Source organism: Tessaracoccus pujii (genome assembly GCF_055326215.1).
The window spans coordinates 56,173-112,269 of the sequence record NZ_JBUZNP010000002.1 but is presented as its reverse complement, the minus strand read 5'-3'; the positions used below and the strand labels follow the sequence as shown (position 1 = coordinate 112,269).

The following is a 56,097-nucleotide window of genomic DNA, read 5'->3' as shown; positions in this document are numbered from 1 at the left end:
CGCCAGCACCGGCGTCGTGGGCATGGACCCGGTCACCGCCGAGGCGCTGGGCGAGCTCCGCCGGTTCAACTACGAGCGGATCTACACCCGCCCAGAATCGGTGGCCCAGTCCGTCACCGTGGTCCGTGTGCTGACGGACCTGGTGGAGTTCTACCTCGCCACTCCGGATGCCCTTCCAGAGGAATACCGTGCTCAGGATCTCATCCGCGGGGCCGTGACCTACGTGGGCGGGATGACGGACCGGTTCGCCTTCGAGCAGGCGCGCATGCGCCTCGGCTGGGATCCCCGGAAGCTGCCCCGGGGTATCGGCAGGGGCGCGTAAGGGCTGCTAGTACAGTGGCCCCGTGGCGGGCCGGATCAACGATGAGGACATTGCCTCCGTTCGCGAGCGCTGCCGCATCGACGACGTCGTGGGCGGCTACGTGGCCCTGCGCAACGCGGGCGGTGGGTCGATGAAGGGTCTGTGTCCCTTCCATGACGAAAAGACTCCATCGTTCACCGTCACCCCGTCGCGCGGATTCTTCTACTGTTTCGGCTGCGGCGAGGGCGGGGACGTGATCACCTTCCTGCAGAAGCAGCAGAACCTGTCGTTCACCGAGGCCGTTCAGGTGCTCGCGGACCGCGCCGGCATTGTGCTGCGGGTCGAGGACGACGGTGCTCCCGGGCAGGTCCCCGGGCTACGGAAGCGGATCCTCGAGGCCAACGAGGCCGCGCAGCAGTTCTTCGCGGCCCAGCTGGAATCGGCCGAGGCTATCGAGGCGCGTCAGTTCCTGCACAGTCGCGGCTTCGACCGCGAGGTGGCCGCCACATTCCGCGTCGGATACGCGCCGCGGCACGGAGGCGCGCTCCGGCAGACCCTCCGGGCGCAGGGATTCACCGACGAGGTGCTCCAGGCCGCAGGGCTGACGCGCCACGGAGGCCGTGACTTCTTCGTGGGGCGCGTGCTGTGGCCGATCCGCGACTCCGCCCAGGCGGTGCTGGGGTTCGGTGCGCGTCGCATCTACGACGACGACAGGCTTCCGGCCAAGTACATCAACACGCCGGAGTCGCCGGTGTACAAGAAATCCCACGTGCTGTACGGCCTCGACCTGGCCCGTCGCGAGATCGGCAGACGGGCGCAGGCGGTGATCGTCGAGGGCTACACCGACGTCATGGCGGCGCACATGTCGGGCGTCGAAACGGCGGTGGCCTCCTGCGGCACCGCGTTCGGGGACGATCACGCGCGCCTGCTGCAGCGGCTCATGGGTACCCAGGACGGGTTGCACGGTGAGGTCATCTTCACCTTCGACGGCGACAAGGCGGGTCAGGCCGCGGCGTTGAAGGTCTTCAAGGGGGATCAGAACTTCATCACCCAGACCTACGTGGCCGTCGAGCCCACCGGTCTGGACCCTTGTGATCTCCGGCTCCAGCAGGGGGAGGCCGCAGTGCGCGAACTGGTGGCCCGGCGCATCCCGCTGTACCGGTTCGTGATGTCCAACATCGCCAAGAGTCACGACCTGGACCGCGCGGACGGGAGGCTGGCGGCCGCTCGGGAGGGGGCGGAGCTGGTCGGCTCGATCCGGGACCAGTCCCTGGTGAGCCAGTACCTGCGCGAGCTGGCGGGGGTGCTCGGCATGGACCTCGACGAGGTGCGCAGCGAGGCGGCGCGGTCGCGGCATCGGGGCGCTCCGGTCGAGGTCCCGGAGGGCGACGGGAGACCGGCGGCCGATCCGGCGTGGCCCAACCCGAGCGATCCGTCGTTGCGTCTGGAGCGTGACACCCTCAAACTCATGGTGCAGTACCCCACCACGTTCGACGCGGGCTGGAATTCGGTGGAGCCCGAGGACTTCACCCACCCCGGCTACGCCGCGGTGTTCCGCCTGCTGGCGTCGGTGGAGTTCGGGGACGGATGGACAGACAGGCTGCGCTCTGAGGCGCCCACAGACCTGGTGCGGCAGCTGTTGGTCGCGCTCATCGTCGAGCCGCTGCTCCGGGAGGCGGACGAGTCGTATTCCCTGGTCCACACGGCGCGGCTGCGTCTGGCGAGGGTCACGCGGCAGATCGCCGACCTGAAGTCGCGGCTGCAGCGCACCGACCCGGTCAAGGATCCCTCCGGTCACCGGACCCAGTTCGCGAAGCTGACCGAGCTGGAGATGCGCCGCAAGCAACTGCAGGCCGTCGGCCTGGGCTGAGCCGGCGTCGGTGGCCCTGCGGGTGGTGACAAACTCCGGGATTGCATTGTCATGTCCCGTGAGCCTAAAGTTTCTTCATGTCGAGACACTGTGGTCTCGCCGACCTTCAGGAGAAGCATGTCCCAAGGCCGTACCGTCGATCCGTTGAATCCAGTCGATTCCAGAGCTGTGTTCGTCGAGGTCTCCCAGACCGCCGATTACCGTGAGCTGCGTTCCAGCTTTCGCCGTTTCGCTTTTCCGATGACGATCGCCGGAGTCCTCTCATACTTCGTCTACGTCGTGCTGTCCATCTACGCGGTGAACTTCATGGCCTCCCCGTTCCTCGGGATGAGCGGCCTCAACACCGGGATCATGCTGGGGCTGTTCCAGTTCGCGGTGGTGTGGATCTGGACGGCTGTCTACGTCAACTACGCCAATCGGCGCCTCGACCCGCTGTCCGCCCGCATCAAGGAGCGCATCGTGAACGAGGGTGCGGCATGATCTCGCTGCTCGACACCTCCCAGTACGGCAACCCGCTCATCAACATCGCCGTGTTCGCCGTCTTCGTCGCGGCAACCCTGGCGGTGGTCATCACCGTGAGCCGGCAGAAGACCAAGGCCTCGGACTTCTACACCGGGGGTGCCAAGTTCTCCGGCAGGCAGAACGGCTTGGCGATCACCGGCGACTACCTCTCCGCAGCGGCGTTCCTCGGGGTCACCGGTGCCATCGCCCTGTACGGCTACGACGGCCTGCTGTACTCCGTCGGCTTCTTCGTGGCCCTGCTCATTGCGCTCTACCTCGTCGCCGAGCCCATGCGCAACACCGGCAAGTACACGATGGCCGACGTGCTCAGCTTCAGGATGAACCAGAAGCCGGTCCGGACGGCCGCGGCCACGTCGACGCTGGTGATCTCGTTGGTCTACCTGCTCGCTCAGATGGCAGGCGCAGGCGGCCTCGTGGCGCTCCTGCTCGGCGTGTCGGACCGCAACATGCAGAGCCTCGTCATCGCCCTGGTGGGCGTGCTCATGATCGTCTACGTGCTCATCGGTGGCATGAAGGGCACCACCTGGGTGCAGATGATCAAGGCGGTGCTGCTGGTCAGCGGCGCGGCGGTCATGACGTTCCTGGTGCTGATGGGTGACGGATTCAACCTCGACACGCTGGCCCTCGCAGCTCAGCAGGCCGCCCTCGATCCCGCGACAGGCACCGGCAAGGACCTGCTCGAGCCGATGGGGCGATACGGAGCCACGGACTGGACGAAACTGTCGTTCCTGTCGCTGTCACTGGCGCTCATCGCAGGACCCTCCGGTCTGCCGCACGTGCTCATGCGCTTCTACACCGTCCCGACGGCCAAGGAGGCACGTAAGTCCGCAGTGTGGGCGATCATCCTGGTGGGGGTGTTCTTCCTCTTCACCCTGGTGCTCGGCCTGGGTGCGGCCAAGCTCGTGGGTCAGCAGGAGATCCTGGCGGCTCCTGGTGGAGCCAACTCGGCGGCGCCGCTGCTGGCCCTCAACCTGGGTGGCGAGATCTTCATGGGCGTGATCTCGGGGGTGGCGTTCGCCACGATCCTGGCGGTCGTGGCGGGGCTCACCATCACCGCCTCCGCATCGTTTGCGCACGACGTGTACAACTCCATCCTCAAGGACGGGAAGGCCGATCCCGCGCAGGAGGTGCGCGTGGCACGCTACACGTCCGTGGTGGTCGGGGTGCTCGCCATCCTCGGCGGGATCGCGGCGAACGGGCAGAACATCGCGTTCCTGATTTCGCTGGCGTTCGCGGTCGCGGCCTCGGCCAACCTGCCGTCGATCCTCTACACGCTGTACTGGAAGAGGTTCAACACCCGCGGGTCTGTGTGGTCCATCTACACCGGCCTCATCTCCGCCACGCTGCTCATCATCTTCTCTCCGGCCATCTCCGGTTCGCCGTCGTCGATGTTCGGTGAGTCGGTGAACTTTGCGTGGTTCCCGCTGGACAACCCGGCCCTCGTGAGCGTGCCGCTGGCGTTCTTCGCGGGGTGGCTGGGGACGGTCACCTCGCCGCAGCGCGGGGACGAGGAGTTCGCGATCGAGATGGAGGTGCGGTCCATGACGGGGGCAGGGGCTGGCGAGGCGATCTCGCACTGATTCCCGCGGTCCGCTCGCTGTCCAACAGCGAGCGGGCCCGGGCCACCGCCTCACGCTCCCAACGGTGAACAGTGGAGGCCGAGGCGTTCATGGCCCGCGCCGTCTCGGCCAGTGTGAGCGCCTCTCCGTTGAGACCGAATCGATGCTCGAGGACACGACGGTGCCGCGGGGACAGCAGTTCGAGGAAGGCGAGCCCGGGGGAGTCCACCCGGGCGAAGCCGGCCTCGGCCGCCGGGTCCGCGCTGAGCACATCGTCGAGGCTGACAGTCCTGACCATCGCCCTGCTCACCGCCTGGGCGGAGACTCCGGCGGCTGCCGCGGCCTCGGCGATGCCGATGGTCTTGCCGGCGGCGCCCTGCCTGTCGCGTTCCTCCCCGGCGAGACGTGCGGCCCGGCGGTCCGCCCGCGTCGACGTGGGGCGACCCACCCGGTGGCGGGCGCCCTCGGTCAGTGCCCTGAAGACGAACTCGAAGACGAACGTGCTGAACCGTACCGCCCTGGTGTGGTCGTATCGTCGAATCGCCTCGGCCACGGCCACGCAGCCGTCCTGGAACAGGTCCTCGGGCGGGAGCCCGTGGGCGGCGGCGACGCGTCTGGCCTGCTGCATCGCGACCTTCAAACCCAAGGCCCAGAGCCGGTCCCGTGCGTCCATGCCTAAGGCCACCAATGATTCGAGCTCGGGATCCGGGCCGTTGCGCTGAACGAGAAATGAGGCGTACATCCCTGCCTCGACAGCTTTGGCGCACTCGAAGTCATCGCCGGGCTCGAACCAGACGTCGGGCAGTTGCAGAGCGTTGAAGTCCATGGCCTCAGCCTTACGTCCTGAGGGCTCGCGGTCGCGGTCTCTGAGGGCTGCTGTGGACAACTTCGAACGGACAACACTTCTTATCCACACGGAGCACAATGGAGCCATGGAACTGTTCAATCGGCTCGACCCTGCCATCCTTGAGGGGCTCGATGAGGCACTCGGCCACCGCGCTGACGTGCTGGCGCACGGCGTCGGCGAGGGGGTGGTGCTGGTCGGCACACGATCCGCCCTGGCGCGCCGCATCGGCGACACGTGGCGGATCTGGGGCTGGGAAGAGGTCGGCAGTGGGTCATGGCTGGGGGAATCCGGCACATTCCGTTGGCGGACCGTCGAGGGGGAGAGGTTCGAGGCGCAACTCACGGAGCCAGGCCGACTTCCGGAACTGTTCCAGGAACGGGTGCAGGCGTCCACCGTCGTGCAGAGCGTCGTGGACGGTAGCAGAGGCCAGGTGCAGATCGTCGGCCGAAGGAGCCTAGGGCACGATCCCAAGCTCCATTGGTATGCGGTTCCATCCGGAGGAGCGGACCTGGATGACCCCGCCACCCGCGCCGCGGTGGTCGCGGAGACGGACCGATTGGCGGCTGAGTACTTCTGACGGGAGCCCCTGGGCTGTGGGACGCTCGGATTCGCACGGCCCGGATTGATCTGCTAACGTTCTTTTTCGCGTGGATAGTCCACCAATCCCTGGTAGCTCAATTGGCAGAGCATTCGACTGTTAATCGAAGGGTTACTGGTTCGAGTCCAGTCCGGGGAGCCAATTCGAAGGCCGCTTTGACTAAGCGAAACACTGGTCGAGGCGGCTTTCTTCGTTGCGAGCTGGCAACTTCGGGAACCTAGATCACTCTCCGTCGAAGGCGGACAGAGCGAGCGCCTCCGCGTCGACGAGTGCGCGCTGAGCGGCTTCCTCCTGGTGGTGCTCAGGCAGGCTCGACGGCGCGGCGCATAACCGTGTTCTTCAGCCCTTTGGGCCGGACGAAGGCGAACCCCGCGCGCTCGTAGACCGCCCGGGTGCCGTTGTAGAGGAACGAGGACGACGTCTTCCTTTCTCCGGGCATGTGAGGGTAACCCTCGACCACACCGCCGCCTGCCTGCGCGATCAGGTCGAGTGCACCTTGGAGCGCGACGGTCACCAACCCGTGACGGCGGAAGCGCTTGTCGACGAAGATGCAGGTGATCCGGTAGTCCGGTTCGTCCTCGGCCTCGGCTCTCAGATCAGCCAGGTACTGCTTGCGGTGGTGGATGTTCGGGAGTTCCACGGGTGTGCCGTACTCGGCCCAGGCGATTGCCTCCTGGCCGTCGTCCCCGTCGCGGACGACGAGCGCGGCGTGCGCAACGCCCTTCGCGACCAGTTGCTGCTTCAGTGCGCGGTTGCGGTCGTAACTCTTGTTGCGTTCCTCGCAGTCGGGGTGGAACCAGACGCACCAGCATCCACTGAAGATGCCGTTGTGCCTCTCGACAAGGGCCGCGAACAGGTCCCAAGTCTCCACGGTAAGGGGCGCGATCGTCGTTGGCCCCGGATCCATCGTCGCCATGCAGGCGACGCTAGCCCACAACGAGCGGCACCGGTACCCATGCAGCGACGAGGCCGGCCTTCACAGGCAAGGACTTCTCGGCGATCACACTCTCCGCCGCACCCGTCGTCCGGAAGGTGCTGACCTTGCGCTGCGTGGGGCGCTGTCAGCTCGCATTGCCGAAGGCCTCGACCAGCCAGCCGCGGAGCTCATCGTCGATCTCATTGATGTCGTGGAGCTCCATGTGGTGGACCCACACATTTCTGGAGGGGTGGGCGACCTGCTTGATCCGGGGGGAGGTCACCTCATAGGGCAGGACCACGACAGCACTGCGGGCACGTCGCTCTTGACGTACTGTCCCGGACGCCAGAGGTAGACGAAGCCCTTGCGGCGCCAGAAGGCGATCTGGCTCTTAGTCACCCTGATGGACGCCTCACCGATGTCACGAACGGCCTCCTCCACGGCTGCGTACAGTTTGAGCCCATCGGGAAAGCCATGGAAGAACTCCTCGGGGGTGCGCTCGGCCTCGCCCGTTCCCATGGACCCCAACGTAGCGAACCCCACGCACGCAGGTGCCGCGCAGGCAGGAGTTGCGGACGCGACGAGGCGGGGAGACGCGAAGAGGGTCCATCTCCTAGGCTGTGGCCATGACCATCACCCGGGACGAGCTCATCAAGATCCTGGCTGAGGCGGACCCGGTAGGGCTCATCGCCGGCGGCGCTCCACAGGGTGAGTACGCGGCGGAGGCCGATGCGATCCTCGCGCTGCACGGCGTCCCGAAAGTGACTGAGATCACAGGCGTCTTTGCCGTGAGCTTCAGCGAGCCTGGAGCGTGCACCCGGGACACCGCGCGCTGGATTGCCGAAGAGATGACGCGCCGGGCAGGCGCCTGAAATGTCGCCACTCAGTGGTAGGCATGTGGCCATGAATTTCCTTGAGTCCACGACTCTCACCGGCCGCCTGATCACCTTGGAGCCGCTCACGGATGAGCACGTCGGAGGACTCCGTCAGGCGGTGGAGGACGGCCGCATCCACGACCTCTGGTACACCTCCGCCCCCGCACCCGACGCAGTGGCTGCAGACGTCGCAGCCAAGCGGCGGCAGGCGGAGCGCGGAGCGATGCTGCCGTTCGCGATCCGACGACAGGCTGACGGCCAGCTGATCGGAGTGACCACATTCTGTTCTCCGCTGCCCGCGGTGCCCGCGGTGGAGATCGGCTACACGTGGCAGGCTGCGTCCGCGCAGCGCACCGGCACGAACACCGAGGCGAAGTTGCTGATGCTGGCTCAGGCCTTCGACCAGTGGGGATGCCGTCGAGTGGCCTTCCGGGCGACCTGGTTCAACCACCAGTCTCGGCGGGCCATCGAACGACTCGGGGCGGTGTACGAGGGGCGACTCCGCAACGACCGGATCCTGCGTACGGGCGAGGTGACCGATACTGCCCAGTACTCGATCACCGACGGCGACTGGCCCGCCGTCCGTCGACACCTTCGTCACCTTCTCGACAGATGACCGGGAGGGACGGGCTGTCAGCGCATCGTGCATGGGCTTCAGAAGGTGCCTACGATGCGTGAATGGGTACCACTGCGGATTCGCTAAACAGATCACCGTTCGGCCGGTGGATCAACAGCCCGGCGGGCCGGATCTTCCGCACGACGGCAGGGACCGGCTTCATGGTGGCCGGCCTCATCGCCCGTCGTCGTGCCGCCGGCAAGGCCTCCCTGGCGTGGGGGGTGTTGCCGTTGACCGCGGGCCTCTTCGACGTGTGCTACATGAGCGCGGTGCTCGGCGGCCCCCTGCGCGGCCACGACTGCCGCGCCGTCCAGCGCTGACGGACTGCACAGGTCGGCCTCTCAGCCCAGGTCCGCCAGGTCCCCGAGGAAGGCGTTGGCCCAGTCGTCGATGGTGTGGGTCTCCACCTGCTTCTTGAGCGCACGCATGCGGCGCTGCCTCGATCGCACGGGGTCCGTCGCCGCCTGCATCAGGACCGCCTTCATGCCGTTGAGGTCATAGGGGTTGACGAGGTAGGCCTGCTTGAGCTCGAGCGCCGCGCCCGCAAACTCGCTGAGGACCAGCGCTCCGCTGGTGTTGGGATGACAGGCCACGTACTCCTTCGCCACGAGGTTCATGCCGTCGCGCAGCGGAGTGACCACCATCACGTCGGCGATGCGGTACATGGCGGCCATCGTCGCCCGGGGGAACCCGGAGTGCCGGTACACGATCGCGGGGCGCCCCACCCCACCCACCTCTGAGTTGATCCGGCCAACGAGCTGATCGATGTCGTCGCGCAGACGCTTGTATTCCTCGACGCGTTCGCGTGACGGGGTGGCCACCTGGACGAACACCACGTCCGCCGGGTCGAGCTTGCCCTCCTCGAACAGCTCTCCCATGGCGCGCACCCGCTGACGCAGGCCCTTGGTGTAGTCCAGCCGGTCAACCCCGAGGAACACCAGCTTGGGGTGACCGAGTTCGTCGAGCAGAGCCTCGGCCTCGGCGACGACCTCTGGCGAGCGTGCCAGGTCGGAGAATCCCTGTGTGTCGATGGAGATGGGGTAGGCCCGTGCCACGCTGAAGTGGCCCGCGTTGACCCGGACCCGGTCACGCTCGACCTTGTGGGTGGTGAGTCGACGTACCAGCCGCAGGAAATTGGCCGCGCCGCCGGGCACCTGGAAGCCGATGAGGTCTGCGCCCAACAGGCCCTCGAGGATCTCCTTGCGCCACGGGAGCTGCGAGTAGATCTCGCCGGGTGGAAACGGGATGTGCAGGAAGAATCCGATCTTCAGGTCCGGGCGCATGGCCCGCAGCAGCTGGGGGACGAGCTGCAGTTGATAGTCCTGGACCCACACGGTGGCGCCCTGCTCCGCAACCTCCGCCGCTGCCTGAGCGAACCGCTCGTTCACCGTCACGTAGGCGTCCCACCATTCGCGATGGAACTCCGGGAAGGCGATGGTGTCGTGGAACAGCGGCCAGAGCGTGGCGTTGGAGAAGCCCTCGTAGTACTCCTCATACTCCGTCGAGCTCAGCGGAACGGGGACGACTGAGTAGCCGTCGTGGTCGAAAGGTGCCACCGTCTCGTCCGCGGCGCCGTGCCAGCCGATCCAGGCCCCGCCCTTCTGCCGCATGACCGGCTCGAGCGCCGTGACCAGCCCACCTGGCGATGTGCGCCAATCCACCGTCCCGTCGGGCGCGGTGACCCGATCAACTGGGAGCCTGTTCGCGACGACGACAAAGCTGGCAAGGTGCGGCATTGGTTCCTCCTGGTTGTCACCCCACCCTACCGACTTGTCATGGCCCCACCGCGTGGCAGAGTGGGGCCATGACCTCCTGGCACGCGAAGACACAGGCAGCCCACGATTTCCTTGAGGCCGCCGCCGCCACACCCGGCAGCGTGCTGGTGGCGATGGACTTCGACGGCACCCTCGCCTCCATCGTGGACGACCCGGGCACCTCGTCGCTGCACCCGGACGCGGCCGCGTCGCTGGCAGACCTGGGACCCAAGGTGGGCCAGGTGGCGATCATCACCGGGCGCCCGGTGGCGACGGTACGCGATCTCGGGCAGCTGCAGCGCCGGGCGGGGCTGGACACTCTGATCGTGCTGGGGCAGTACGGCACCGAACGATGGGATGCCCGCACTGGCGTCGAGACTCCTTCGGAGAACCCGCAGAGCGTCGCGGTGGCGAAAGTGCAGATCGAGCGGGCGCTGGCGGATCTGGGGCTGCCCGGCGTGCACCTGGAGGACAAGGGCCGCGCGCTGGGTGTACATGTACGGCGTTGTCCTGACCCCACGGCCGCCTATGCCGCGCTCAAACCCCTCGTCGCCGAGATCGCGGAGGCGAACGCACTGGTGCTGGAGCCAGGCAAGCTCGTGTTGGAGCTGAGGGCCTCGTCTATGTCCAAGGGTGACGCGCTGCGCTCCCTCATCGAGGAGACGGGCGCCACGGTGGTCGCGATGTGCGGTGATGATCTGGGAGATCTCCCGGCGTTCGATCTCCTGCGGGACCTGCGGGCCGACGGACTCGTCACGTGCAACGTGGTCAGCGGATCACACGAGATGCCTGCGCTGACCGACGACGCGGATGTGGTGGCAAGCGGCCCGGCGGGTGTCGCCGCGTGGTTGGCGGCCGTGGCGCGCCACATCGGTTGATCCGTTTCAGTGGGGCGAGCGGGGCTCGAACCCGCGACCCGCGGATTATGAGTCCGCTGCACTAACCGGCTGTGCTATCGCCCCTGGGTCGCCCGCCAGCATATCCCCTGGCGAGGCAGGCGTTCAGAGCCGAGGGTTGGGGGACGGATCGCCCGGCCCGGACTGGTCTCCGCTGGGTTGGTTCATCGACGGGCTCTCGGTGTAGGGGCCGGGATCGTTGCCTGGGCTCGAACTGGGGCTGCCGCTGCTCTCACCCTCCGATGGCGAGGCGGACTGCGGGCTGCCCGACCCCGAGCCGCTGCCTTCGCCCATAGACGGGATGGGCTGCGGCGCGTTCACCGGCGGCTGGTTCTGGAACAGCAGGATGGCCAGGAGTAGAGCCAGCGCGGTGAGCAGAGCCATGAGCAGAAACGACACCAGCATGGTGATCCAGCCGGCCCGGTCGGTGCGTCCCGGCCAGGCGAGGGGCCACAGGCGGGTCGGACCGTGGCCCGTCTTGTCGAGCCAGTGCAACCGGTAGTCCGGACCCGCGGGCTCGCTCAGCGGGGGCGTGCGGGAGAGGTCGATCGCACGGAGGACCCGGTCGGCCTCGACGACGGCAGCCAGGGACCCGTCGAACGCGAGGGCCGCCCACGGGGCCAGGGGTGCGTGGTGGGCGAGTTGGGGGTCGTCGTCGTGCCGGTGGCGGACCGCCATGCGGCCCTCGTCCTGGCCCTCCCCGCCACGCGCCACCACGGTGTCGATGTGCATGGCGTTGATCTCGCCCGAGAAGCGGGCCCGCGCCGCGGCGTCCGCGGAGGCGCCCTCGGACAGGAGGATCAGCATCACGGCGTCGCCTCCCTCCTCGTGGGCGGCGAAGACGGTCCCGGCCGGGGTCGCGGTGAGCCGGGAATCGAGCCAGAAATCGCCCACGCGGGCCGGATCGCCGTCCCGCAACGGGTGATGACCGGCCATCGGTGCCGGTGCTGAGGGACTGTCCTGCGTGCTCATCGGTACCATCAAACCACGCTGAACAAGTACATCCCGGCGGGTCTGAGCGGCAGAGCGTCACCTTGGGTGGCAATGGAGGGGCGCTATCGTAGAGCGCGGGTCACCCGAGCCAGAAGGAGTCACTGCGTGAGCACAACGTCAGCGGAAGAAGCGCACCTGCCCCGCGACGTCGCAGAGGCGGCGCGGCTGCTGGGTCAGGCGATCGGCCAGGTACAGCGGGTGATCGTCGGCCAGGAGCACATGGTGCAGCAGCTGATGGTTGCCCTTCTGGCCAAGGGACACTGCCTCCTCGAGGGAGTGCCCGGCGTCGCCAAGACCTTGGCGGTGCGTTCGTTCGCGACGGTGGTGGGCGGCCAGTTCGCCCGCGTCCAGTTCACACCGGACCTGGTGCCCTCGGACATCGTGGGCACACGCATCTACTCCGCCAAGTCCGAGAACTTCGAGATCGAGCTCGGCCCCGTGTTCGTCAACTTCGTACTGGCCGACGAGATCAACCGAGCGCCCGCCAAGGTGCAGTCGGCGATGTTGGAGCTCATGGCGGAGAAACAGGTCTCGATCGGCGGGATAACCTATCCTGCTCCGAAGCCCTTCATCGTGATCGCGACACAGAACCCCATCGAATCGGAGGGTGTGTACCCGCTTCCCGAAGCGCAGCGGGACCGATTCCTGCTCAAGGTCGACGTGCCCTACCCCCGCGGCAACGAGGAGCTGGAGATCCTGCGCCGGATGAGCGTGTCACCCCCAGAGGCGGATCGCGTGCTGGAACCCACCGTCGTGCGCCATCTGCAGGACATGGCCTCCAACGTGTTCGTCCACAACCTGGTGGCGGAGTACATCGTCAGGCTGGTGCTCGCCTCGCGCACGCCGGCCGAGTTCGGCATGCCGGACCTGACTGCCGTCATCCAGATCGGCTGCTCGCCTCGCGCCACGCTCGGCCTCGTCGCCGCTGCGCGCGCGCTGGCGCTGATCAACGGCCGGGACTACGTGCTCCCCACGGACGTCCAGGCGGTGGCCAGAGACGTGATGGCGCACCGCATCGTCCTCGGCTTCGACGCGGTCGCAGACAACGTCAGCACCGCGGACGTGGTGGAGCGCATCCTGGCCATGGTGCCGGCTCCAACGCCTGTGTGGAGCGAGCAGCAGCGGCAGGCGGCGCACGGGCAGCACGCCCACCAGCCCGGCCGCAGCTGAGGCGGGCCCGTGGCCCAGCCAGGATTCTCCTACCCCGGCCCCCCACAGGGTCAGCCGCTCCCGCCGGACAGGACGGGGGCGGAGTGGTCCGTGCTGCGTCCGCCCTCGGGCCCGACGATCCCGCTGAGCAAGTTGGCCCCCGAGGCGGCCCTGCGCCGCCTCGAACTCACCGTCGTGCGCCGGCTGGAGGGCTTCCTCCATGGCGACCATCTGGGTCTGCTCCCGGGAGCCGGCTCGGACACCAACGACGCCCGCGTGTACCAGCCCGGGCAGGACGACGTGCGCAAGATGGACTGGGCCGTCACCGCGCGCACCACCGTCCCCCACGTCCGCGACACCATGGCGGACCGCGAGTTGGAGGTGTGGGCGCTGCTCGACGTCACGCCGTCGATGAACTGGGGCACAGAGGGCGTCACCAAGCGTGACCTCGGGATCGCGGCGATCGCCACCATCGGGTTCCTGAGCCAGCGGATGGGGGACCGGTTCGGTGGCATGATGATGCGCCCCGATCAGGTGAAGCGGCTGCCGGCCCGCTCAGGGCGGACCGCTCTGTACGGGCTTCTGCGGAAGATGCTGACCGAGCCGATCGTCCCAGATCACGCCCCCGGAGATCTGGAACTGGCAGACGGCATCGAACACATGACCCGCTCCCAACGGCGACGGGGCATGCGCGTGATCGTCTCGGATTTCCTCACCCCGGGGGACGCCGAGCTGGACCCGGCTGTCCCGCCCGCGTGGGAGAGGGCGGTGCGCCGCCTGGCGGTGCGCAACCAGGTGCTGTGCGTGGAAGTCATCGACCGCCATGAACTGGAGTTCCCGGATGTGGGCGAGATGCTGATCCACGACCCCGAGACCTCCTTCGCCCGATATGTGAACACTTCTGACGACGCCGCCCGGCGCAGGATGGACGCGGCCACGAGGGCACAGCGTGAGCGCGTGAAGGTGGCGCTACGGCGTGCAGGCGCCGGGCACATCCAGCTGCGCACCGACCGTGACTGGGTGGCCGACATCGCGCGCTTCGTTCTCAACTACCGGCGCGTGGCCGGGATGCTCCATCAGCCGCCGCAGGGGGTGAGCAAGTAGTGATCCCCGAGTTCCAGAATCCCGAAAGGCTCTGGACCCTGGCCCTGCTGCCGGTGCTGATCATCGTCTACCTCATCCTTCTCCGGCTCAAGGGCCGCGTGGCCCTCAGGTTCACCAATACGGGCGTCCTGGCGCGCGTTGTCGGGTCTCAACGTCGCTGGACACGGCACCTCGCCGTCGCCATGTCGCTGGCGTCGCTGGTGGCGCTCGGCCTGGCCTACGCCAACCCACTGGGCACCGAGCGTCAACCCCGTGAGCGCGCCACGGTCGTGATGGTGATCGACACCTCCCTATCCATGTCGGCAGACGACGTGCCGCCGGACCGGCTCACCGCCGCCAAGGAGGTGGCCACCGGATTCATCCAGGAGCTGCCGGATTCCTACAATGTGGCGGTCGTCGCGATGGACGCCACGCCGTCCATCGTCGTACCGCCCACCACCGACCGCGGAGTGACCGAGCGGGCCATCGACGCGCTGGAACTCGCCGACGGCACCGCCATCGGGGATTCGATCAGCACCGCGCTGCGCGCCGTCGACCAGGCGCCCCCCGGCAACGACGAGGACGAGCCCGCACCGGCCATGATCATCCTGCTCTCCGACGGCACCAACACCGAGGGCCCCGCGCCCGAGAGCGCCGCGGCTGCGGCCGACGAGCGCGGCATCCCGATCTTCACCATTGCCTACGGCACGCAGAATGGTTTCGTGGACGTCGACGGACAGCGCGAGAATGTGGCCCCGGACACCGACGCGCTGGAGGGCATAGCAGAGCTGACGGACGGGCGTGCCGTGGGCGCCGACGACGCTGACTCGCTCGCCGATGCCTACCGCGAGATCGGCTCGGTCGTGGGCTTCGAGGACGTCAAGAAGCCCATCACCGCCCAGTACGCCTTCTTGGCGCTCGGGTTCGCCGTGATCGCCGCACTGGGCGCTGTCATGATGGCGGCCAGGTGGCCGCGATGATCCCCCTGGCTCTCGAATTCCTGGTTCCGCAGCGGCTGTGGGCCCTGCTCGTCATCCCGATCATCGCGCTGCTGTACGTGGTTCTGTCCGGGCGCACGACGCACCGGCCGATGAGCAGCCGCCTGCGCCTCGTGGTGCCGAAGGACGCTGCGTGGAAGCGCCACGGCGCCGTCGTGCTGGCGCTGCTCAGCCTCGGCGCACTGATCATCGCCTGGGCGGTGCCGAAGGACTACGTCGACAAACCGCGGGACAGGGCCACCGTCGTGGTGGCTCTCGACGTGTCCTGGTCCATGGAGGCCGACGACATCGACCCCAACCGGCTCGCCGCCGCACAGGCCGGGGCCAAGGAGTTCGTCGCCTCGCTCCCGGAGCGGTTCAACGTGGCCCTGGTCACCTTCGCCGCGACACCCGACGTCGCTGTGCCCCCCACGATCGACCGGGGAGTGGTGGCCCGCGCCATCGACGCGGTGCAGCTTGCGCCCTCCACCGGGGTGGGGGAGGGGATCTATGCCAGCCTCGATGCGCTCAAGCTCGTTCCGCCTGACCCGGATGATCCGGAGGCGATCGCCCCTGCCGCCGTCGTGCTGCTGTCCGACGGGGCCACCAACATCGGCCGCTCGTCAGCGGGGGCGGCCGCGGCGGCCAAGGAGGCGGGAGTACCCGTCCACACCATCGCCTACGGGACGGACAACGGTTTCGTGGAGCAGGACGGCCAGCGCCAGCGTGTGGCGGTGGATCACTACGAGCTCTCCGAGATCGCCAGGCTCTCCGGGGGGAAGAAGTACGCCGCCGAGAGCAGCGGGCAGCTCCGCGAGGTGTACGAGGCCATCCGGCAGTCGGTGGGCACGGAGAGGGTCCCGGCGGAGGTGACGGACCGCTACGCCGGCCTGGCCATCATCTTCGCGGTGCTGGCCGCCCTCGGCGTCATCTCGCTGGGGGCGCGGTGGCCGTGACCATCGCTCAGCGCCTCGCCGCGGTGCGCGCGGACATCGACGACGCGTGCCGCGCCGTTCACAGGGACCCGTCGTCGGTGAGGCTGCTGCCGGTGTCCAAGTACCACGGCCCGGAGCAGATCCGGGAGGCCCGGGCAGTGGGCTACACGCTCTTCGGGGAGAACAAGGTGGCCGAGATGGCGGCCAAACATGACCTGCTTGCAGGCGAGGGCATCAGGTTCGCGGTGATCGGGCATGTCCAGACCAACAAGGCGAGGCTCGTCGCGGAGCTGGCGGACGAGCTGCACTCCCTGGACTCCGTGCGCCTGGCCGAGACGTTGCAGCGCAGGCTCGAGGTGGCCGGTCGCCGCCTTCCGGTCCTGGTGCAGGTCAACACCTCGGGGGAGTCGAACAAATCCGGCGTCGGCCCGGACGACGCGATCGCCTTCGCCAGGGCACTGTCCTCCTACGACGCCCTCGAGCCGCTCGGTCTGATGACGATGGCCCTCAACACCCCGAACAGTGCCGCCGTCGGCGCCTGCTTCCAACAGCTGGCCGAGGTCCAGGCACGGATCCGCGACGCCGTCGGCGGGGGATGGGGCGAGCTCAGCATGGGCATGTCGGGGGACTACCGCATCGCCATCGCCCACGGCGCCACCACGGTGCGGCTAGGCACCGCCGTGTTCGGGCCGCGCGAGTACTAGCTCAGGTTCTCGATCCTGAGCCGGGGTACGTCCGGGCTCTGCGCCATGCCGAAGACCTGCTCCAGGAAGGAAACCTGTGCCTCCAGCGCCTGACGCCGGGCCGTCATGGTGCGGAAGCCGTGGCCCTCGCCCTCGAAGGTGATGAGGGCCACCGGTTGCCCGGCCGAGCGCACAGCGCCGGCCATCTTTTCGGCCTGGCTGGGCGGCACCACCTTGTCGTCGAGTCCTTGCAGGATCAGCATCGGAGTGCGCAGCTGGTCCAGATGGTTGATGGGGGAGCGCTCTTCGTAGACCGCGCGACCCTCCGGCCATGGCGCGACGAGCCCGTCGAGATAGCGCGACTCCGCCTTGTGCGTGTCGGTGGCCAGGGTGGGCAGGTATCCGATGCCGTAACGGCTGATCCCGGCTGCGTAGATGTCGGTGGACACCAGCGACTTCAGTGTGGTGAATCCCCCGGCGCTGCCTCCTGTGATGGCCACGCGTGCCGGGTCGACGATGCCCTGCGCCGCCAGGGAACCCACGACGGCGGCAGCATCGGCCACGTCGAGCTCACCCCAGCGCCCCCGGAGGCGGTCGCGGTAGGCCCGCCCGAACCCCGTCGAGCCGGAATAGTTGACGTCGACTACCGCGAACCCACGCGAGACCCAGAACTGCACGGTCGCGTCGTAGGACGCGGTCGCCATCGAGGTGGGCCCGCCGTGCGTCATGACGATCAGCGGCGGCCGGTCCGCGTCGGGGAGGTACAGCCACGAGTGGACGGGGCCGGCTGGCCCGTCGGCCCAGTGCGCGATGGGGGTCACGGCGCCCTCCTCGCCGGACTCCGGGCCCGCGACATGACGGACGGACCCATCGGGCAGGATGCTCACCAGGGTGGCGGGGCGGTCCGGCCATTCGGACACCGCATGGATGACTCCGGCGTGGGCGGCCACGGACTCGATCGACGTCGTGCCTGGGTTGGGGTGCGCCACGCCGCCGTTGTCCGAGTCCCACAGGGCCAGGGCACCCCGTCCGTCGGTGAACTCCACCGAGGCGATGAGCCGGTCGTCGACGGCGGCGGCCACGGGGGGAGTCAGCACCCAGGTGGGCATGTCGCAGTCACGGTCGGTGTGCCACGTCCTGCCCCCCTGGACGTGCCAGTTCCAGTAACCCGAGTCGTCGGCAGTGAACGCGGGGACACCGTCGGTCAACCAGAGCGGCCGCTGGGCGGACACGCCCTGCCCGGCGGCGATGGCGTGTGCGTCCGCCGGGTCGGCCAGCGGTGCCGTCCAGACCTCGGCGGTGTCCCAGCTCATGTCCGGGTGGTTCCACTGGTACCACGCCAGCAGACCGGCGCGGAGCTGCAGGCCGGCGTAGAAGTCCGCGCCGGTGACCAGCACCGTCCCCCCGTCGATGTTGTCGGAGCCCAACCGCAGTGCCACGATCTCGGTGCGAGGTTCAGGCGTGGCCGAGTGGTCCTCGCGGACGGCCAGCAGCGCACCGTCTGCGACGCTGAGCAGGAGGCCGCCGTAGACGAACGGCGATCCCTCGGGTGTCAAGCAGACTCGTCGGTCCTCGTCGAGCAGCCATACGCGTCGGGTGCGGTCGTCGCAGTAGGCCAGCGCCCCGCCGTCGACGCTGTAGGCGCCACCGCCGTACTCCATCACCCGCGAGCGCACGGAGGCGTCGGGGGTGAGGTCGGTCACCTGGCCGTCCGACGAGCGGCGCACCGTCACGCGCCCATCCTCAGCGGCAATGGTGGCGAGCCAGAACACGCCCGCTTCCGAGGCCTGTACCTGGGAGACGGCGTCGGGGTACCGGAGGACCGCGTCGAGCGGCATGGGGTCACGCATGGCGATCTGTCTACCCTCTCCCGGGCCCCGGCACAACCGGCCGTTGCGCGTCGGGCGGAAGAGTGGGCACAATGGGCACACACCTGGTCGGGCCTGATCGCAGGGGAAGGCAATCCGGCCCAACCAGGAGGTACACCGATGACTGCTCGTTTCGAGACGATCAGCCACCCAGTGGCGCGGGGAATGTTGATCATTCACTCCGCGTCAGCCGCGCTGTGCCCGCACATCGAGTGGGCCGCCGGTGCGGTGTTGGGCTCCCGCGTCGATCTGGAGTGGACGGCCCAGGCCGCGGAGCCGGGTACCCACCGCGCTGAGCTGTCGTGGACCGGCCCCCCCGGCACGGGTGCGGGCTTGGCCAGCGCCCTGGGGCGGTTGAGCAGGCTGCGTTTCGAGGTGACCGAGGAGCCGGTGCCCGGCAGCGACGGTCAGCGTTACTGCTTCACTCCGACCCTGGGCGCGCTCAGCACCATCATGGGGGTGCACGGCGACACCCTCGTCCCCGAGGACCGGCTCAGGCACGCGGTGGCCACGGACGCACTCGGCGGGGAGCCGCTTCACAAGGCGCTGGAGCGACTCCTGGGCGTGCCGTGGGACGAGGAACTCGACGTGTTCAGGCACGCCTCCGAGGACGCGCCCGTGCGCTGGCTCCACCAGGTGGTGTGAGCGGGAGCACGGACGTGGAGGTCAGTCGGTCACGTTCTCGTTGGTGACCAGCACTGCCACATTGTGGCCGCCGAAGCCGAAACTGTTGTTGATGGCCGCCAGCGGACCTGAGGGCAGGGCCCGGTTGGACGTGGCCACGTCGATGCCGAGATCTGGCTCGATCCTGTCGACGTTGATGGTGCCGGGCACCATCCGGTGCTTCAGGGCGAGCACGGAGGCGACGGTCTCGAGGGCCCCGGCCCCGCCGAGCAGGTGCCCCGTCATGGACTTGGTGGAGGTCACCACGACGTGGTCCGCCTCCGAGCCCAGAGCGGTGCGGATGGACCCGGCCTCGGTGACGTCGCCCTGCGGGGTCGAGGTGCCGTGTGCGTTGAGGTGCACGATGTCGCGTGCGGACACTCCTGACTCCCGAAGAGCCTTGAGCATGGCCTGTGACTGGCCGTAGCCTTCCGGATCCGGCTGCACGAGGTCGTGGCTGTCTGCCGTGATCCCGGCGCCGGCGAGCGTGCCGTAGATCCGGGCCCCGCGGGCCCGGGCCGATTCCAGGGTCTCGATCACCATGAGCGCCGCGCCCTCGCCGAGGACGAAGCCGTCACGGTCCACGTCCCAGGGTCGCGAGGCGCGCTCCGGCTCGTCGTTGCGCCGCGACAGCGCCTGCATCTGGCCGAAGGCGCCGATGGGAAGGGGGTGGATCACGGCCTCGCCGCCACCCACGAGCACCACATCGGCACGGCCGAGGCGGATCATGTCGAGGCCCAGCGAGATCGCCTCGTTGGAGGAGGCGCACGCCGAGACGGGGGTGTGCACGCCGGCCCGGGCGTGGATCTTGAGGCCGAGGTTGGCGGCCGGGGCGTTGGCCATGAGCATCGGGATGGTGAACGGCGAGACGCGGCGGACGCCCTTCTCCTTCATCACGTCCCAGTTGGACAGCAGGGAGTGCAGTCCGCCGATGCCGGTGGCGCACACGACACCAAGGCGGTCCGGGTCGACGTCGTTGTCCTCCCCGAGTCCGAAGCCGGCGTCAGCCCACGCTGCGAGGCCGGCGACCTGCATGAGTTGGGTGGACCGGTCGAGCTTGCGTGCTTCGACGCGGTCGACGACGACGCTCGGGTCGACCGCCGCCTTGGCGGCGATCCGGGTGGGCAGTTCCCGGGCCCAGTCCTCCGTGAGCGCGACGACGCCGGAGCGTCCGGCGAGCATGGCCTCCCAGGTGGAGTCGACGTCGCCGCCGAGGGGGGTGGTGGCACCGAGGCCGGTGATCACGACGGTCGTGGACATGCAGGGACTCCTCGTCAGAAGGGCGGGGTGAAGCGATGGGGTGGGGCGGCCGCGTTGCGACCGCCCCACGTCGGCGTCAGTTGGACGCGCGCTCGATGTAGGCGACGGCGTCGCCCACGGTCTTGAGGTTCTTGGCGTCCTCATCGGGGATGGACACGCCGAACTTGTCCTCACAGGCGTAGATGATCTCGACCATCGACAGCGAGTCGACGCCGAGGTCGTCGACGAAGGACTTGTCCAGCTGGACGTCCTCCACTGCGACGCCGGCGATGTCGTTGACGATCTCGGCGAGATCTGCGCGAATGTCCTCAGTGCTAGCCATGGGTGGCTCCTTTCTCATTTTCTTGACAGTTTGCGGTCAGGGCAGGATCACGGTCTGGCCGGCGAACACGAGGCCCGCTCCGAACCCGATGATCAATGCGCTGTCGCCGGTCTTGGCCTGCCCGGACTCGAGCAGCGCCTCCATCGCCAACGGAACCGACGCCGCGGACGAATTGCCCATCTGGATGATGTCGCGGCCTACCACGACGTCCTCAGGGAGTTTCAGGTGGCGCAACATCGAATCGGTGATCCGGTTGTTGGCCTGGTGGGGGATGAAGCAGTCCAGCTCGTCAGGGGTGAGGCCGGACACCTCCAGGGTCTCGCGGGCCTTCTCCACGATGGCGGTGGTGGCCCACTTGAACACCTCGCGGCCCTCCATGTGAATGTAGGGCCCACCGGCGCCCGGTTCGACGCCGCGCCAGTCGTCGATCTCGATGACGGCGTGCGCCTCGGGCTTGGAGCCCCAGATGGTGGGACCGATCGCGGGCACGTCGCTGGGCCCGATGACGACGGCGCCGGCACCGTCGGAGAAGAGGAACGCGGTGGAACGGTCGTTCATGTCGGTGTAGCGGGAGAGCACCTCGACGCCGACCACGAGCACGTGGGTGGCGGATCCGGCGCGGACCATGCCCTCGGCGAGGCCGACGCCGTAGCAGAAGCCGGCGCAGGCGGCCGACAGGTCGAAGGCGGCCGGAGCGGCCATGCCGAGGTCCTTGGCGAGGATGGCGGCGAGCGCCGGGGTCTGCATGAAATGAGAGATGGTCGCGACGAGAACCGCGTCGATGTCCGAAGGCTGCAGGCCGGCGCGCTCGATGGCCTTCCTGGATGCCTCCAGTGCCAGCGTCTCCGCATCCTCGCCCTCAGCCGCCCAGCGTCGCTCCTTGATGCCGGTGCGCTGGGTGATCCACTCGTCGGTGGAGTCGATCATGGTGCACATCTCGTCGTTGGTCACGACGCGGCTTCCGCGCGCGCCGCCGACGGACATGATCCGGGCGAAGTCGGCGCCGGTGGAGGACTTGAGGGGCATGGGGTGACCTACTCGGACTCGGGTGTGGACTGGCTGTGGGTACGGCAGAATTCTCGGGCCTCGTCGAGCTGCTCCGGGGTGTTGAGGCTGAACAACTCGACGCCCTTGAGGTTGCGCTTGGCGATCCCGGTGAGCGTACCCGAGGGGGGCAGCTCCAGGAGCCCCGTCACGCCGAGGCCGGCGAAAGTGTCCATGCACTTGTCCCAACGCACCGGGTTGGCCACCTGGTTGACCACTCGCTCGAGCGCTTCGGCACCGGTGGCCACCACGGCGCCGTCGGCGTTGCTCAGGAGGTTCGTGGTGGGGGGCTGGGGCGCCAGTGATGCGGCCGCGGCGCGCAGCCGGGCCACGGCCGGTGCCATATGGGCCGTGTGGAACGCCCCGGCCACGCTCAGGGGAATCACCCTGGTGCGGCGCGGGGGAGTCGCGGAGAGGATCTCCAGCTGTTCCACCGTGCCCGCTGCGACGATCTGGCCTGAGCCGTTGTTGTTGGCAGGGGTCAGCCCTGCGGCCTCGATGGCGGCGAGCACCTCGTCGCGATCGCCGCCGATGAGCGCCGCCATGGAGGTGGGCCGGATCGCTGAGGCTTCGGCCATGGCAAGCCCACGCTCGCGGACCAGGATGAGTGCCTCTGCGGCGGTGATCACGCCGGTGAGCGCCAAGGCCGCCAGCTCGCCCACCGAGTGCCCGGCGACGACGCCGACACCTGGGACGTCGGGAAGGAACTCGGCCGCCACAGCCAGCGCGGAGGCCACCAGGAGCGGCTGCGCGATGGCGGTGTCACGGATGGTCTCCGCGTCTGCCTCGGTGCCGTAGTGGGCCAGGTCCAGCCCGGTCGCGGCCGAGTACCCGGCGAGCCGTTCGGCGAACGCGGCCGACTCGAGCCAGGGGGCGAGGAAACCGGGGGTCTGGGCACCTTGGCCAGGAGCAACAATCGCGAGCACGTCATCAACTCTGCCTGTGCGACTCCTCTCGTGCGGGCACGAGATTCACGAATTTGTTCACCCGGTCGTTGTGGGAACCCCACAACGACCGGCGGTCAGGCGTTCAGACGTCCGAGGGAGATGGCCATCCTCAGGACGTAGGCCTCCCGTGCGTCAGTCGGGTTGTAGCCGGTGACCTCCTGGATCCGCTTCAGGCGGTACCGCACCGTGTTGGGATGCACGAACAGCGCTCTGGCCGTGGCTTCCATGGAAGAGCCGCAGTCCAGGAACCCCACGCATGTTTCCAACAGTTCCTTGCTCGCTGCCAGCGCCGGGTAGATCTCCGACGCCAGAGCGCGGCGCGCGTGCCCGTCGCCGGCCAGGGCGCGCTCCGGCAGGAGATCCACCGACAGCAGGGTCTGGGGGCCCTCCGGCCAGGCCTTGGCGGCCCGGTACCCCGAGGCGGCCGCGCGGGCAGACTTGGGCGCCCCGGCGAGGCCGTCGACGGTGGGGCCAACCACCACGGGTCCGTCGGCGAAGAAATCGCCCAGCTTCGAGATGCGCTCGCACGTGTCGACAGGATCCCCAACGCCGGCCCCGCCGGCGATCACCACCAGGCGGTCGCCCTGCAGGGCCGCGAGCACCTCCAGCCCGAACTTCGAGGCGGCCCGCCTCAGCCCGTCCAGCACCGACGCGTCCGCCGGAGCGCCGCCGATGGCCACAGCGACCTTCGACTCCGTGTCCCACCCCAGCGTCGAGGCTCGCGACAGCACGGACTCGTCGGTCTCGGCGCGCACCACCGCGTCGACGATCGTGGCCTCGATTCGCGAGTCCCACGCTCCGCGTGCCTCCGCCGCGCGGGCGTAGATGGCGGCGGCCGCGAAGGCGATCTCCCGGGAGTAGTGCACGATGCCCAACTGGAGAGCCTGGCGGTCCCCGCGGGGGAGCAGATGCTGGATCTGCTCCTCCACCACCTCGGTGGTGGTGCGCACCAGGTCCACGGTCTGCTGGAGGCTGATCCTCCGTGCCATGGCGCGGGGGGCGGCGTCGAAGATGGTCTCCGGCGTGAACGGCTCGCCCGCGAACCACGTGACGAAGCCGTCGATGCCCGAGCGGGCCAGGATGCCGATCCACGAGCGGGACTCCGCGTCGAGTTGGGAGAACCACTCGTGCCGCGTCACGAGGGCCGCCAGTGTCGCGGTGTTCATCTCCGACGTCGAGGCCTGGAGCCGCTTGATGATGCCGGCGCGAGCGCGAGCGGACGAGATGAGCGCCGGGGCGGTCCCTGGTCGGAAGTCCATCACGCCAGCCTAGTGCGACGCGGCCGAGCGGGCGCGGCTAGGCTCACCAGGCATGGGACGCAAGGTGTATGTGATCGGGATCGGACCGGGCGGATTCGGGCAGCTCACCCTGGATGCGGTGGAGGCCATGAACCAGGTGGACGTGTTCCTGGTGGGCGATCACAGCGAGGACCAGCCGGACCTCGTGTGGTTGCGCAGCGAATTGCTGCGCCGGCACGTGAACCGGCCGCACCGCGTCATCACGGTGCTGGACCCCGAGCGGGAGCACCCGGGCGACGTGGACGCGGGTCGGCTCGCCACCTACCGTCACATCCTCGCCGGGCTCCCGATGGACGACACGGTGGGCTTCCTGTCCTGGGGTGATCCAGGGCTCTACGACTCGATCCTGCGGGTGGTCGACGCGCTGAGGGACAAGCTCGCCCTCAGCGTCACGGTGATCCCTGGGGTCAGCGCCCTGCAGGTGCTGGCCGCCGCCCATCAGATCGCGCTCAACGCCGGTGCGTCGGTGCACATCACCACCGGCGCGCGGCTGCTGGCCGAGTACTCCCCCGATCTGGGCGACGTGGTCGTCATGAACGACCACGACCTCACCTGCAGGGGCCTGGCTGAGGAGTTCCCGGAGACGGAGGTGTACTGGGGGGCCTACCTGGGTACCCCGGACCAGGTGCTGGCCAACGGGCCTCTGCGCTCGGTTGCCGCCGAGTTGGCTGCGCTCCGGGGCCGCCTGGTGGAGCACCACGGATGGATCCACGACACGTACCTGTTGCGCCCGGTCCCCTGAGGAGTATGAACAACGTGTAACACGCGCGTGGCGCCTCCTGACCGCCGGCGCGCGTCGTTGCTAGGTTGACCCCGTTCGTAGAGAGTGAAGGGGCATCGACCATGGAAGAGCTGACCACGACGCTGGAGCAGATCGCAGGATTCGTGTGGGGTCCGTTCCTGCTGATCCCGCTGCTGCTGCTCACCGGCCTATGGCTGACAATCAAGCTGCGCGGTATCCAGTTCCGCACGTTGGGGTCCGCCCTGCGGCTCGCCCTGTGGGAGCGCAAGGACGTTGACGCCGAAGGTGGAGACATCTCGCAGTTCCAGGCCCTCACCACCGCCCTTGCAGCGACGGTGGGCGTCGGCAATATCGTGGGCGTCGCCACCGCCATCGCGGTGGGCGGCCCCGGTGCCCTGTTCTGGATGTGGGTCACGGGCCTGGTGGGTATGGCGTCGAAGTACTCGGAGGCGTTCCTCGCGGTCCGGTTCCGCACCGTCGACGCCAAGGGTGAGGCCTCGGGCGGCCCCCAGTACTACCTCAAGAAGGCCCTGCCGGGCGGCTGGGGTGTGGGCCTCAGCATCGTGTTCGCCGTCTTCGCGGTGCTGGCGAGCTTCGGTATCGGCAACATGACGCAGGGTAATGCGGTCGCGGCCAACGCCCAGGACGCGTTCGGCATCGACCCGCAGATCACCGCGATCCTCATGGCGATCTTCGTGGGCCTCGTGATCATCGGCGGCATCAAGGCCATCGGACGCGTCACCGCCGCACTGGTTCCCTTCATGATCGTGTTCTACATCCTGGGTGCGCTCTACATCCTCATCGTCAACATCGCCGACCTCCCCGGCGCTCTGGGGCTCGTCTTCGGCCAGGCGTTCACGGGGACCGGCATGGCAGGCGGCGCCCTCGGCAGCCTCATGATCACGGTGCAGATGGGTGTGGCGCGCGGCATCTTCTCCAACGAGTCCGGCATGGGCTCGGCGGCGATCGCCGCGGCCGCGGCCAAGACCACCCATCCTGTGCGCCAGGGCCTGGTGTCGATGACCCAGACCTTCATCGACACCCTCGTGGTCGTCTCGTTCACCGGCCTGGTGCTGGTCACCACGGGCGTCTGGGATGATGACGCCAGCCCGGCGGTGCTCACGTCGATGGCCTTCAGCCACGGGCTTCCGGGGCAGTGGGGCGGCTACATCGTCGCCCTCGGGGTCATTCTTTTCGCCCTGTCGACCATCATCGGCTGGTCCTACTACGGGGACCGTTGCGTCGAGCGGCTGTTCGGCGTCCGCGCCACCATGGTCTACCGGATCGCGTTCACGATCGTGGTCTACATCGGCGCCACGGTCCCGCTGGGTGTGGTCTGGGCATTCGCCGACGTCATGAACGGGCTCATGGCACTGCCCAACCTCATCGGCCTGCTGCTGCTCTCCGGCCTCATCGCCCGTGAGACCAGCCACTACCTCAAGAACGACCCGAAGCTGCGCGCGGGACGCGCGGAAGTCGACGAGTTCATGGTGGGTCAGCCGCGCTGACCCGGTGCACCTGATGGATCCGGTGGCGGCGTTGCGCGAGTGCGCGTTCTGGTTGGAGCGCGCGCTCGCCGACACCTACCGGGTCCGCGCCTACCGGGACGCCGCTGACGTCGCCGAGGGCATCCCGGCAGCGGATCGGCCCACGACGGAGGCGGGGTGGCGTGCGCTGCCGAAATTCGGGCCGAAGACGTCCGCGGTCGCTGCCGCTGCCGCCGCCGGGGCGATCCCAGAGGCGCTGGTCCGGTCCAGGGAGGCGGGCGCCGCATCCCTGGACCCGGCCGGTGAGCCGCTGCGACTCCTCCTCAAAGGCGACCTGCACACCCACACCTTGTGGTCGGACGGGGGCTCGACCACGGCGGAGATGGCGGCGGTGGCGGAATCGATGGGGCACGAGTACCTGGCGGTGACGGACCATTCACCCAGGCTGAGAGTGGCAAACGGCCTGAGCCGGGATCGGCTCGTCGCGCAGTGGAAGGACATCAGCCGGGTCCAGGAGGAACGCACGCTCCGGCTGTTGCGCGGCATCGAGGTGGACATCCTGGGCGACGGAGCACTCGATCAGGCGGACGACCTGCTGGGCCGGCTGGACATCGTGGTCGCGTCGGTCCATTCGGATCTCAAGGCGGACCAGGCGACGATGACCGCCCGGATGGTCGGCGCGGTCGCCAACCCACACACCACCGTCCTCGGGCACTGCACCGGTCGCAAGAGGCGCGCGGACGGCACCTGGCGTGAGCAATCGCGGTTCGACGCCGACGTGGTCTTCGCTGCATGCGAGATGTTCGGAGTGGCTGTGGAGATCAATTCACGGCCGGAGCGCCAGGACCCGCCCCCGGAGATCCTGGCCGTGGCGGTGGACGCAGGGTGCCTGTTCAGTATCAACACCGACGCACATGCACCGGGCCAACTCGACTTCCTGACCTACGGCGCTGCCCGGGCAAGCGAGGCGGGAATCACCGCGGACCGGATCATCACGACATGGCCGACGGACAGGCTCCTGGCTCACGCGCGGCGCCACCGGGGCTGAGGGAATGCGACACAGCTGCGGCCACGTCATGACGGGTCCCCCCAATCACCCACCACGACGCAGCCGACGCTGGTTCTATGATGACGCCCCGGCCCGACGGATGGCCCAGTGAGCAGCACTGGCATTGGCGGTCGGGCCACTGGGATCAGGACCCGGTGGTGGTGCGCAGCCTGTCCCGGAGCTCGCCGCGCGTGGTGTCGCCAGTTTTCGCCAGCGCGTTGCGGACGTGGAACTCCACCGTGCGCACGGACAGGAACAATTCCCCGGCGATGTCCCGGTTGGTCCGGCCCCTCAGGATGAGCTCGACGATCTCGCGCTCGCGCCGGGTCAGCCGCCCAAGCAGATCCCCGTGCGCCGGCAGGGCCGCGTTCGTGGCTCCGTCAACGCTCGCGGACAGGCCGGTATGCAGATGCTCCAGGCGCTCCCGCCATCGGCCGGCGCCCGCACGCAGCAGCAGCGCGATCACCCCGGACAACTCGTCGGAGCAGTCCTCGGCCCCCTGGCGCGCCCCTGTGTCGATGAGGAACCGGCCCCAGTCCTCCGCCAGGAGCGCCGTGATCATCTGGAGGCTCTGAGGGGTGTCCGTGTGCCTGCGGTGCCTCAGGGCCGCATGGGCCTCGAGGAACAGTCTGGCTGCGGTGTCGTGGTCCTTGGCCCCCACCGCCAGCAGCGCGTCGATGTGGTGGAGCAGGAAGGCCAGCGCCTCGGACGGAACGCCGATGGACAGGAGTTGGGCGCGGGCGGCCCGGGCGGCAGCGACGTCGCCGAGTGCCACGTGGGCGCGCACCCGGAGGACGGCTGATCCGGCTCCGGCGAACCCGCCGGTCAGGGGGCTCAACCACAGCGGACCGAAACTGTCGACGACCGTGCGTGGGTCACCGTCGGCCGCAGCGGCCCATCCCCGTGCCCAGAGCACCGCCCCCATGGCCGAGCTGAACCTCCGGTTAGCCGCCAGGGTGGAGACATGGGTGAGCATGCGGCTGCCCAGGTCCTCGTCCCCGCGGCACCACGGGATGAGCGCAGCGGTTGCCTGGGCCTGCAACGCGCCCACGTCACGGAGGTCATCGAGGGTGACGGCGAGGCCGCGCTCGATCGAGGCCTGGGCGTCGTCCCACTCCCCGGAATTGAACAACAGGCGGTGCTTCACCAACGCTGTCGAGAGCTCGAAGTCCGGGTGGATGGACGCGACGCGCGACAGTTGTTCGATCTGTGCATGGGCCCTGCCGTAGCGCAGCGTTGAGGTGTTGATGGAGGCCGCTATCGACAGGGTGACGGCGTGCGCGGTCGCGGCCGCGGGATGGGCAGCCAGACGCTGCGCGTGCGCCTCCATGGCGTGGAGTGTCGACTCGAGTGATATGCGAGCCTCTCCGAGCAACAACCACATGGTGAGCAGGCCGTCGAGGTTCACCAGATCGGCACTCCGGCCCGGGTCGGCCGGGGCGGCGTCGGCGCGACCGGCGCGTCGTCTGAGTTCGTCCCGCACCGCTCCCATCGACGGCGGCATGTCGAACAGCCCTTGGGAACTGCGGCTACGGCCCAGGGCGGCGAGCGAGTGGGCGAGCAACAACAGGAGCGTGTCGTCGAGGTCCGGGAGGGGAAGTGCGTCGGGAAGCCGCAGGCTCTGCACGCCGGCGCTCATCGCGTCGAGTGCGCAGTGGAGGAGGGATCTGGTGAGGCCGGGGGGAAGCGATCCCACCCGTGGCTCGAGGCTCTGGATCAGGGCTGGACGCCGGGCCCGGAGCGCGAACAGGCACGCCATAGGAAGGTGCGAGACATCCAGGTCACAGGCCCAGGCCATCAGCTGGGTGGCGAGTTCGACGTCGCCCACGCCCGCCGCCGCACGCGCTCCCGCCACGAGGTCGTCGGCCAGGTGGGAGTCCGGGCCTCCTCCCCAGGCGAGAGCACGGTGCTTCAACCCCTCCACCCCCGTCAGCACGCTGCCGAGAGCCGCGTGGACCGCGTGCACGAGAGACTGCGGGGCGGCCGCGGTCAGGGTCGACGCGAGCGCAGGATGCAGCAAGGACAACGATGGCTCGTGGACCAGTCCGGTGGCCCGCAGAGTCGGGAGGTGGACAGGCCCGCTCCCCAGTGAATCGACGGCGGCGGCGAAGTCGCGCGAGGAGAGCGGCCCCCCGAGGGCGATCGTCAGCAGCCCGGCCGCATCCGGGACGCTCAACTCGGTGAACAACCGCTGGGCCTGGGGTTCGGTCAGCGCTTCGTGTCGCCGCGACACCTGGGCCAGTGCGGCGTCCAGCGTGGTTGAGTCCGGGGACCTGAGCTTTTCGACCAGATCCACCAGCTGGCCGGGCGATCCCCCGGTGGCGCGCATGACGGCCTTCACCTGGCGCGTGTCGAGCGGTGCGAAGAGTGTGCTGCGGACAAAGGTGTGCACCTCGTCCTCGTCGAACGGCTCCAGCGCGATGTGGCGGCCCCGCCGTCCGACCGTGATGTGTTGCACCACCCGCTCGGCGAACCACCCTTGGGTCGTGGTGCTCGTCGCCACGAAGAGGGCGGGGACGTTGTCGAGGCGACGGATGACGTGCCAGAAGGCCTCCTGCGACGGCTCGTCCAGGTACTGCAGGTCGTCGACGACCACCGCGAAGGGACCCGGAAGGCGCTCGATGAGATTCACGACGCCGATGGCGAACGTGGGCACTCCCGACCGGACGCGCAGTGCGGCCAGCTCGGTCGCGGTCTCGGGAAGCTGCTCGTCGATCAGCCTGTCGATGGCCCCGAAGGCGACTCCCTGCTCAGACTCGCGCAGGAGATGTGTGTAGGTGGGCATCTGAGTGGCGATCGTGCCGGCCAACCGGGACTTGCCCACCCCCTCCGGTCCGGTGATGAGCAGCACCTGGGTGCGACCGTCGCGGACTGCCTCGACGAGCGCCGCGATCTGGCGCAACTGCGCGACGCGGCCGACCAGTGGCACCACCGCTGACCTCCTGACTAGCTGCCCTGTTCCCCACCCCCCACCTCTGATTGTGGCGCAGCCTGACGGGCGAGGGAAACAAGCGGGTGAAACGTAGCCGTGGGCCTGGGGACGGGGCGGATCGGCGATAGCCTGAGCCAGGAATCCGTCAGAGCCTCGCGCTAGGGTGGGTATCCGGCATGGGCCCCGCTGCGCGTGCCGCCGCTTTTGTTTCATCGAGAGGAACTTTCGTGAGCCAGCACGATGTCGGACCCATCCTCAACGGTCTGCCCACCAACCTGCCCGATATCGATCCGGCGGAGACCGCTGAATGGCTCGAGTCCCTCGACGGCGTGATCGACGCGGGGGGCCGGAACAGAGCCCGCTACGTCATGCTCAAGCTCCTCGAACGCGCCAGGGACCGGCAGATCGGCGTCCCGTCCCTCACCGGCACGGACTACGTCAACACCATCCCCGCCACCACCGAGCCGGCCTTCCCGGGAGACGAGACCCTGGAGCGCGGCGTACGCCGCCTGCTGCGCTGGAACGCCGCCGTGATGGTCCACCGGGCGCAGCGTCCTGGGGTGGGCGTGGGTGGGCACATCGCCTCGTACGCCTCGTCCGCCACTCTCTATGAGGTGGGCTTCAACCACTTCTTCCGTGGCAAGGACCACCCCGGCGGCGGCGATCAGATTTTCTTCCAGGGCCACGCGTCGCCCGGCATGTACGCCCGCGCATTCCTGGAGGGGCGCCTCGCCGAGGAGGACCTCGACGGCTTCCGCCAGGAGCACTCGCACTACGTCGACGGCGAGCTACGGGCGCTGCCCAGCTATCCGCACCCGCGCCAGTTCGACTCGTTCTGGGAGTTCCCGACGGTGTCGATGGGGCTGGGACCCCTCAACGCGGTATATCAGGCCCAGTTCAATCGGTACCTCCACAACCGCGGCATCAAGGACACCTCCCAACAGCGTGTCTGGGCCTTCCTCGGGGACGGGGAGATGGACGAGGTCGAGTCGCGCGGCGTCCTGCAACTGGCGGCCAACGACGAGCTGGACAACCTCACCTTCGTGGTCAACTGCAACCTGCAGCGTCTCGACGGCCCGGTGCGCGGCAACGGCAAGATCATGCAGGAGCTCGAGGCCTTCTTCCGCGGGGCCGGCTGGAACGTGATCAAGGTGGTGTGGGGCCGCGGTTGGGATCCGCTACTGGCCAACGACTCCGAGGGTGCGCTGGTCAACCTCATGAACGCCACCACCGACGGAGACTTCCAGACCTTCAAGGCCAACGACGGCGCTTACGTCCGCAAGCACTTCTTCGGCCGTGACCCGAGGACCGCGGCCATGGTCAAGGACTGGTCGGACGAGGAGATCTGGCGGCTCACCCGCGGCGGTCACGACTTCACCAAGGTGTACTCGGCCTACAAGGCGGCCACCGACTTCACCGGCGCACCCACCGTCATCCTCGCCCACACCATCAAGGGCTACTTCCTGGGCAAGCACTTCGCCGGCCGCAACGCGACCCACCAGATGAAGAAGCTGGCGCTCGACGACCTCAAGGCGTTCCGGGACAGGGTGGACGTCCCCGTCACCGACGAGCAACTCGAGGCGGATCCGTACCGCCCGCCCTACATCCATCCCGGGCAGGAGGATCCCCGGATCAGGTACCTGCAGGACCGCCGCCGCGAGCTGGGTGGGTACGTGCCGGAGCGTCGCGGGGACAAGAAGTTCATCTCGCTGCCGGCGGAGAAGGCCTACGAGTCCTCCCGCAAGGGATCCGGCAATCAGCAGGTGGCCACCACGATGGCGTTCGTGCGCCTGCTGAAGGACCTGATGCGGGACAAGGAGTTCGCGCCACGGGTGGTCCCCATCATCCCCGACGAGGCACGAACGTTCGGCATGGACGCGTTCTTCCCCACCATCAAGATCTACAACCCCCACGGCCAGAACTACACGCCGGTGGACAACGAGCTGTTCCTCAGCTACCGCGAGTCCAAGACGGGGCAGATCCTGCACACCGGCATCAACGAGGCGGGGTCGTTGGGGGCCTTCACGGCCGCCGGGTCGGCGTACTCCACGCACGGCGAGCCCATGGTCCCCATTTACGTGTTCTACTCCATGTTCGGGTTCCAGCGCACGGGTGACGCCATCTGGGCGGCGGCGGACCAGCTGTCACGGGGATTCCTCATCGGCGCCACCGCGGGCCGCACCACCCTCACGGGTGAAGGCACGCAGCACATGGATGGACACTCCCCGATCCTCGCCTCGACGAACACTGCGGTGGTGTCCTACGACCCTGCCTACGGCTACGAGATCGCGCACATCATCAAGGACGGCCTCCGCAGGATGTATGGGGAGAACCCGGAGAACATCATGTACTACCTAACCGTCTACAACGAGCCGCTGGTGCAGCCCGCGGAGCCCGAAGGCATCGAGGTGGAGGGCATCCTGCGCGGCATGTACCGGTACAAGGCAGGCAACAGCGAGGGCGTCGGGCCGGATGCGCGCAGGGCTCAGATCCTGGCCTCCGGCGTCGCCCTCCCGTGGGCGCTCGAGGCGCAGGAGATCCTCAAGGCGGACAACGGCATCGTGGCGGACGTGTGGAGCGTCACATCGTGGGGCGAGTTGAGGCGGGAGGGTCTCGACCTCGATGAGAAGAGGTTCGCCGAGCCCTTCACGGACCACGGGCGCACCTGGGTGGAGGAGAAGCTCGCCGACACAGCCGGCCCGGTCGTCGCGGTGTCGGATTACATGCGCGCCGTCCCTGATCAGATCCGGCAGTGGGTCCCGCGGGATTACATGACGCTGGGCGCGGACGGCTTCGGTTTCTCCGACACCCGCGCGGCGGCCCGTCGCTTCTACAACATCGACGGGCCGTCCATCGCGGTGGCAGTTCTGCAGCGCCTCGCCGCGGCCGGTGAGGTCCCGCAGGAGTGGGCCACCGAGGCGGCAGCCAGGTACAGGCTCGACGATGTGACAGCCGGCTCGTCCGGCAATGCAGGCGGGGACGCCTAGCTTTGTCGGGGGCGTGATGCGAGAACCTCAGCCATCTGGCAGGCTTGGGCCCGTGGACAACGCAGACGGCAAGGGCCTCGCATCGACCAATGAAGGAGTGACCGGAGCAGAGCTTCTGGGGCTTGAACCTGGCTTGGTGGTGCAAGAGCTGGGATGGGACGAGGACGTGGACGCTGATCTCCGTGACGACGTCATGGACATCATCGACGCGGAGATGATCGACGAGCCCATCGAGGCCGTCGACGTGGTCATCCTGTGGTGGCGCGACGAGGACGGCGACGTGGCCGACGGACTCGTCGACGCCCTCACGGACCTCACGGATTCCGGTTACATCTGGTTGATGACCCCGAAGGTGGGACGCCCAGGTTTCATCGGGCCGAGTTCGGTGGCCGAGGGCGTCACCATCGCGGGCCTGTCGCTCACGAGGACGGCCAACGTGGCCGCCGACTGGCAGGCCACCAAGGTCGTCCGCCCCAAGGGCTCACGCAAGTGACAAAGCGGATCGGGGTCATGACCTCGGGCGGAGACGCCCAGGGCATGAACGCCGCGGTGCGCGCCATCGTGCGCACCGGCATCCACGCGGGTGCTGAGGTCTTCGCCATCCGTGAGGGATGGCAGGGCGCCATCGCCGGTGGGGACCATATCGCGCAACTCGGCTGGAGTGACGTCTCAGGCATCCTCAACAAGGGCGGTACGGTCATCGGGACCGCCCGGTCCATGGAGTTCAGGACGCGCGAGGGGCAGATCACGGCCACGCAGAACCTCATCGAGCGCGGCATCGACAGGCTGATCGTCATCGGGGGCGACGGCTCGCTCACGGGGAGCAGACACCTGTGCCTGGGCTGGCCCGCCTACGTCGCGGAGCTGGCCGAATCGGGACGCATCACCCGGGAACAGGCGGATGCGCACCCCCGCCTGCACATCGCCGGCATGGTGGGATCCATCGACAACGACATGTCCGGGACGGACATGACGATCGGGACGGACTCGGCGCTGCACCGGATCACCGAGGCCATCGACGCGATCAGCTCGACGGCCGAATCCCACCGGCGTACGTTCATCGTCGAAGTCATGGGACGCCACTGCGGCTACCTGGCGCTGATGAGCGCGATCGCAGGCGGTGCGGACTACACCTTCCTGCCCGAGTCCCCGCCGCGGCCCGGCTGGGAGGACCGGATGGTGGAGGTGCTGGCCCGGAGTCGCGCCGCCGGCAGGCGCGATTCGATCCTCGTGGTGGCCGAGGGTGCGGCGGATCGGGACGGCACGCCCATCACGGCGGACCGGATTCGTGACGTGCTCCGGGAGAAGGCGGGCGAGGAGGCCCGCATCACCATCCTGGGGCACGTGCAGCGTGGTGGGACGCCATCGGCCTACGATCGTTGGATGGCCACCGCCTGTGGAGTGGAGGCCGTGCGGCGCGTGCTGGAGGCCGACGACGACACCGAGCCGGTCCTTGTGGGAGTCCGTCGCGACGCCGTGAGTGGAACGCCGCTCCTCGCAGCCGTGGAGGCGACCCACCGGATCAGTGACTACATCGCCCGGGGCGACTACGACGCGGCGGTGGAGGCCAGAGGTCACGGCTTCACCACCATGATCGACATCTACCGGATGCTGTCGGAGGCGACGCCCAGCGTGGCGCCGTCGGCCGACGCGAAGCGCATCGCCATCATGCACGCCGGTGCGCTCGCGCCGGGCATGAATCAGTTGGCGCGCGTCGCGGTGCGCTCAGGCCTGGACCGCGGGTACGACATGGTCGCCATCCGGGGTGGCGTGCCGGGCCTGATCAACGGGGACTTCCACGAGGTCGTCTGGTCGGACGTCGAGGGTATGGCCCACACGGGCGGTGCCTCGTTCGGCACGCGCCGCTACGTCCCGAAGGAGAGCGAGCTGTACCAGATGGCGCGCTCCCTCGAGGACAACCGCATCGACGCGCTGCTGGTGATGGGTGGCTTCCACGCGTACGCGACGGTGGACATGATGGAGCGGGAGCGGGGGCGCTACCCGGCGTTCAACATCCCGATCGCGCTGCTGCCGGCGAGCATCGACAACAACCTTCCGGGGTGGCCGATGGCGGTCGGAGCGGACACCGCCCTCAATACGGTCGTACAGTCCATCGACATGGTGCGGATGTCCGCGTCGGCGAGCAAGCGCGCCTTCGTCGTCGAGACCATGGGCCGCACCTGCGGATTCCTTCCGCTGCTCGGGGGCATCGCAGGGGGTGCGGAAAAGGCGTACCTGCCCGAGACCGGGATCTCGCTGGAGGAGCTGTCCACCGACGTGGAGGCGCTCGTCGACGCCTTCGAGACCGGTCGGAGCTTCTACCTGGCGGTCATGGGGGAGGAGACCAGCGAGCATTACACCTCCGATGTCCTGGCCAAGATGTTCGAGGCGGAGGGTCACGGGCTCTATTCCGTGCGTCAGGCGGTGATCGGGCACATCCAGCAGGGTGGCACCCCTTCGCCTTTCGACCGGATCAACGCCACGCGCCTTGCCTACCAGGCCATCATCAACCTGGATCAGCAACTCGGCGAGGGCACCACCACCTACGTCGCCGCCCACAGCGCCGCACCCGGACTGATGGCGCCCCTGCGGCAGGTCACCGATGCGATGGACTGGGAGTTGCAGCGCCCCAAGGATCAGTGGTGGATGACACTACGTTCGGTGTTCGACCAGTTGAGCCGCCGTCCCGGTCAGGAGTGAGAGGCCGGTAGTCGGCTAACACGAGCCGATCAGTACACCGAAGCTCCGGGCCGCCGCGCACTCCATGGCCGTGAGCTGGGCGAGTGCGGGAGAGTCGGGAGCCAGGCTGGTGGCGACGGTGTCGCGGAACAGCAGCGACTGGCTGTCGGAGTCCCGCCGGATGAGGGTGAACTCCACCTTGGCGGCCACGCCGTCTGCCGTCCGGGTTCCGGTGAAGGCGCAGGAGACCGCGGCCGCGGCGCCGGTGAGGGGCACGTCGATGACGACGGACTCGGCGACACCGCCGAATCCCTCCTGCTGATCCGTGACGAGGTCCCTGCACGCCTGGTCCAGCTCCCCCTCGACGCTGGTCAGGGTGACCGCCTGAACCCGCGTGTCCGTGGCGGGATCGCGGAGGCGCACGAGCCGGCGTGAATCCTGGACCAGTTCGTCGGCGTAGATCTCCCAACCCGCGGGAACGGTCACGGTGGCATCGCCGAGATCGATCACCTCCGGCGAGGGCGTCGGTGCGGACGTGGGCCGCGGCGACGTCGAGCCGGCGTCCGACGCCGTGGGGGAGGGCGCCGCAGAACTCGCCGACGGTGCGGGGCTGGTTGACCCTGATGCGTACGCGGAGCCCGACGCGCCCGGAGAGGGTGCCGGGTCAGTCGTCGTGGGTGCGGTGGTGAGGTCCCTCTGGCCGAACGCGAGAAACATGACCGCCACGGCGACCGACAGCGCCACGCCGAGGGTGATCAGCCAGGTCCAGGCGCGACGGGTGCCGTCGTCCGTCGCGGGTGCGGGCATCGCGCGACGGGCGCCACGGGATGGCTGGGGTTCCGGGGCCGACACGGCCGCGACACGCTGTGCGGGACGGCCGGCACCATCGTCGTCGGGGGAGGGGGGCAGGAAGCGGCGGCCCTCGGACATGTCGCCTCCTCCCGCGAAACGGTGGGCGCAGAGGGACTCGAACCCCCGACTCCCTGCTTGTAAGGCAGGTGCTCTAACCAACTGAGCTATGCGCCCGTCATGACCCAACCCTAACCAATGCGGCCACGGCCGGGCCACTCACGCCATTGCGACCACCGCCGGTCAGGCCAATCGTGACCGGACGAGCGCTGCGATCACCTTGCCCTCCGCCCGCCCCTCGGCGCGCGCCGTCACGGCCCTGACCAAGCCGCCCATCGTCTTCATCGTGGGGGGCTCGGCCAGCTTGCCGATCTCCTCGTCGACCAGTCCCACCAGCTCGTCCTCGGTGAGGGGGGAGGGGAGATAGTGCGAGATGAACTCCGCCTCCGCGTTCTCCTTGTCCGCGAGGTCCGCCCGGCCCGCGTCCGCGTAGGTGGCCGCCGACTCCCGGCGTTTGCGCATCTCCTTGGTGATGACGGCCAGTTCCTCGGCGTCGCTCAGCGTGCGCGCCGTGCTGCCGGCCACCTCCTCGACGGTGATGGCAGCCATCATCATCCGGATGTTGGTCTTGGCCACCTCGTCCCTGGCGCGCAGTGCGGCCGCCAGATCCGTCTTCAGCCGGTCCTTCGTCCCTGCCATCAGGCACCTCTTCTCTGTCGAGGCTCCATTGTGGCAGGGCGACGGTGGTGCAACTGCAGGTAGGATTGTCGATTGTGGCTCACGATGATCTCTCCCAGCGCATCTCAGAACTCGCTCGCTCCCTGTCGTCCATCGAGGCGGTGGCAGATGTCGAGACGCTCCGCTCCGAGATCGTCTCGCTCGAAGAGCAGGTGGCCGCGCCCGATCTGTGGGACGACCAGGACAACGCGCAGCGCGTGACCTCCCAGTTGTCGGCCAAGCAGGGCGAGGTCGACAAGTTGATCAGGCTTCGCAGCCGTCTCGACGATGCCGAGATGATGATGCAGCTGGCCGATGAGGAGGGCGACGCCGACGCGCGTGCCGAGGTGGTCAACGACCTCGTCAAGCTCTCGCGGGACATCGAGGCCCTGGAGGTCCGCACCCTGCTCTCCGGCGACTACGATCCCCGAGATGCCCTGATCACGATCAGGGCCGAGGCCGGCGGTGTGGATGCCGCCGATTTCGCCGAGATGCTGATGCGCATGTATCTGCGGTGGGCGGACCGTCACGGGTACCCGGTCGAGATCTACGACACGTCCTACGCGGAGGAGGCCGGCCTCAAGTCCGCGACCTTCGCGGTGAAGGCACCCTTCGCCTACGGCACGCTGTCGGTGGAGCAGGGCACGCACAGGCTGGTGCGCATCTCCCCGTTCGACAACCAGGGGCGTCGGCAGACCTCGTTCGCGGGTGTCGAGGTCCTCCCAGTCACGGAGGAGACCGACCACATCGAGATCCCGGAGGCCGATCTCCGCATCGACGTGTTCCGGTCCTCCGGCCCCGGGGGACAGTCGGTCAACACGACGGACTCCGCGGTGCGCATCACGCACCTTCCCACGGGCATCGTGGTGAGCTGCCAGAACGAGAAGTCGCAGCTGCAGAACAAGGCGGCCGCGCTCCGGGTTCTCCAGTCGCGGCTGCTCGAGCGGATCCGCCAGGATCGGGAGAAGGAACTCAACGCCCTCAAGAGCGACGGCGGGAACTCCTGGGGCGCGCAGATGCGCTCCTACGTCCTGAATCCTTACCAGATGGTCAAGGACCTGCGGACTGAGCACGAGGTGGGCAACCCGGACGCGGTGTTCGACGGGGACATCGACGGTTTCATCGACGCCGGCATCCGGTGGCGCAAGCAGAGCGAGATGCAGTCCTGATCCAAGCGCCCGCGCACTGCGTGTTGCATTAGGCAAGCGTTGAGTGGTGATCTAGACTCGCGTTTCAACTGAGAGTTTCTCAGGATCTTCCCCAACCGTCGGAGTGCCGCGTGATCACGTTCGAGGACGTCACCAAGTTCTACCCTGGCCAGGAGCGCGCTGCCCTGCGAAACATCAACCTCGAGATCGGTCGCGGCGAGTTCGTGTTCCTGGTGGGGCAGTCGGGGTCAGGGAAGACGACGTTCATCCGGTTGATCCTGCGCGAGTACCGGCCCACGAAGGGCACGCTCTACGTGGCGGGGAAGAACCTCAGCACCATGAATCAGTGGAAGGTCCCGGCGCTGCGGCGCCAGATCGGGACGGTGTTCCAGGACTTCCGACTCCTCCCGGGCAAGACCGTGTACGAGAACGTGGCCTTCGCTCTTCAGGTGATCGGGAAGCCGGCGAGGGAGATCCGGTCCATCGTGCCCGACACTCTGGAGCTCGTGGGTCTCGCCGGAAAGGCGGACCGCGCCTCGGAGGAACTCTCCGGCGGCGAGCAGCAGCGGGTGGCCATTGCGCGTGCCTTTGTGAACCGTCCCAAGATCCTCATCGCCGACGAGCCCACCGGCAACCTCGACCCGGAGACGTCGGTCGGCATCATGAAGCTGCTCGATCGCATCAACAAGGTCGACACCACTGTGATCATGGCCACCCACGACTCGACCATCGTCGACCAGATGCGCCGCCGCGTGCTCGAACTCCGTGACGGAGAGCTCGTGCGCGACCAGGCCAAGGGCATCTACGGGTCGGCGTAGGGACGGAGAGACACATGCGGCATTCCCTTCGCGAGACCTGGTCCGGTCTCCGACGAAACCTGGCGATGACCATTGCGGTCATCGTCACCATGGGCGTCTCGCTCGCCCTGCTCGGCGCCGGCCTGCTGACGTCCATGGAGGTCGACCTCGCCAAGCGCAGCCTGTACAACAAGATCGAGATCTCGGTGTTCCTGTGCACCGAGAACACGCAGGGCGGACGATGCGAGGCCGGCAAGGCCACCACCGAGGCGCAGCGGGAGCAGATCCGGCAGACGCTGGAGGCCAACCCGGAGGTCAGCGAGGTGGTCTACGAATCCAAGCAGGCCGCCTTCGAAGAGTTCCAGCGCGTGTTCAAGGACTCCCCGGTGGTCGCCTCCAGGACCGCCGAGGACATGCAGGACTCCTTCCGGATCAGGCTGGTCAACCCCGAGAACTACGCCGGGCTGGTCAGTGAGGCCAAGGGGCTTCAGGGCGTGCAGAACGTCCAGGACCTGCACACCGTGCTGGAGCCCATGTTCAAATGGCTCGGCGCGCTGCAATGGGGAACCATCACTATGAGTGCGCTGCTGCTTCTGGCCGCGTCGCTCCAGATCGCCAACACCATCCGGATGGCCGCCTTCACCCGCCGGCGGGAGATCGGCATCATGCGGCTCGTGGGTGCCTCGAACCTCTACATCCTGCTGCCCTTCCTGTTGGAGTCGCTCATCGCCGGCCTCATCGGCGTCCTGCTGGCTTCCGGTGCCCTCACCCTCGGGTACTGGGTGGTCATCGTGCAGAACGCCCAAACCTCAATCACCGCTTTACCGTGGATTGGCTGGGGAGACCTTGTCACTGCCATTCTGGCCATTGCGGCAGTGGGGATCGCCTTGTCGGTCATTCCCACGCTGTTGGCCACCAGAAAGTACCTGCGCATCTAGCAGCCCCAAAGGAGGGACCAGCGTGAACCGGGAACTTCCCCATGTCCCCCATGCTCGCCACCCAATGACGTCCAGGATCGCCCGCGGCATCGTCGCCGCGATCGCCGGCATCGCGCTCACCGCCTCGCTGGCTGTGCCATCGCCGGCGGACGAGCTCGATGACCGGCAGCGTGAGCTGCAGCAGCAGCTGGCCTCGCAGGCGGATGCCGTCGAGGACGCCAACGCGGATCTGGCCTCCGCGGTGGCCGCCCGTCAGTCCGCGCAGAGCCGCCTCGCCACCGCCGAGGCACAGCTCGCCAAGGCGGAGGCGGCCGAACGCGTGGCCGTCGCACTTGATCAGCAGCGCGCTGCCGAGCTGGAACAGGCGGAAAAGGACCTCGCCCGCGCTCAGGCGGATGTCGCGGCAGCGCTCGCCGCGCTGGACTCGGTCAACAGGCGCCTCGACGAGGAGATCCTGGTCACCACCCAGCAGAACCACGGACTGCTCAATCTGGCCCTGCTGTTCTCAGACGTGACGCTGTCCAACCTCAACCAGCGGGCGCAGCTGGCGGACACGTTGTTCGATTCATCGGCCAAGGAACTCGACGAACTCGAGATGCGTCGCCTCATGCTCGAGGACGCGCAGGCGGCCGCGGACGCGGCCGAGCAGGCGGCGACGCAGGCCAGGGCTGCGGCCGCCGAACAGTTGAAGGCCAGTGAGGCCGCGACGGCGTCAGCCGCCGACCTCCGGGTGCAGGTGGCCCAGCTCGTCGAGGAGTCGGCCGCGGCCGAGCGCGCGGCGGCTGGTCAGCTGGCCGCGGAGGAGGCCCGCCAATCCGCCCTCGCGGCCGAGAGCGCAGCGGTGGAGCAGCGCATCCAGCAGCGGATCGCGGCACAGAAGGCCGCGGCGGAGAAGGCGGCCCGGGAGAAGGCCGCCGCAGAAAAGGCCGCGGCAGAGAAGGCGGCCCGCGACGCCGCGGCCCGCCAGCAGGCCGCCTCCCGCAGCGCCGCCAAGTCGACGGCCCCCGCGCCGGCCAAGGCCCCGGCGAAGCCAGCCGCGACGTCCAGCGGTTCCGGTTTCATCTACCCCGTACCCGCGCGAATCACGTCCTCCTACGGCATGCGTCTGCATCCTGTGCTCGGATACTGGAAGCTGCACGACGGCACAGACTTCGGAGCGGCCTGCGGCACGCCCATCAGGGCGGCGGCCGCCGGTGTGGTCTCGGAGCGGTACTACAACGCCGGCTACGGAAATCGGCTGATGATCGATCATGGCCTCATCGACGGTGACTACGTCACCACCGGCTACAACCACGCGACGCGCTACGTCGTGGGCGTCGGTCAGCGCGTGTCGCGCGGGCAGCTCATCGGTTACGTCGGAGACAGCGGTTACTCCACCGGATGTCATCTCCACCTGATGGTGTGGCAGGACGGTTCGGTGGTCAATCCCATGACGAAGTGGTTCGGCTGAGGCGTGTCATACTGGGCGAATGCCCAGGGAGACCGGACGCAAGCTGATCGCGCAGAACAAGAAGGCCCGGCACGATTACCTCATCGGTGACGTGTTCGAGGCCGGCCTCGTGCTGACCGGCACCGAGGTCAAGACGTTGCGTGCCGGGCGCGCCACGCTCCTGGACGCGTACGCCACCGTCGACGACAACGGCGAGGCCTGGTTGATCAACGCCCACATCCCCGAGTACGAGTTCGGGACGTGGCGCAACCACTCGGCCCGCCGCACCCGCAAGCTGCTGCTGCACCGCAAGGAGATCGCCAAGATCTCCCGGCAGCTCGACGGCTCAGGTAAGACGCTGGTTCCCCTGGCCCTCTACTTCAATGACGGGTACGCCAAGGTGGAGATCGCCGTCGCGACCGGCAAGAAGGACTGGGACAAGCGCCAGGCGCTGGCGGAGCGCGACGCCAAGCGTGAGGCAGAACGGGCCCTGGCCTCCCGGAACCGCTACAACCGGGGCTGAACCGGGGTCCGATCAGGGATTCTCCCGGTGTGGCGGCGGTCCTCTTGGCGGCACACTTGACGCATGAGCGCTTTCCCGCAGCACCCCACCACCCACGTCACCGAGGCAGCGCGCGACCGCGCCGTCGCCCACCTCCAGGCGTGCTACGCGCAGGGGCAGCTCGACGAACGGGAGCTGGACCGCCGTCTCGATCAGGCCCTCGGAGCCAGGGACCGGGCGGAGCTCAACCGCTCGCTCGCTGGCCTGGCCCGGATCGCCCCGGCGCCGCTGCGCCCGGCAGCACCAGGGCAGCCGTCGCCGGTGGACAACGTGGGAGCAGGCCTCGTGCAGCTGTCAGGGCTGTTCACCTCCTTCGTCGGCCCCGCCGTCGTCAAGGCCGTGGCCACGCCGGGCTCGCGGGTGTGGTGGGAGGCGGCGAGGGCGCTCAGCCTGCAGGTGACCATGATGGTGGCAGGGTTCGCCGCCCTGGTGATCGGTCTGGTCCTCGGGTTCGAGGGCCTGATGGGCCTGGTGTGGTTGGCCTGGTTCGCCGCGACCCTCGCGGCAACGGTCAGGGCGTTCAACGGACAATCGGGCACTGGCCGGTTCGAGCGGGTCCTGCTGGCCAAGCCGACGGCGCCGCGCGGACAGTTGCCGCGCACGCGCTACAATGGGTGACGTACAACTCAACAGGGGGGTGACTGGTTTCGACTTGGGACGGTAGTTCCAGGGGAAGCGGGTCGAGGATCCATGCTTATCTCGTAAACGACGCATGGAAACCAATAAGTGCCGACAACAGTCAAGCACGCTTCGTTCTCGCTGCCTGATCAGCGACCGAAGGGTCAGCCCGGACGAGCCTTCGGTCCGGTTACTGGCCTCATCTAGAGGGCTTGCTGAACCACCTGTGTGTCAGGGGTGGTTCGGGACTTCACTGCCACTGGGCTCGTTTGCGACATGCTGACGTGAGTGCAAGAGCCGAGTAGAACGATCTGTCAGCTGCACCCGGAGAAGCCCTGGTTCATCTCTCGAGGACGCGGGTTCAATTCCCGCCACCTCCACCCCCTGGGGCCGTCAGTTCGCTGACGGCCCCTTTTTCCTTGTCAGAAGTGTTTACCCGATCGGCCCTCATCCCCGGCATCGGATTTGACCTGATCCCTGCGCAAGATGTCAGGCGCTAGTGAAGGTGGACGCATCCACTTTCTGAACAGTGGCTAACTAATGAGAATCGCGAGCTGTGATCTTCTCATTAGGAGGACGTTGAGAAGATGGTGGCCGATCTCGGAGTACCGGTGGTCACGACTCAGGCCGACCATGAGTCCCGCCGTCCGGGTCACGTGATGCTGGCTCGGCGTGAACTCTCTCGAATCACGAGCTTGTATGCCACCTCGTCGTCCATGGAGGCGTCCTCGTCGCCAGCGATGAGGTCGAGGAGCGTGCTGACGGCACCGCCTGCGATGGCTTCTTTGTCCGGGGCGATCGTGGTCAGGGATGGAACGGAATAGGCTGCCTCTTCAATGTTGTCGATGGAGGCGATGGCCACGTCTTGTGGGGTGTGTCGGCCGGCGTCGGCGAGGGCGCGAAGGGCGCCGAATGCGAGTAGGTCGGTGAAGCAGAAGATCGCGTCGAAACTCAGGCCGGAGGCGAGGGCCTGGCTCACGCCTGTGCGCCCAGCCTCCCGGCTGAACGAATCTGTGTAGATCATGAGTTGCTCATCGACGGCGATTCCGGCCTCGGCCATGGCTTCCCGGTAGCCCTCCAGCCGCTGGCTGGAGCTGCGGTAGTCCGCGTTGTGGTAGGCGCCGAGCGCGGCGATTCGGCGATTGCCTTGGTCGAGCAGGTGGCGGGTGACGTCTCTGGCGGCCGCGCGGTTGTCGATGGCCAGTGCCGGCCACTGTGAGTGGGAGATCTGTTCGCCGATGAGGATGGTCGGCACTTCGGGCGGGGTCGCGATGAGGTCGTCGTTGACCATGGTCATGGGGGAGAAGATGAGTCCGTCGACCATGTGTGCGGTGAAGTCCTGCAGCGCGCGCGTTTCGCCGGCGAGCGAGCCGCCGGTTTGGCGTGCCATCACGGTGTAGCCGTGTGTCTGCGCGGAGCGCTCCACCAGCTCGGACAGTTCAGCGAAGTAGGGCTGTGAGAGTTCGGGCACGGCGAAGCCGAGGATGTTGGTGCGGCCTTGGCGGAGCCTGCGGGCGGACAGGTTTGGGCGGTATCTCAGTTCCTTGATGGCTGCTTGGACGCGGGCGCGGGTTTCTGGTTTGACGTGCACATAGTCGTTGACGACGTTGGAGACGGTACGGGGGGACACGCCGGCGAGCTGGGCCACGTCGTGGATATTCGCAGTCATATTTTCCTCTGCACTTGACTTTTGCCACGTTGCAGGCGCAGACTATCACTAAAGTGTTTGCAACGTGGCAAAAAGGTGACTTGGAGGTGTGCATGTCGACGACGACAGCCGCGACAGCGGTCAGATCGGCCCCCGCAGGGCGGAAGCGACGGTCGGTCAAGGTTGGGTTGCGGCACGGGTTGGCGTTCACAGCGCCGTTCCTCGCGCTGTATCTGATCTTCGTGATCTACCCCGTCGTCCAGGCAGTACAGATGAGTTTCTTCGACTGGGACCTGCTGGGCTCGGCGCGGGACTTCATCGGCGTGGACAATTACGTGCGGATGCTCGGCGGGGTGAACATCGAGTGGTCGATGCTCCACCTGTTCTGGGCCCGGCTCGCACTGGTGCTCGCGGCGGTGATGCTGCTCATGGGGCCGATCCGGCGCAGGTCGCTCACCGTGTGGCGCGTGGTGGGAGTGCTAGGGATAGTGGCGTTGGCGGGCCTGCTGGGCTTCCATCCGGGGGAGGCCGGTTTCTGGAACGATCCGGTCTTCTGGACTGCGTTGAAGAACACGTTGTGGTTCACCGCCGTCTCGACACCGATCATCGCGATCCTGGGCCTGGTGATGGCTCTGGCGCTGCAGGGCAGGCGTCGGGGGTCGGCCTGGTATCAGGCCGCGTTCTTCCTGCCTTACATCCTGCCGGTGTCGGTGATCACGTTGATCTGGGCCTACTTCCTCTCGCCTAATCAGGGGCTCCTGCAACGACTGCTGGGTTATGTAGGGATCGACCCGTTGTCCTGGCTAGCGGATCCCGAGCTGGCGATGCCAGCGATCATCCTGACCACGGTGTGGTGGACCGTGGGTTTCAACCTGGTCCTCTTCACCGCCGGACTCCAGGATGTCGACAGGTCCCTGTACGAGGCTGCGTCGCTGGATGGGGCAGGGCCGTGGCGCAAGTTCGTGCACGTGACCCTGCCGGGTATCCGCCACGTCGTGCTGCTGGTGATGGTGATGCAAGCCATCGCGTCGTTCCAGGTCTTCGGGCAGGTCAACATCATGACCGGCGGCGGCCCGGGAACGTCCACCGAAGTGGTGATCCGGCATATCTACACAACCGGCTTCCGTGACTTCGATCTCGGCTACGCCTCGGCCATGTCGCTGTTCCTTTTCGTCGTGATGCTGATCGTGTCCGTCGTGCAAATGCGGTTCCTCGGAAAGGACGACACGCTGTGAGTACCTCAACCCTGACCCGAGAGTCCCGCCCCCGCGAGCGGAAGCGAATCTTCGGCACGGCCGCCTATCACGTGGCGATGGTGGTCGCCGTCCTGGTCTGGCTGATCCCGATGATTTGGATGGTGTCGCTGGCGCTCAGCGACAATGCAGCGCTGACCACGAACACGACGAGCCTGCTGCCCCTCGACTTCACCTTGGACAACCTGCTGGGAGTCTTTTCGGTCGGTCTGACCAGCCGCTGGTTCCTGAACAGCGCGGTGGTGTCGATCCTCACCACTCTCGCGACGGTGCTTCTGTGTGCCATGGCGGGCTATGCCTTCGCCCGGATCGACTTCCGCGGCAAGAAGATCATCTACGCCAGCGTCCTGGCCGGGCTGATGATCCCCAAGGAGGCGATGTTCATCCCCCTGTTCACGATGGTCGCGGACTGGCAGATGCACAACACCTATCAGGCGCTGGTGATGCCCCGCATCGCCGCCCCGCTCGGCGTTTTCCTGATGACCCAGTTCTACGCCAAGATCCCCTTGGAGGTCGAGGAGGCCGCTCGCGTGGATGGGGCCGGCCCATGGAAGACCTTCTTCCTCATCATGCTGCCGCTGGCGCGACCCGGGATGGTGTCGCTGGGCATTTTCACCTTCGTTCAGACGTGGAACGACTACCTCTGGCCTCTGGTGTCGGCGACGAAGGCGGAGATGTTCACCATCACCACCGGACTGGCCTCACTCCAGGGCAACTTCGCCCAAGCCACAGAACTCGGCAGCCTGATGGCCCGGGGCCTGATCGGCTCCCTACCCCTGCTCATCATCTTCATCGTCTTCCAGCGTCATCTGATCCGTGGGATCGGCATGACGTCCGGCGGCAAGTAACCAAACCCATCTCACCCCGCTTCACCGTAGAAGGAGAAACCCATGAAGAAGCGCGTCCTGTCCATCCTCCCGCTGGCCCTTAGCGCCGGACTCCTGTTGTCCGGGTGTGGTACCGGCACAGGCACCACACCCGACCCAGAGGCCGGCGACCTCACAGCGCAGATCAGTGCCGTGACCCCTGAGCAGCTCGACGGCACCACCATCACCATGTCGCGGATGTTCGGCGACTGTGAGGAAGCCACCTCGGGCGTCACCGATCCGTCGAAGGCGGGCTCGGAGTGTGAGGCCATCCAGATCCTCACCAACCAGTTCAACGCCGAGAACGAGTACGGCATCACCGTCGAGCGACTCGGCGGCGCGGATTGGAACTCGTACTACGACGCATTCAACGCCTCGGTCGCCGGCGGCGATCCCGCCGACATCGCCAATCTCCACGACTACGCGCTCGGTGACTACGCCAAGCGCGGTCAACTCCTCGGGTTTGATGCCACTGGCGCGGGAATCGACCTCGACGACGCTACGGAGCAGGCGCAAGCCAGCGTGCAGTGGGACGGCACGACTTACGCCGTCCCCTTCGACTCCCACGCCATCCTGGCCCACGTCAACACCGACGTCCTCGAAGAGGCCGGATACGTGGGCGCCGACGGCCGCCCCGTGATGCCGACCTCCCGCGAGGAACTGCTCGAGATGGGCAAGGCGGTCAAGGACAAGACGGGGAAGTACCTGATGTCGATGGGGGTCGCCAACGACGACATGGCCTGGCGTGTGTTCTACTCGCTGGTCGCCCAGCAGGACTCGGCGCTGATCACCGACGACGGCACGGCGCAGATCGACTCGGATGCCGCGAAGGAGGCGCTGGCCCTGATGAACGAGTTGATCGAGGCCGGATACATCCACACGGCCGCCGACTACTCGGGCTCGATCGATGAGTGGAAGAACGAGAAGTCCGCGATCCTGGTCAACGGCACCTGGGTGGTCAACGAGTACGCCGCCACGACCGAGTTCGGCTACGCGGTGACCGACTTCCCGACCATCTTCGACACCCCGGCCGTGTGGGCGTCCTCGCACATGTGGGTGCTGCCCACCCAGAGCGACAACGACCCGGTCAAGTACCGCGCAGCCCTGGAGTTCGCCAAGTTCCTCTACGACAACACCAACGTGTGGGCTATCGCCACTGGCCACATCGCCCCGCGGGTCTCTGTGATCGAATCGGAGGAGTACCAGTCGGCACCCAACCGCGAGTTCTACACCGAGACCGCGCTCAACAACATTCGCTTCGTGCCCCAGACGGAGAACTGGACCGCCATCAAGGAGCTCATCCACTCCCAGCTCGAAGAGGTCTGGTTCAACAACAAGGACATCGACGCGGCCCTGTCAGAAGGCCAGCAGCGCGTCGAGCAAGCCCTCAGCTGAGCACCGCACCCCGACGATAGAAGGAAGAAGCAATGTCGCGCGTCGCCCGACCCACCGTCAGCCTCGACGGGCCCTGGACCCTCGAGATCCTCGGCCACAACCTGCCCAAGCTGACCAGCGTGGTCCAGGTCCCTGGCCCATGGACCACCCAAGTCCCCGGGTACGGCGACTCGCACGACTCGGTCAGGTACAGCCGTCGATTCGTGGTGGAACCGGGCACGCGCGACACCTCCTTCCTTGTCTTCAACGGCGTTAACCATGAAGCCATCGTGTCACTCAACGGAGTGGTGGTGGGTCGCCACCGCGGCGCCTGGGAACCCTTCGAGTTCGACGTCGCCCACGTCCTTCAATCCGGCGAGAACCGGCTCACCGTTGAGGTGCGCTACCCACCCAGACTCGGGTCCGCCGAGGGCCCCGGACAGCTCGAGATCTCGCATGGCAAGCAGACCTGGTACGGCACCACAGCCGGGATCTGGCAATCCGTGCGCCTCGAACATCGACCCACCACCCACCTCCAGGACGTCAGGGTCGTCGCCGACGCAGGAAGTGCACGCATCCGGGTGACCGCGCAGGTGGCCGGCCCCTTCGATGGCGCCGCTGTCACCGTGGTCGTCGAACACGACGGCCATGAGGTGGCCCGCCGTGAGGTACCGGTCGCCGGCGAGGAGATCGACGTTGAGGTGGCCGTACCCGACGCCAAGCTGTGGGGGATCGGAGACCCCCAGCTGTACCAGGTCACGGCCCACCTGGAGCGAGACGGCGTTGCCGACAGCCAACAGCTCAGCACGGGTTTCCGGACCATCGAGGCACGCGACGGCGAGATCTACTTCAACGGGCACCGGCTCGAGCTGAGGGCGGTGCTTGACCAGGACTACCACCCGGGTTCTTCGACGATTCCCGCCAGCGTCGAGGAATGGGAAGCGTTCCTCATCCAGGCCAGGGACCTGGGGTTCAACATGTTGCGCGTCCATATCAAACGCCCCCACCCCAGCTACTACGACATCGCCGATCGGCTGGGCATGCTCGTCTGGACCGAGCTGCCCAGCTGGCTCACCTGGACCCCTGAGGGTGCCAGCGAGGGGGCGGACCTCCTCCACCGCCTCATCGCGCTGGATGGGCACCACCCGAGCATCGTGATCTGGACCGTGATCAACGAAGCCTGGGGACTCGACATGGCCAGCGCCAGGCAACGCGCCTGGCTCAACGACACCTTCCGCGCCGTCCGCGCCGCCACACCTGGATCCCTGATCGTGGACAACTCCGCCTGCTTCCCCAACTTCCACCTCGAGAGCGACCTCGACGACTACCACATCTACCGCGGCATCCCCGAGTCGCGACGCGAGTGGGACTCCATCCTCGACGAGTTCGCCTCCCGACCCGACTGGAGCTGGTCTCCCCACGGTGACGCCATCCGCAGCGGACGCGAGCCGCTCGTGCTGTCCGAATTCGGCAACTGGGGCCTACCCCACGTGCTCGACCAATACGAAGACGGCCATGAACCCTGGTGGTTCGCACTCGGCGCGGACTGGGCCTACGGCGCCGGCGAAGGAACTGGACTCGAGCAACGCTTCCACCGCCTGGGACTGGATCAGGTCTTCGGCTCCTGGGACAGGCTCGTCACGGCGCTGCAGAAGGCCCAGTCCATCTCGAACCGCTACCAGACCACCAGCATCCGGGCCAAACACTCCATCAGCGGATACGTTCTGACCGAACTCAGCGACGTCCAATGGGAGGCCAACGGCCTCTTCGACATGAACCGCACACCCAAACAGTTCACCGCCGAGTACGCGCTCTGCAACGGGCCGCGCGCGGTCGCGCTTCGCCCGCAACGCTACTCCCTGACCACCGGAGAACACATCCCCTGCACCGTCACAGTCACACCCGCCCGCACCGGCCAACCCCGAGGCCCGCAGGCTGGTGAGGTGCGCGTCACACTCGACGGCACCCTTCTGGCGGTCCTACCCGGCGACCCCATAGATTGGACCACCCACGACCTCGTCGTCACGGCACCCGCGCTGCCCGGTGCCTACACACTGATCGCCGAACTCTACGAGGACGACACTCTCATCGCCCGCGATGAGGCCGACCTCGTCGTCACCTCCGCAGCCGCCGAAGCGCATGACTGGCCCATGGTCGCAACAACAGATCCGGCGCTGGCGCTCTGGGCAGGCGCGTTGGGGCTGGAGACGATCGACGCGACGATGCTGGACCTGTCGTCCCCGACCCCTGGCGTGGTCTGGGCCACCAGGCTGTTCGACGACGACGCCCAGCGGTACGCGCGAAACGGCGGCAGGGTCCTCATCCTCGCCGAAGACCCGGAAGCGCTCGGAACAGGGTTCAAACTGCTCACCTTCGCCAGCCTCCGATCACGCTCCGGCGACGGCGACTGGGTACCCCGAACAGACTGGCTCGACCGGACCGGACCCTTCGCCGACATCCCCGGTGACACCATCCTCGGCATCGCGTTCGAAGACATCCTCGGCGATCTCGTCATCAGCGGCATACCCAACGCGATCCGCCCCGCAACCGTGGCTTCCGGCCTCTTCAACGGATGGCTGCAAGGATCCGCATCCACCACCGTGACCACACCATTCAGCCAAGGCCTCGTCACCATCACCACCTACAGGCTCCGCGACACCGTCGACACCGTGCCTATCTCAGCCCCCCTCGGCAGGGCCGTTCTACTCGCCGCATCAGGGGCTTGATGCGGCGGGGCTCGTGAACTCACACGGCGGCATGCCGAGCGCAGGTGCGGTCGCAGGCTGGCAGTGAGCTCGGGCGCGGGTGGGGCTCATGGGACTGACGTTTCTCATGCTGCCTGGCCTCGTGGCGTGCGGTGTCAACATCGACGATCTGGGTGAGGAGCAGGGCCACCGCGTGTTGAAGGTCAGTGGCTGCGAGGTTGCCCAATCCGTAGGCTGCCCTCATGTCCGACGTCACACGTCCAGCCCTGCCGCCGTCGTTCGATGTGTGCGAGGCCGACGAGCGAAGCATGTTACTCACCTTCCTCGACGAGCACCGCGCCGCTGCGGCCGCGACTCTGGATGGCCTCACCGAAGAGGAGGCTCGACAATCCCTGGTCACGTCCGCGACCACCGTCCTCGGCGTGGTGAAGCACCTCACCCTGGTGGAGACGATCTGGTTCACCGAACTGTTGACGGGGACCACGCGAGCGGATCTCGGGCTTCCGGCCACTCCCGTCGAGAGCTTCCACCTCGAACCCCGCGACTCGGTGGAGTCGATCCGTCGTGGTTACGACGAGGCTTGTCGGCGCTCCCGCAAAGCGATCGCGGGCCACGAACTGGACGAAGTGGTCACCGGCCACCGCTTCGGGCCCATGAGGCTGCGCTGGATTCTGCTGCACTGCATCCGCGAAACGGCACAGCACGTCGGGCACGCGGAGATTCTGCGCGAGCAGACGCTGGCCACACGAGACTGACGCGTGCGGCGCGGTTAGGTGGCCTAAGGAAGGGAGCGCACCATGGGAATTCTGGCGGTGGACCTGTTCATCACCCTCGACGGCGTCTACCAGGCACCAGGCGGTCCCGACGAGGATCGTTCCGGAGGCTTCGAGTACGGCGGCTGGCAAGCGCCGTACTTCGACGACGAGTCAGGCGCCATGATCGGGGCCGGCATCGACCGGCTGGACGCGCTGCTGCTCGGCCGTACGACGTATGACATCTTCGCAGGCTACTGGCCGAACCGCGGAGACAACCCGGTGGCGGTGAAGTTCAACGCGGTGCCTAAGTTCGTCGCCTCCCGCACTCTCACCAACGCGTCGTGGGCGGGTACCGCGGTGGTGTCGGACGTTGCGACCGAGGTTGCGGCTTTGAAGGGCCGCTTCAACGAGATTCACGTGATCGGCAGCGGGAACCTGGCGCGGAGCCTGTTCGCGGCAGATCTCGTCGACCGGCTCAATCTGTACCTGTACCCGGTCGTGTTCGGAACCGGCAAGCGATTGTTCGACGGCACGGTCCCTGCCGCGTTCCGTCTCGCTGAGCTGCCGGTCGCGTTCCCGAAGGGCGCCGTGTCGCTCGTCTACGAACGCGCCGGTGTGCCCGTTACGGGGATCGCCATCAACGGCTGACCCCCGGTGGCCCAGCTGAACGCGATCTTCCGAGCGCCCGCGGTCTTGCGCAGTCACCGAGGTTCACCGGGCGTCGACTACCTCGCCGTTCCGCGGAAGGCCGCCATAGAACGCGATGGGCACCGCGGTTGCACTCATCACGTCGACACTGCTGATTGCCTGCAGGTGGAGGTGCGGCTCGGTGCTGTTGCCCGTATTGCCGCAGCGTGCCAACGCCTGGCCCACCTCAACGTGTTGACCCAGTCCGACCCGGATGCTGTCTTGCTGGAGGTGGCACAACGCGACCACGGGGCCGCCGCTGGTCTTGATCATCACGTGGTTCCCGGCAAGGGCCGGCCAGCCAGCAGTTGCCCTGCGTGCTTGGGTGAGGGCGTAGCGGAGCGATGGCAAGCCTCGGAAGGCCGCATGGTCGGGTTCGGAGTCGTGGACGGCGACGATGATGCCGTCCACCGGGGCCAGGACGGGCCGCCCAAAGCCCGGGAAACGCGCCGCCGGTTCGGGGTACAGGAGCGAGGCGAACGTGATCGGCGTGCTGCGACCGGATTCGTCCACCGGGACGAAGTCGATCGCGAAGGACGAGGCGTACAGCGTCGTGCCGTGGCTTGGGACCCGGTTGGCGGGGCTGTTCTGCGTCAGCCACCGGCCGGTGAAGGGGTAGGCGAGGTCAAGGGTCGTTGGCACGGGGCGGCTCCAGTCTCACGGGCTCGACCATCCCATGGTGGACCGCGATCCGGTTCGCTGGACGCACCCACCTGCCGCAGACGGCGGTGACGCTCACCCGATGACCGCTAACGGTCCTTCTTCAGGAGTGGGGACCTGGAAGTGATCGAAGTACTCAGCTGCGATCGCGGGTGGAAGGACGAAATCATCGCCATGGGTCAGCGCTCTGGCCCGCACACGTTCCAGGCACGTGCCCCGATCTGTTGCGAGATAGAGCGTCTCGGGAATCACGCCGTAAGGCGCGAGCAGACGGCGCCAGTCGTCGCGCATGTCCCGTGACCAGAAGGAGAAGTCAAGGACGACATCACGGCCCTGGCCGACGAGTTTGAGGAGACGCGTGCGCAAGTCAGCGTCGATCACGGCCCGAACGGACTCGGGCAAGGGCATCCCGCGCACGCCGCGGTCCCAGGCCTCCTGATCGAAGGAGAGTCGTGCCATACCCGCCGCCTCCAACTGGCGGGCGACGGTGGACTTGCCGGACCCGGCCGGACCGCACATGAACACCACTCGCACAGTCCGAGTCTAGAACGAGGCGGGGTGGGCATGACGCGCGCGTTCATCAGCACCTGGGGCCATGTGCAGCCGCCTGGTCGGCGGTGTCACGTGTCGCCCGTAGCTAAGCGTGAACCGGCACGCGGGGTTTCGTCGACATGTCCTGCTCGGGCGGCGCGAACGCCACGCTCGGCGGCGTGCGGTACGCGTGCACGAATCCGGCGATCGCCAGTATCAACAGCAGCGCGGCGATGCCGAAGGCGAAGTTCGATGCGATCCGGGCAATGTCACCGAGTTGGCTGAAGCCGTAGGGGGTCAGCAGGGCGCCCTTCAGCATGGTCCCCTCGAACATCTTCTGGCGCACTGTCGTCACGTCGGCGAGCTTCTGCTCCAGGGCGGCTATGCCGGGGGCTTCCGCTTCCTTCGCCGCGGTGATCTCTGCCCTGATCTTTCCCAGCTCCGCGCCGAGCTCGCGGTAATTCATGCCGTCGACGTAGGCCACCTGGGTCATCCCGAGTCGGGTGGCCAGCCAGGTGAGGTGCCCACCTAGGTACTCGTTGGCGAAACACTCAGCCTGCTTCCCACTGGTGACGGCCTGGCCGGCATAGTCCAGCACGCACCCCGACCGGTCCTCCGTGAAGGCCGTTTCCTGTGCTACGAGGTCCGTGGCTGCCGGGAAGGTGACGCTCTGCGCCTCCAGCTGGTCGTGGACGTAGGTTTCGGAGAAGTCGGCGCGATTGGCCAGCACCAGACCGAGAATCAGCAGAAGACCGGCCATGGCGAGGAAGCCCCCGCTGACCATGAGATCCAATGTGCGTCTTTTCATGGAGACCACCCCTCCTGTTGAATGGTGATGGTGCCGTGGCCTGGCGCCGCGGCAACCTGGAGATTCCATGGTCGAGCACTCCGCCGGACCGGGGCAACGGCGGTTCCCGCCATCATCTGTGGAGGAAATGCGACAACAGGGATGGGTGGTTTTCCCCATCCCTGGGCCGAGAGTCGGCGTACCGTCAGGCGTATGGGACCGCTGAGCATCCGCGTTCTCCTTGTGGACGACCATGCTCTGCATCGCGAGGGCACGCGCCACATCCTCGAGGAGCACGACGACCTGGAGGTGGTCGGTGACGCCGAGACCGGTGAGGCGGCACTGGCACTCATCGCTCAGCTGAAACCCGACGTCGTAGTCCTCGATATCCGGCTACCCGGGATCAGTGGCATCGAGACGGCGCGAAGGGTCCGCGATCAGCACCCCGGCGTGCGGGTGCTCATGGTCTCGGCCTACGACGACGACGAGTATGTACGCGGCTCCTTCGAGGCGGGGGCGGTCGGGTACCTCAGCAAGTCCGCGCCCGGTCGTGAACTGGTCGAGGCGGTCCGGGCGGTCGCTGCGGGCGCCACGGTGCTTCGGTCAGCGCTGCTCCGGCCGTTGCTGACGCGCGATCAGGTCCAGCCCGGACGGCTCACAGCCCGCGAGTTGGCCGTGCTTCAATTGCTGGCCGAGGGACTACACAATAAGCAGGTGGCGATGCGGCTCGGCATCAGCGCGCGCACCGTCGAGCGCCACTGCGACAGCATCTATGTGAAGTTGGGCGTCGGTTCGCGGACTGAAGCCGTGGTCCGGGCCATCTCCGTCAAGCTGGTCAAGGTCGACGAACCCCGCTGATCCTGCCGCGACCACCACCGCTGGACGGCTGGCGGTCGGCCTGGTGCACCCGCCGGTGCGCGATCCGCGGTTCTGGATCGTTCAGGCCGGAATCTTGACCTGGGCGATCGTGCACGACGTGGTGCTCGTCCTCCTGCACTGGGACCATGTGGCGGGCGTCCCGTCGCCGACAACGTCGGTGCTCCTGCTCATTCCGGTGATGTACGCCGCTCTCAACTTCGGCGTTCGCGGGGGGATCGGCATTGCACTGTGGGCTACCGCCCTCGTGGTCCCGCACTGGTTCCTCAGTCCCCAGTTCAGCGCTGCCCATGTGTGGGTTGAGGTCGGGTACCTGGTGGTGCTTTACGCGGTCGCGGTGGTCGTGGGTCAGCGGGTGGAGCGGGAGCAGCGCGCTCGCCAGAACGCCGAGGCGGCACTCACGTCGGCACGTCGGGCCGAGGCTCGCTACTACACGCTGTTCGAGGACCAGCCCGCGCCCGTTCTGATCAGCGACCTCTCAGGGCGGCTGGTCGAGGCCAACACGGCGGCGAAGCGTCTGCTGGGCACGGTTGTACCAAGGGGAAATGTCGCCGAACTGCTCGGTGTGGACCTGGAGGTCCTGCTCCAAGGCAACCGGTCGTTCCTGACGCTCACCACTGGTGGCAACGGCGAGGTCCTGCTCATGCCCACGGCGCATCGGCTGGAGGACGCCGACGGTACGGCGATGGTGCAGATCGTTCTCACCGACATCACCGAGCAGCACCGGCGTCAGGAGGAGCAGCGCACCCTCGACGACCTGACCGAACGGACACCGCGGGCCGACGAGATGCGACGGCGCCTCGCTCAATCCGCCGTCGTGGCTGATGACGCCACCGTCTCACTCCGCAAGATCATCCAGGGACTGCGGCCGCCCGTCCTCGACGACCTCGCCCTCGTTTCGGCCCTGCGGCAACTTACCGAAGAGACGCGCTCACGCAGTGACGCCATCGTCAGACTCGAGGTCACCGGGGAAGCGGGGCGTCTGAACCCGGACCTGGAGCTCGCCGCCTATCGCATCGCGCAGGAGGCCCTGAACAACGTCGTCC

54 protein-coding genes, 3 tRNA genes and 1 other RNA gene (2 of these 58 cut by a window edge) are annotated in these 56,097 nt (G+C 67.7%); 37 read left to right on the top strand and 21 right to left on the bottom strand.

Annotated elements, in window-relative coordinates; genetic code table 11:
* The 4 genes in view from ACZK5N_RS02545 to ACZK5N_RS02530 are tightly spaced (at most 51 nt apart) and all read left to right on the top strand, a layout consistent with a single transcriptional unit that may run on beyond the window.
* Positions 1-322 carry the end of an HD domain-containing protein gene (locus ACZK5N_RS02545; protein WP_459020397.1) on the top strand. Its footprint begins 743 nt before the window's first position, so 322 of the gene's 1,065 nt are visible here — the last part of the coding sequence; its start codon lies off the left edge, out of view; its stop codon occupies positions 320-322.
* 22 nt (positions 323-344) lie between these two features.
* On the top strand, positions 345-2,171 hold the full coding sequence (gene dnaG, locus ACZK5N_RS02540; protein ID WP_459019921.1) for a DNA primase: 1,827 nt from the start codon (positions 345-347) through the stop codon (positions 2,169-2,171).
* A 51-nt stretch (positions 2,172-2,222) separates the two neighbouring features.
* The gene (locus ACZK5N_RS02535) at positions 2,223-2,651 is read left to right on the top strand and encodes a DUF485 domain-containing protein (protein ID WP_459019920.1); all 429 of its coding nucleotides are present in this window, start codon (positions 2,223-2,225) and stop codon (positions 2,649-2,651) included.
* Entirely contained in the window at positions 2,648-4,273 is a 1,626-nt protein-coding gene (locus tag ACZK5N_RS02530) for a monocarboxylic acid transporter (RefSeq protein WP_459019919.1), read from the top strand. The genes ACZK5N_RS02535 and ACZK5N_RS02530 overlap by 4 nt, the downstream gene beginning before the upstream one ends.
* Here the strand turns inward: ACZK5N_RS02530 and ACZK5N_RS02525 are convergent.
* Positions 4,179-5,078, bottom strand: a complete 900-nt coding sequence (locus ACZK5N_RS02525) for a sigma-70 family RNA polymerase sigma factor (protein WP_459019918.1) — start codon at positions 5,076-5,078, stop codon at positions 4,179-4,181. The genes ACZK5N_RS02530 and ACZK5N_RS02525 overlap by 95 nt on opposite strands.
* A gap of 106 nt (positions 5,079-5,184) precedes the next feature.
* Here ACZK5N_RS02525 and ACZK5N_RS02520 point away from each other — a divergent pair, with 106 nt between their 5' ends.
* Together ACZK5N_RS02520 and ACZK5N_RS02515 are read left to right on the top strand one after the other, a co-directional pair.
* The gene (locus ACZK5N_RS02520; RefSeq protein ID WP_459019917.1) at positions 5,185-5,676 is read left to right on the top strand and encodes a hypothetical protein; all 492 of its coding nucleotides are present in this window, start codon (positions 5,185-5,187) and stop codon (positions 5,674-5,676) included.
* An 86-nt stretch (positions 5,677-5,762) separates the two neighbouring features.
* Positions 5,763-5,838, top strand: a tRNA-Asn gene (locus tag ACZK5N_RS02515).
* 160 nt (positions 5,839-5,998) lie between these two features.
* Here ACZK5N_RS02515 and ACZK5N_RS02510 read toward each other — a convergent pair.
* From ACZK5N_RS02510 to ACZK5N_RS02500, 3 genes are all read right to left on the bottom strand, one after another.
* A complete protein-coding gene (locus ACZK5N_RS02510) occupies positions 5,999-6,613 on the bottom strand; it encodes a GNAT family N-acetyltransferase (protein ID WP_459019900.1) in 615 nt (204 codons plus the stop codon).
* A 145-nt stretch (positions 6,614-6,758) separates the two neighbouring features.
* Positions 6,759-6,914 (bottom strand): hypothetical protein, encoded by a 156-nt coding sequence (locus tag ACZK5N_RS02505; RefSeq protein ID WP_459019899.1) that lies wholly within the window; start codon positions 6,912-6,914, stop codon positions 6,759-6,761.
* The gene (locus tag ACZK5N_RS02500; protein WP_459019898.1) at positions 6,893-7,132 is read right to left on the bottom strand and encodes a hypothetical protein; all 240 of its coding nucleotides are present in this window, start codon (positions 7,130-7,132) and stop codon (positions 6,893-6,895) included. The genes ACZK5N_RS02505 and ACZK5N_RS02500 overlap by 22 nt, the downstream gene beginning before the upstream one ends.
* Positions 7,133-7,239: 107 nt before the next feature.
* Here ACZK5N_RS02500 and ACZK5N_RS02495 point away from each other — a divergent pair, with 107 nt between their 5' ends.
* The 3 genes from ACZK5N_RS02495 (at position 7,240) to ACZK5N_RS02485 (ending at position 8,424) form a co-directional block, all read left to right on the top strand.
* Positions 7,240-7,485 (top strand): hypothetical protein, encoded by a 246-nt coding sequence (locus tag ACZK5N_RS02495; protein ID WP_459019897.1) that lies wholly within the window; start codon positions 7,240-7,242, stop codon positions 7,483-7,485.
* Between the two features lie 31 nt (positions 7,486-7,516).
* Complete coding sequence (locus ACZK5N_RS02490) at positions 7,517-8,104, top strand: GNAT family N-acetyltransferase (RefSeq protein ID WP_459019896.1); 588 nt, start codon at positions 7,517-7,519, stop codon at positions 8,102-8,104.
* Between the two features lie 62 nt (positions 8,105-8,166).
* The gene (locus ACZK5N_RS02485; protein ID WP_459019895.1) at positions 8,167-8,424 is read left to right on the top strand and encodes a hypothetical protein; all 258 of its coding nucleotides are present in this window, start codon (positions 8,167-8,169) and stop codon (positions 8,422-8,424) included.
* A gap of 21 nt (positions 8,425-8,445) precedes the next feature.
* Here the strand turns inward: ACZK5N_RS02485 and ACZK5N_RS02480 are convergent, their stop codons facing one another.
* The gene (locus ACZK5N_RS02480; RefSeq protein ID WP_459019894.1) at positions 8,446-9,840 is read right to left on the bottom strand and encodes an alpha,alpha-trehalose-phosphate synthase (UDP-forming); all 1,395 of its coding nucleotides are present in this window, start codon (positions 9,838-9,840) and stop codon (positions 8,446-8,448) included.
* Between the two features lie 68 nt (positions 9,841-9,908).
* On the opposite strand from ACZK5N_RS02480, the gene otsB reads away from it, so the two are divergent.
* A complete protein-coding gene (otsB, locus tag ACZK5N_RS02475) occupies positions 9,909-10,736 on the top strand; it encodes a trehalose-phosphatase (RefSeq protein WP_459019893.1) in 828 nt (275 codons plus the stop codon).
* A gap of 10 nt (positions 10,737-10,746) precedes the next feature.
* Here the strand turns inward: otsB and ACZK5N_RS02470 are convergent.
* Positions 10,747-10,820, bottom strand: a tRNA-Ile gene (locus ACZK5N_RS02470).
* Positions 10,821-10,859: 39 nt separating this feature from the next.
* On the bottom strand, positions 10,860-11,726 hold the full coding sequence (locus tag ACZK5N_RS02465; protein WP_459019892.1) for a hypothetical protein: 867 nt from the start codon (positions 11,724-11,726) through the stop codon (positions 10,860-10,862).
* A gap of 72 nt (positions 11,727-11,798) precedes the next feature.
* On the opposite strand from ACZK5N_RS02465, the gene ACZK5N_RS02460 reads away from it, so the two are divergent.
* From ACZK5N_RS02460 to ACZK5N_RS02440, 5 genes are all read left to right on the top strand, one after another.
* Positions 11,799-12,917, top strand: a complete 1,119-nt coding sequence (locus tag ACZK5N_RS02460) for an AAA family ATPase (protein WP_459019891.1) — start codon at positions 11,799-11,801, stop codon at positions 12,915-12,917.
* Positions 12,918-13,010: 93 nt separating this feature from the next.
* A complete protein-coding gene (locus ACZK5N_RS02455) occupies positions 13,011-14,000 on the top strand; it encodes a DUF58 domain-containing protein (protein ID WP_459020396.1) in 990 nt (329 codons plus the stop codon).
* Positions 14,000-14,959: a VWA domain-containing protein gene (locus ACZK5N_RS02450; protein ID WP_459019890.1), complete on the top strand. Its 960-nt coding sequence runs from the start codon at positions 14,000-14,002 to the stop codon at positions 14,957-14,959. Before ACZK5N_RS02455 ends, ACZK5N_RS02450 begins: the two co-directional genes overlap by 1 nt.
* Positions 14,956-15,912, top strand: a complete 957-nt coding sequence (locus ACZK5N_RS02445; RefSeq protein WP_459019889.1) for a VWA domain-containing protein — start codon at positions 14,956-14,958, stop codon at positions 15,910-15,912. Before ACZK5N_RS02450 ends, ACZK5N_RS02445 begins: the two co-directional genes overlap by 4 nt.
* Positions 15,909-16,595: a YggS family pyridoxal phosphate-dependent enzyme gene (locus ACZK5N_RS02440; protein ID WP_459019888.1), complete on the top strand. Its 687-nt coding sequence runs from the start codon at positions 15,909-15,911 to the stop codon at positions 16,593-16,595. Before ACZK5N_RS02445 ends, ACZK5N_RS02440 begins: the two co-directional genes overlap by 4 nt.
* On the opposite strand, the gene ACZK5N_RS02435 is transcribed toward ACZK5N_RS02440, so the two are convergent.
* Entirely contained in the window at positions 16,592-18,424 is a 1,833-nt protein-coding gene (locus tag ACZK5N_RS02435) for an alpha/beta hydrolase family protein (protein WP_459019887.1), read from the bottom strand. The genes ACZK5N_RS02440 and ACZK5N_RS02435 overlap by 4 nt on opposite strands.
* Positions 18,425-18,562: 138 nt before the next feature.
* Here ACZK5N_RS02435 and ACZK5N_RS02430 point away from each other — a divergent pair, with 138 nt between their 5' ends.
* Positions 18,563-19,087 carry a DUF3145 domain-containing protein gene (locus ACZK5N_RS02430; protein WP_459019886.1) on the top strand — a complete coding sequence of 175 codons (525 nt, stop codon included), beginning with the start codon at positions 18,563-18,565 and terminating at the stop codon, positions 19,085-19,087.
* Between the two features lie 21 nt (positions 19,088-19,108).
* Here the strand turns inward: ACZK5N_RS02430 and ACZK5N_RS02425 are convergent, their stop codons facing one another.
* From ACZK5N_RS02425 to ACZK5N_RS02405, 5 genes are all read right to left on the bottom strand, one after another.
* On the bottom strand, positions 19,109-20,365 hold the full coding sequence (locus tag ACZK5N_RS02425) for a beta-ketoacyl-[acyl-carrier-protein] synthase family protein (protein WP_459019885.1): 1,257 nt from the start codon (positions 20,363-20,365) through the stop codon (positions 19,109-19,111).
* A 76-nt stretch (positions 20,366-20,441) separates the two neighbouring features.
* Positions 20,442-20,687 (bottom strand): acyl carrier protein, encoded by a 246-nt coding sequence (locus ACZK5N_RS02420; RefSeq protein WP_459019884.1) that lies wholly within the window; start codon positions 20,685-20,687, stop codon positions 20,442-20,444.
* 36 nt (positions 20,688-20,723) lie between these two features.
* Entirely contained in the window at positions 20,724-21,713 is a 990-nt protein-coding gene (locus tag ACZK5N_RS02415; RefSeq protein WP_459019883.1) for a beta-ketoacyl-ACP synthase III, read from the bottom strand.
* An 8-nt stretch (positions 21,714-21,721) separates the two neighbouring features.
* Positions 21,722-22,657 carry an ACP S-malonyltransferase gene (locus tag ACZK5N_RS02410; protein ID WP_459019882.1) on the bottom strand — a complete coding sequence of 312 codons (936 nt, stop codon included), beginning with the start codon at positions 22,655-22,657 and terminating at the stop codon, positions 21,722-21,724.
* A 95-nt stretch (positions 22,658-22,752) separates the two neighbouring features.
* Positions 22,753-23,844 (bottom strand): PucR family transcriptional regulator, encoded by a 1,092-nt coding sequence (locus tag ACZK5N_RS02405; protein WP_459020395.1) that lies wholly within the window; start codon positions 23,842-23,844, stop codon positions 22,753-22,755.
* A gap of 145 nt (positions 23,845-23,989) precedes the next feature.
* Between ACZK5N_RS02405 and cobF the strand changes: the two genes are divergently transcribed.
* The 3 genes from cobF (at position 23,990) to ACZK5N_RS02390 (ending at position 27,253) form a co-directional block, all read left to right on the top strand.
* Complete coding sequence (gene cobF / locus ACZK5N_RS02400; RefSeq protein ID WP_459019881.1) at positions 23,990-24,718, top strand: precorrin-6A synthase (deacetylating); 729 nt, start codon at positions 23,990-23,992, stop codon at positions 24,716-24,718.
* A 101-nt stretch (positions 24,719-24,819) separates the two neighbouring features.
* Positions 24,820-26,226, top strand: coding sequence for an alanine/glycine:cation symporter family protein (locus tag ACZK5N_RS02395; protein ID WP_459019880.1), 1,407 nt, complete (start codon positions 24,820-24,822; stop codon positions 26,224-26,226).
* 13 nt (positions 26,227-26,239) lie between these two features.
* Complete coding sequence (locus ACZK5N_RS02390; protein ID WP_459020394.1) at positions 26,240-27,253, top strand: PHP domain-containing protein; 1,014 nt, start codon at positions 26,240-26,242, stop codon at positions 27,251-27,253.
* A gap of 145 nt (positions 27,254-27,398) precedes the next feature.
* Here the strand turns inward: ACZK5N_RS02390 and ACZK5N_RS02385 are convergent, their stop codons facing one another.
* Positions 27,399-30,185, bottom strand: a complete 2,787-nt coding sequence (locus tag ACZK5N_RS02385; protein ID WP_459019879.1) for an AAA family ATPase — start codon at positions 30,183-30,185, stop codon at positions 27,399-27,401.
* A gap of 176 nt (positions 30,186-30,361) precedes the next feature.
* Between ACZK5N_RS02385 and aceE the strand changes: the two genes are divergently transcribed.
* The 3 genes from aceE to ACZK5N_RS02370 are packed head-to-tail and all read left to right on the top strand — an operon-like array spanning position 30,362 to position 35,872.
* Positions 30,362-33,172: a pyruvate dehydrogenase (acetyl-transferring), homodimeric type gene (gene aceE / locus ACZK5N_RS02380; RefSeq protein WP_459019878.1), complete on the top strand. Its 2,811-nt coding sequence runs from the start codon at positions 30,362-30,364 to the stop codon at positions 33,170-33,172.
* A 16-nt stretch (positions 33,173-33,188) separates the two neighbouring features.
* A complete protein-coding gene (locus ACZK5N_RS02375; protein ID WP_459020393.1) occupies positions 33,189-33,665 on the top strand; it encodes a DUF3052 domain-containing protein in 477 nt (158 codons plus the stop codon).
* Positions 33,662-35,872 carry a 6-phosphofructokinase gene (locus ACZK5N_RS02370; protein WP_459019877.1) on the top strand — a complete coding sequence of 737 codons (2,211 nt, stop codon included), beginning with the start codon at positions 33,662-33,664 and terminating at the stop codon, positions 35,870-35,872. The genes ACZK5N_RS02375 and ACZK5N_RS02370 overlap by 4 nt, the downstream gene beginning before the upstream one ends.
* A gap of 15 nt (positions 35,873-35,887) precedes the next feature.
* Here the strand turns inward: ACZK5N_RS02370 and ACZK5N_RS02365 are convergent, their stop codons facing one another.
* From ACZK5N_RS02365 to ACZK5N_RS02355, 3 genes are all read right to left on the bottom strand, one after another.
* Positions 35,888-36,781 carry a hypothetical protein gene (locus ACZK5N_RS02365; protein ID WP_459019876.1) on the bottom strand — a complete coding sequence of 298 codons (894 nt, stop codon included), beginning with the start codon at positions 36,779-36,781 and terminating at the stop codon, positions 35,888-35,890.
* 22 nt (positions 36,782-36,803) lie between these two features.
* A tRNA-Val gene (locus ACZK5N_RS02360) sits at positions 36,804-36,877 on the bottom strand.
* Between the two features lie 66 nt (positions 36,878-36,943).
* Positions 36,944-37,399 (bottom strand): GatB/YqeY domain-containing protein, encoded by a 456-nt coding sequence (locus tag ACZK5N_RS02355; RefSeq protein WP_459019875.1) that lies wholly within the window; start codon positions 37,397-37,399, stop codon positions 36,944-36,946.
* A gap of 74 nt (positions 37,400-37,473) precedes the next feature.
* On the opposite strand from ACZK5N_RS02355, the gene prfB reads away from it, so the two are divergent.
* From prfB to ssrA, 7 genes are all read left to right on the top strand, one after another.
* On the top strand, positions 37,474-38,586 hold the full coding sequence (gene prfB, locus ACZK5N_RS02350) for a peptide chain release factor 2 (RefSeq protein ID WP_459019874.1): 1,113 nt from the start codon (positions 37,474-37,476) through the stop codon (positions 38,584-38,586).
* A gap of 110 nt (positions 38,587-38,696) precedes the next feature.
* Entirely contained in the window at positions 38,697-39,383 is a 687-nt protein-coding gene (ftsE, locus tag ACZK5N_RS02345; RefSeq protein WP_459019873.1) for a cell division ATP-binding protein FtsE, read from the top strand.
* Positions 39,384-39,397: 14 nt separating this feature from the next.
* Positions 39,398-40,300 carry a permease-like cell division protein FtsX gene (gene ftsX, locus ACZK5N_RS02340; RefSeq protein ID WP_459019872.1) on the top strand — a complete coding sequence of 301 codons (903 nt, stop codon included), beginning with the start codon at positions 39,398-39,400 and terminating at the stop codon, positions 40,298-40,300.
* A gap of 64 nt (positions 40,301-40,364) precedes the next feature.
* Entirely contained in the window at positions 40,365-41,750 is a 1,386-nt protein-coding gene (locus ACZK5N_RS02335) for a M23 family metallopeptidase (RefSeq protein ID WP_459019871.1), read from the top strand.
* A 19-nt stretch (positions 41,751-41,769) separates the two neighbouring features.
* On the top strand, positions 41,770-42,252 hold the full coding sequence (gene smpB / locus ACZK5N_RS02330; RefSeq protein ID WP_459019870.1) for an SsrA-binding protein SmpB: 483 nt from the start codon (positions 41,770-41,772) through the stop codon (positions 42,250-42,252).
* 63 nt (positions 42,253-42,315) lie between these two features.
* Positions 42,316-42,909 carry a DUF1707 domain-containing protein gene (locus tag ACZK5N_RS02325; protein ID WP_459019869.1) on the top strand — a complete coding sequence of 198 codons (594 nt, stop codon included), beginning with the start codon at positions 42,316-42,318 and terminating at the stop codon, positions 42,907-42,909.
* A 15-nt stretch (positions 42,910-42,924) separates the two neighbouring features.
* Positions 42,925-43,292: a transfer-messenger RNA gene (ssrA, locus tag ACZK5N_RS02320) on the top strand.
* A 269-nt stretch (positions 43,293-43,561) separates the two neighbouring features.
* Here the strand turns inward: ssrA and ACZK5N_RS02315 are convergent.
* Positions 43,562-44,578 carry a LacI family DNA-binding transcriptional regulator gene (locus tag ACZK5N_RS02315; RefSeq protein WP_459019868.1) on the bottom strand — a complete coding sequence of 339 codons (1,017 nt, stop codon included), beginning with the start codon at positions 44,576-44,578 and terminating at the stop codon, positions 43,562-43,564.
* 92 nt (positions 44,579-44,670) lie between these two features.
* Between ACZK5N_RS02315 and ACZK5N_RS02310 the strand changes: the two genes are divergently transcribed.
* The 6 genes from ACZK5N_RS02310 (at position 44,671) to ACZK5N_RS02285 (ending at position 52,158) form a co-directional block, all read left to right on the top strand.
* The gene (locus ACZK5N_RS02310) at positions 44,671-45,792 is read left to right on the top strand and encodes a carbohydrate ABC transporter permease (protein WP_463624606.1); all 1,122 of its coding nucleotides are present in this window, start codon (positions 44,671-44,673) and stop codon (positions 45,790-45,792) included.
* Entirely contained in the window at positions 45,789-46,658 is an 870-nt protein-coding gene (locus tag ACZK5N_RS02305; protein ID WP_459019866.1) for a carbohydrate ABC transporter permease, read from the top strand. Before ACZK5N_RS02310 ends, ACZK5N_RS02305 begins: the two co-directional genes overlap by 4 nt.
* 42 nt (positions 46,659-46,700) lie before the next feature.
* Complete coding sequence (locus tag ACZK5N_RS02300) at positions 46,701-48,071, top strand: type 2 periplasmic-binding domain-containing protein (RefSeq protein ID WP_459019865.1); 1,371 nt, start codon at positions 46,701-46,703, stop codon at positions 48,069-48,071.
* A gap of 32 nt (positions 48,072-48,103) precedes the next feature.
* The gene (locus tag ACZK5N_RS02295; protein ID WP_459019864.1) at positions 48,104-50,776 is read left to right on the top strand and encodes a glycoside hydrolase family 2 protein; all 2,673 of its coding nucleotides are present in this window, start codon (positions 48,104-48,106) and stop codon (positions 50,774-50,776) included.
* A 221-nt stretch (positions 50,777-50,997) separates the two neighbouring features.
* On the top strand, positions 50,998-51,510 hold the full coding sequence (locus ACZK5N_RS02290; RefSeq protein WP_459019863.1) for a DinB family protein: 513 nt from the start codon (positions 50,998-51,000) through the stop codon (positions 51,508-51,510).
* 42 nt (positions 51,511-51,552) lie between these two features.
* Positions 51,553-52,158 (top strand): dihydrofolate reductase family protein, encoded by a 606-nt coding sequence (locus tag ACZK5N_RS02285; RefSeq protein WP_459019862.1) that lies wholly within the window; start codon positions 51,553-51,555, stop codon positions 52,156-52,158.
* Positions 52,159-52,221: 63 nt separating this feature from the next.
* Here ACZK5N_RS02285 and ACZK5N_RS02280 read toward each other — a convergent pair whose 3' ends face one another.
* From ACZK5N_RS02280 to ACZK5N_RS02270, 3 genes are all read right to left on the bottom strand, one after another.
* Positions 52,222-52,839: a M23 family metallopeptidase gene (locus ACZK5N_RS02280; RefSeq protein WP_459019861.1), complete on the bottom strand. Its 618-nt coding sequence runs from the start codon at positions 52,837-52,839 to the stop codon at positions 52,222-52,224.
* Positions 52,840-52,932: 93 nt separating this feature from the next.
* On the bottom strand, positions 52,933-53,391 hold the full coding sequence (locus ACZK5N_RS02275; protein ID WP_459019860.1) for a P-loop nucleotide/nucleoside kinase family protein: 459 nt from the start codon (positions 53,389-53,391) through the stop codon (positions 52,933-52,935).
* Between the two features lie 103 nt (positions 53,392-53,494).
* Positions 53,495-54,196 (bottom strand): hypothetical protein, encoded by a 702-nt coding sequence (locus ACZK5N_RS02270; protein WP_459019859.1) that lies wholly within the window; start codon positions 54,194-54,196, stop codon positions 53,495-53,497.
* A 192-nt stretch (positions 54,197-54,388) separates the two neighbouring features.
* Between ACZK5N_RS02270 and ACZK5N_RS02265 the strand changes: the two genes are divergently transcribed.
* Both ACZK5N_RS02265 and ACZK5N_RS02260 read left to right on the top strand, forming a co-directional pair.
* Positions 54,389-55,033, top strand: coding sequence for a response regulator transcription factor (locus ACZK5N_RS02265; RefSeq protein ID WP_459019858.1), 645 nt, complete (start codon positions 54,389-54,391; stop codon positions 55,031-55,033).
* A gap of 94 nt (positions 55,034-55,127) precedes the next feature.
* A protein-coding gene (locus ACZK5N_RS02260; protein WP_459019857.1) for a sensor histidine kinase crosses the window boundary here: on the top strand, positions 55,128-56,097 show its 5' portion. It continues 230 nt past the right edge of the window; the window shows 970 of its 1,200 coding nt (coding positions 1-970); its start codon is at positions 55,128-55,130; the stop codon falls past the right edge of the window.

Bases quoted from the DNA above. Each gene is read 5' to 3' on its own strand.
- ACZK5N_RS02535 (WP_459019920.1), top strand. From the start codon at position 2,223: ATGTCCCGTGAGCCTAAAGTTTCTTCATGTCGAGACACTGTGGTCTCG.
- ACZK5N_RS02530 (WP_459019919.1), top strand. From the start codon at position 2,648: ATGATCTCGCTGCTCGACACCTCCCAGTACGGCAACCCGCTCATCAAC.
- ACZK5N_RS02525 (WP_459019918.1), bottom strand. From the start codon at position 5,078: ATGGACTTCAACGCTCTGCAACTGCCCGACGTCTGGTTCGAGCCCGGC.
- ACZK5N_RS02520 (WP_459019917.1), top strand. From the start codon at position 5,185: ATGGAACTGTTCAATCGGCTCGACCCTGCCATCCTTGAGGGGCTCGAT.
- ACZK5N_RS02510 (WP_459019900.1), bottom strand. From the start codon at position 6,613: ATGGCGACGATGGATCCGGGGCCAACGACGATCGCGCCCCTTACCGTG.
- ACZK5N_RS02500 (WP_459019898.1), bottom strand. From the start codon at position 7,132: ATGGGAACGGGCGAGGCCGAGCGCACCCCCGAGGAGTTCTTCCATGGC.
- ACZK5N_RS02495 (WP_459019897.1), top strand. From the start codon at position 7,240: ATGACCATCACCCGGGACGAGCTCATCAAGATCCTGGCTGAGGCGGAC.
- ACZK5N_RS02490 (WP_459019896.1), top strand. From the start codon at position 7,517: ATGAATTTCCTTGAGTCCACGACTCTCACCGGCCGCCTGATCACCTTG.
- ACZK5N_RS02485 (WP_459019895.1), top strand. From the start codon at position 8,167: ATGGGTACCACTGCGGATTCGCTAAACAGATCACCGTTCGGCCGGTGG.
- ACZK5N_RS02480 (WP_459019894.1), bottom strand. From the start codon at position 9,840: ATGCCGCACCTTGCCAGCTTTGTCGTCGTCGCGAACAGGCTCCCAGTT.
- otsB (WP_459019893.1), top strand. From the start codon at position 9,909: ATGACCTCCTGGCACGCGAAGACACAGGCAGCCCACGATTTCCTTGAG.
- ACZK5N_RS02465 (WP_459019892.1), bottom strand. From the start codon at position 11,726: ATGAGCACGCAGGACAGTCCCTCAGCACCGGCACCGATGGCCGGTCAT.
- ACZK5N_RS02460 (WP_459019891.1), top strand. From the start codon at position 11,799: ATGGAGGGGCGCTATCGTAGAGCGCGGGTCACCCGAGCCAGAAGGAGT.
- ACZK5N_RS02445 (WP_459019889.1), top strand. From the start codon at position 14,956: ATGATCCCCCTGGCTCTCGAATTCCTGGTTCCGCAGCGGCTGTGGGCC.
- ACZK5N_RS02435 (WP_459019887.1), bottom strand. From the start codon at position 18,424: ATGCGTGACCCCATGCCGCTCGACGCGGTCCTCCGGTACCCCGACGCC.
- ACZK5N_RS02430 (WP_459019886.1), top strand. From the start codon at position 18,563: ATGACTGCTCGTTTCGAGACGATCAGCCACCCAGTGGCGCGGGGAATG.
- ACZK5N_RS02425 (WP_459019885.1), bottom strand. From the start codon at position 20,365: ATGTCCACGACCGTCGTGATCACCGGCCTCGGTGCCACCACCCCCCTC.
- ACZK5N_RS02420 (WP_459019884.1), bottom strand. From the start codon at position 20,687: ATGGCTAGCACTGAGGACATTCGCGCAGATCTCGCCGAGATCGTCAAC.
- ACZK5N_RS02415 (WP_459019883.1), bottom strand. From the start codon at position 21,713: ATGCCCCTCAAGTCCTCCACCGGCGCCGACTTCGCCCGGATCATGTCC.
- ACZK5N_RS02405 (WP_459020395.1), bottom strand. From the start codon at position 23,844: ATGAACACCGCGACACTGGCGGCCCTCGTGACGCGGCACGAGTGGTTC.
- cobF (WP_459019881.1), top strand. From the start codon at position 23,990: ATGGGACGCAAGGTGTATGTGATCGGGATCGGACCGGGCGGATTCGGG.
- ACZK5N_RS02395 (WP_459019880.1), top strand. From the start codon at position 24,820: ATGGAAGAGCTGACCACGACGCTGGAGCAGATCGCAGGATTCGTGTGG.
- ACZK5N_RS02390 (WP_459020394.1), top strand. From the start codon at position 26,240: ATGGATCCGGTGGCGGCGTTGCGCGAGTGCGCGTTCTGGTTGGAGCGC.
- aceE (WP_459019878.1), top strand. From the start codon at position 30,362: ATGGGCCCCGCTGCGCGTGCCGCCGCTTTTGTTTCATCGAGAGGAACT.
- ACZK5N_RS02375 (WP_459020393.1), top strand. From the start codon at position 33,189: ATGCGAGAACCTCAGCCATCTGGCAGGCTTGGGCCCGTGGACAACGCA.
- ACZK5N_RS02365 (WP_459019876.1), bottom strand. From the start codon at position 36,781: ATGTCCGAGGGCCGCCGCTTCCTGCCCCCCTCCCCCGACGACGATGGT.
- ACZK5N_RS02355 (WP_459019875.1), bottom strand. From the start codon at position 37,399: ATGGCAGGGACGAAGGACCGGCTGAAGACGGATCTGGCGGCCGCACTG.
- ftsX (WP_459019872.1), top strand. From the start codon at position 39,398: ATGCGGCATTCCCTTCGCGAGACCTGGTCCGGTCTCCGACGAAACCTG.
- ACZK5N_RS02335 (WP_459019871.1), top strand. From the start codon at position 40,365: ATGACGTCCAGGATCGCCCGCGGCATCGTCGCCGCGATCGCCGGCATC.
- smpB (WP_459019870.1), top strand. From the start codon at position 41,770: ATGCCCAGGGAGACCGGACGCAAGCTGATCGCGCAGAACAAGAAGGCC.
- ACZK5N_RS02325 (WP_459019869.1), top strand. From the start codon at position 42,316: ATGAGCGCTTTCCCGCAGCACCCCACCACCCACGTCACCGAGGCAGCG.
- ACZK5N_RS02315 (WP_459019868.1), bottom strand. From the start codon at position 44,578: ATGACTGCGAATATCCACGACGTGGCCCAGCTCGCCGGCGTGTCCCCC.
- ACZK5N_RS02310 (WP_463624606.1), top strand. From the start codon at position 44,671: ATGTCGACGACGACAGCCGCGACAGCGGTCAGATCGGCCCCCGCAGGG.
- ACZK5N_RS02300 (WP_459019865.1), top strand. From the start codon at position 46,701: ATGAAGAAGCGCGTCCTGTCCATCCTCCCGCTGGCCCTTAGCGCCGGA.
- ACZK5N_RS02295 (WP_459019864.1), top strand. From the start codon at position 48,104: ATGTCGCGCGTCGCCCGACCCACCGTCAGCCTCGACGGGCCCTGGACC.
- ACZK5N_RS02290 (WP_459019863.1), top strand. From the start codon at position 50,998: ATGTCCGACGTCACACGTCCAGCCCTGCCGCCGTCGTTCGATGTGTGC.
- ACZK5N_RS02285 (WP_459019862.1), top strand. From the start codon at position 51,553: ATGGGAATTCTGGCGGTGGACCTGTTCATCACCCTCGACGGCGTCTAC.
- ACZK5N_RS02270 (WP_459019859.1), bottom strand. From the start codon at position 54,196: ATGAAAAGACGCACATTGGATCTCATGGTCAGCGGGGGCTTCCTCGCC.
- ACZK5N_RS02265 (WP_459019858.1), top strand. From the start codon at position 54,389: ATGGGACCGCTGAGCATCCGCGTTCTCCTTGTGGACGACCATGCTCTG.